Annotated in this window: 68 protein-coding genes and 2 pseudogenes; 11 read left to right on the forward strand and 59 right to left on the reverse strand. The window is 34.4% G+C overall.

Translation table 11 applies throughout. The features are described 5' to 3' along the window. Nucleotides 1–69: 69 nt before the first annotated feature. The 6 genes from FS486_RS13660 to FS486_RS13685 all read right to left on the reverse strand — a co-directional run bounded on the left by FS486_RS13660 (nt 70) and on the right by FS486_RS13685 (nt 3,608). Nucleotides 70–591: a DUF5412 domain-containing protein gene (locus FS486_RS13660; RefSeq protein WP_260858114.1), complete on the reverse strand. Its 522-nt coding sequence runs from the start codon at nt 589–591 to the stop codon at nt 70–72. 414 nt (nt 592–1,005) lie between these two features. Further along, the gene (locus FS486_RS13665; RefSeq protein WP_144512116.1) at nt 1,006–1,431 is read right to left on the reverse strand and encodes a cytidine deaminase; all 426 of its coding nucleotides are present in this window, start codon (nt 1,429–1,431) and stop codon (nt 1,006–1,008) included. A 193-nt stretch (nt 1,432–1,624) separates the two neighbouring features. After that, nucleotides 1,625–1,810, reverse strand: a complete 186-nt coding sequence (locus tag FS486_RS13670) for a hypothetical protein (RefSeq protein ID WP_144512117.1) — start codon at nt 1,808–1,810, stop codon at nt 1,625–1,627. A 177-nt stretch (nt 1,811–1,987) separates the two neighbouring features. Beyond that, nucleotides 1,988–2,482 (reverse strand): NUDIX hydrolase, encoded by a 495-nt coding sequence (locus FS486_RS13675; protein WP_144512118.1) that lies wholly within the window; start codon nt 2,480–2,482, stop codon nt 1,988–1,990. A 179-nt stretch (nt 2,483–2,661) separates the two neighbouring features. Beyond that, nucleotides 2,662–3,234, reverse strand: coding sequence for a hypothetical protein (locus FS486_RS13680; protein WP_144512119.1), 573 nt, complete (start codon nt 3,232–3,234; stop codon nt 2,662–2,664). A 167-nt stretch (nt 3,235–3,401) separates the two neighbouring features. After that, complete coding sequence (locus tag FS486_RS13685; protein ID WP_144512120.1) at nt 3,402–3,608, reverse strand: hypothetical protein; 207 nt, start codon at nt 3,606–3,608, stop codon at nt 3,402–3,404. 349 nt (nt 3,609–3,957) lie between these two features. On the opposite strand from FS486_RS13685, the gene FS486_RS13690 reads away from it, so the two are divergent. Next, nucleotides 3,958–4,404, forward strand: coding sequence for a hypothetical protein (locus FS486_RS13690; protein WP_144512121.1), 447 nt, complete (start codon nt 3,958–3,960; stop codon nt 4,402–4,404). Nucleotides 4,405–4,623: 219 nt separating this feature from the next. Beyond that, nucleotides 4,624–5,765, forward strand: a protein-coding gene (locus FS486_RS13695; protein WP_260858115.1) for an IS3 family transposase whose coding sequence is annotated in 2 segments (ribosomal slippage) — nt 4,624–4,894 and nt 4,894–5,765 — 1,143 coding nt in all. Because the reading frame shifts where the segments join, the coding sequence is not laid out codon by codon here. Nucleotides 5,766–5,833: 68 nt separating this feature from the next. On the opposite strand, the gene FS486_RS13700 is transcribed toward FS486_RS13695, so the two are convergent. Both FS486_RS13700 and FS486_RS13705 read right to left on the reverse strand, forming a co-directional pair. Beyond that, nucleotides 5,834–6,148, reverse strand: coding sequence for a hypothetical protein (locus FS486_RS13700; protein ID WP_144512122.1), 315 nt, complete (start codon nt 6,146–6,148; stop codon nt 5,834–5,836). A 163-nt stretch (nt 6,149–6,311) separates the two neighbouring features. Next, nucleotides 6,312–7,079: a GNAT family N-acetyltransferase gene (locus FS486_RS13705; RefSeq protein ID WP_144512123.1), complete on the reverse strand. Its 768-nt coding sequence runs from the start codon at nt 7,077–7,079 to the stop codon at nt 6,312–6,314. Between the two features lie 440 nt (nt 7,080–7,519). On the opposite strand from FS486_RS13705, the pseudogene FS486_RS13710 reads away from it, so the two are divergent. Further along, nucleotides 7,520–7,630 (forward strand): annotated as a pseudogene (locus tag FS486_RS13710) (IS3 family transposase); the annotation flags it as partial. Nucleotides 7,631–7,729: 99 nt separating this feature from the next. Here the strand turns inward: FS486_RS13710 and FS486_RS13715 are convergent. Next, nucleotides 7,730–10,270, reverse strand: a complete 2,541-nt coding sequence (locus FS486_RS13715; protein ID WP_144512125.1) for an S-layer homology domain-containing protein — start codon at nt 10,268–10,270, stop codon at nt 7,730–7,732. Nucleotides 10,271–10,789: 519 nt separating this feature from the next. Between FS486_RS13715 and FS486_RS20790 the strand changes: the two genes are divergently transcribed. After that, nucleotides 10,790–10,945, forward strand: a complete 156-nt coding sequence (locus FS486_RS20790) for a hypothetical protein (RefSeq protein WP_313957001.1) — start codon at nt 10,790–10,792, stop codon at nt 10,943–10,945. Between the two features lie 418 nt (nt 10,946–11,363). Here FS486_RS20790 and FS486_RS13725 read toward each other — a convergent pair whose 3' ends face one another. From FS486_RS13725 to FS486_RS13865, 30 genes are all read right to left on the reverse strand, one after another. Continuing rightward, a complete protein-coding gene (locus tag FS486_RS13725) occupies nt 11,364–11,996 on the reverse strand; it encodes a CPBP family intramembrane glutamic endopeptidase (RefSeq protein WP_144512126.1) in 633 nt (210 codons plus the stop codon). A gap of 225 nt (nt 11,997–12,221) precedes the next feature. Next, nucleotides 12,222–12,680 (reverse strand): hypothetical protein, encoded by a 459-nt coding sequence (locus FS486_RS13730; RefSeq protein WP_144512127.1) that lies wholly within the window; start codon nt 12,678–12,680, stop codon nt 12,222–12,224. A 227-nt stretch (nt 12,681–12,907) separates the two neighbouring features. Further along, entirely contained in the window at nt 12,908–13,480 is a 573-nt protein-coding gene (locus tag FS486_RS13735; RefSeq protein ID WP_144512128.1) for a hypothetical protein, read from the reverse strand. 197 nt (nt 13,481–13,677) lie between these two features. After that, entirely contained in the window at nt 13,678–14,076 is a 399-nt protein-coding gene (locus tag FS486_RS13740) for a membrane lipoprotein lipid attachment site-containing protein (RefSeq protein WP_186321454.1), read from the reverse strand. 293 nt (nt 14,077–14,369) lie between these two features. Beyond that, entirely contained in the window at nt 14,370–14,852 is a 483-nt protein-coding gene (locus FS486_RS13745; RefSeq protein ID WP_144512130.1) for a hypothetical protein, read from the reverse strand. A 209-nt stretch (nt 14,853–15,061) separates the two neighbouring features. After that, nucleotides 15,062–15,379 carry a hypothetical protein gene (locus FS486_RS13750; RefSeq protein ID WP_144512131.1) on the reverse strand — a complete coding sequence of 106 codons (318 nt, stop codon included), beginning with the start codon at nt 15,377–15,379 and terminating at the stop codon, nt 15,062–15,064. Between the two features lie 143 nt (nt 15,380–15,522). Then, nucleotides 15,523–16,044 carry a hypothetical protein gene (locus FS486_RS13755; RefSeq protein WP_144512132.1) on the reverse strand — a complete coding sequence of 174 codons (522 nt, stop codon included), beginning with the start codon at nt 16,042–16,044 and terminating at the stop codon, nt 15,523–15,525. Between the two features lie 151 nt (nt 16,045–16,195). Next, entirely contained in the window at nt 16,196–16,438 is a 243-nt protein-coding gene (locus tag FS486_RS13760; RefSeq protein ID WP_144512133.1) for a hypothetical protein, read from the reverse strand. A gap of 921 nt (nt 16,439–17,359) precedes the next feature. Continuing rightward, complete coding sequence (locus FS486_RS13770) at nt 17,360–17,959, reverse strand: hypothetical protein (RefSeq protein WP_144512134.1); 600 nt, start codon at nt 17,957–17,959, stop codon at nt 17,360–17,362. Nucleotides 17,960–18,517: 558 nt separating this feature from the next. Next, nucleotides 18,518–19,006, reverse strand: coding sequence for a DinB family protein (locus tag FS486_RS13775; protein ID WP_144512135.1), 489 nt, complete (start codon nt 19,004–19,006; stop codon nt 18,518–18,520). 310 nt (nt 19,007–19,316) lie between these two features. Next, nucleotides 19,317–19,649, reverse strand: a complete 333-nt coding sequence (locus tag FS486_RS13780) for a hypothetical protein (RefSeq protein WP_144512136.1) — start codon at nt 19,647–19,649, stop codon at nt 19,317–19,319. Nucleotides 19,650–20,035: 386 nt separating this feature from the next. Next, the gene (locus tag FS486_RS13790) at nt 20,036–20,299 is read right to left on the reverse strand and encodes a hypothetical protein (RefSeq protein ID WP_144512138.1); all 264 of its coding nucleotides are present in this window, start codon (nt 20,297–20,299) and stop codon (nt 20,036–20,038) included. 489 nt (nt 20,300–20,788) lie between these two features. Then, on the reverse strand, nt 20,789–21,478 hold the full coding sequence (locus FS486_RS13795; protein WP_144512139.1) for an amino acid ABC transporter permease: 690 nt from the start codon (nt 21,476–21,478) through the stop codon (nt 20,789–20,791). Between the two features lie 32 nt (nt 21,479–21,510). Then, the gene (locus tag FS486_RS13800) at nt 21,511–22,182 is read right to left on the reverse strand and encodes an amino acid ABC transporter permease (protein WP_260858116.1); all 672 of its coding nucleotides are present in this window, start codon (nt 22,180–22,182) and stop codon (nt 21,511–21,513) included. A 185-nt stretch (nt 22,183–22,367) separates the two neighbouring features. Next, nucleotides 22,368–23,201, reverse strand: coding sequence for a transporter substrate-binding domain-containing protein (locus tag FS486_RS13805; RefSeq protein WP_186321455.1), 834 nt, complete (start codon nt 23,199–23,201; stop codon nt 22,368–22,370). A gap of 5 nt (nt 23,202–23,206) precedes the next feature. Further along, nucleotides 23,207–23,977, reverse strand: a complete 771-nt coding sequence (locus tag FS486_RS13810; protein WP_144512142.1) for an amino acid ABC transporter ATP-binding protein — start codon at nt 23,975–23,977, stop codon at nt 23,207–23,209. A 43-nt stretch (nt 23,978–24,020) separates the two neighbouring features. Further along, complete coding sequence (locus tag FS486_RS13815; RefSeq protein WP_144512143.1) at nt 24,021–25,058, reverse strand: NAD/NADP octopine/nopaline dehydrogenase family protein; 1,038 nt, start codon at nt 25,056–25,058, stop codon at nt 24,021–24,023. Nucleotides 25,059–25,113: 55 nt separating this feature from the next. Next, nucleotides 25,114–25,791 (reverse strand): GntR family transcriptional regulator, encoded by a 678-nt coding sequence (locus FS486_RS13820; protein ID WP_144512144.1) that lies wholly within the window; start codon nt 25,789–25,791, stop codon nt 25,114–25,116. 866 nt (nt 25,792–26,657) lie between these two features. After that, entirely contained in the window at nt 26,658–26,780 is a 123-nt protein-coding gene (locus tag FS486_RS20485) for a hypothetical protein (RefSeq protein WP_260858117.1), read from the reverse strand. 712 nt (nt 26,781–27,492) lie between these two features. Beyond that, on the reverse strand, nt 27,493–27,996 hold the full coding sequence (locus FS486_RS13825; RefSeq protein WP_144512145.1) for a ClbS/DfsB family four-helix bundle protein: 504 nt from the start codon (nt 27,994–27,996) through the stop codon (nt 27,493–27,495). A gap of 295 nt (nt 27,997–28,291) precedes the next feature. Next, the gene (locus tag FS486_RS13830) at nt 28,292–29,305 is read right to left on the reverse strand and encodes a S66 family peptidase (RefSeq protein WP_144512146.1); all 1,014 of its coding nucleotides are present in this window, start codon (nt 29,303–29,305) and stop codon (nt 28,292–28,294) included. A gap of 422 nt (nt 29,306–29,727) precedes the next feature. Continuing rightward, entirely contained in the window at nt 29,728–30,156 is a 429-nt protein-coding gene (locus FS486_RS13835) for a hypothetical protein (protein WP_144512147.1), read from the reverse strand. Between the two features lie 470 nt (nt 30,157–30,626). Then, nucleotides 30,627–31,382 carry a hypothetical protein gene (locus FS486_RS13840; RefSeq protein WP_144512148.1) on the reverse strand — a complete coding sequence of 252 codons (756 nt, stop codon included), beginning with the start codon at nt 31,380–31,382 and terminating at the stop codon, nt 30,627–30,629. Between the two features lie 82 nt (nt 31,383–31,464). Continuing rightward, nucleotides 31,465–32,043 (reverse strand): glycerol-3-phosphate 1-O-acyltransferase PlsY, encoded by a 579-nt coding sequence (gene plsY, locus FS486_RS13845; protein WP_144512149.1) that lies wholly within the window; start codon nt 32,041–32,043, stop codon nt 31,465–31,467. 132 nt (nt 32,044–32,175) lie between these two features. After that, a complete protein-coding gene (locus FS486_RS20190; protein WP_186321456.1) occupies nt 32,176–32,352 on the reverse strand; it encodes a hypothetical protein in 177 nt (58 codons plus the stop codon). Between the two features lie 54 nt (nt 32,353–32,406). Further along, nucleotides 32,407–32,862 carry an SRPBCC family protein gene (locus tag FS486_RS13850; protein WP_144512150.1) on the reverse strand — a complete coding sequence of 152 codons (456 nt, stop codon included), beginning with the start codon at nt 32,860–32,862 and terminating at the stop codon, nt 32,407–32,409. A 204-nt stretch (nt 32,863–33,066) separates the two neighbouring features. Further along, nucleotides 33,067–33,189: a hypothetical protein gene (locus FS486_RS20490; protein ID WP_260858118.1), complete on the reverse strand. Its 123-nt coding sequence runs from the start codon at nt 33,187–33,189 to the stop codon at nt 33,067–33,069. A gap of 61 nt (nt 33,190–33,250) precedes the next feature. Further along, nucleotides 33,251–33,463 carry a hypothetical protein gene (locus tag FS486_RS13855; protein WP_144512151.1) on the reverse strand — a complete coding sequence of 71 codons (213 nt, stop codon included), beginning with the start codon at nt 33,461–33,463 and terminating at the stop codon, nt 33,251–33,253. Between the two features lie 239 nt (nt 33,464–33,702). After that, nucleotides 33,703–34,101, reverse strand: a complete 399-nt coding sequence (locus FS486_RS13860; RefSeq protein WP_144512152.1) for a hypothetical protein — start codon at nt 34,099–34,101, stop codon at nt 33,703–33,705. A 909-nt stretch (nt 34,102–35,010) separates the two neighbouring features. After that, complete coding sequence (locus tag FS486_RS13865) at nt 35,011–35,595, reverse strand: hypothetical protein (RefSeq protein ID WP_144512153.1); 585 nt, start codon at nt 35,593–35,595, stop codon at nt 35,011–35,013. 563 nt (nt 35,596–36,158) lie between these two features. On the opposite strand from FS486_RS13865, the gene FS486_RS13870 reads away from it, so the two are divergent. Beyond that, nucleotides 36,159–36,551, forward strand: coding sequence for a hypothetical protein (locus FS486_RS13870; protein ID WP_144512154.1), 393 nt, complete (start codon nt 36,159–36,161; stop codon nt 36,549–36,551). A 228-nt stretch (nt 36,552–36,779) separates the two neighbouring features. On the opposite strand, the gene FS486_RS13875 is transcribed toward FS486_RS13870, so the two are convergent. From FS486_RS13875 to FS486_RS13930, 12 genes and pseudogenes are all read right to left on the reverse strand, one after another. Further along, complete coding sequence (locus FS486_RS13875; protein WP_144512155.1) at nt 36,780–37,046, reverse strand: CPCC family cysteine-rich protein; 267 nt, start codon at nt 37,044–37,046, stop codon at nt 36,780–36,782. Nucleotides 37,047–37,213: 167 nt separating this feature from the next. Next, the gene (locus FS486_RS13880; RefSeq protein ID WP_144512156.1) at nt 37,214–37,846 is read right to left on the reverse strand and encodes a type 1 glutamine amidotransferase family protein; all 633 of its coding nucleotides are present in this window, start codon (nt 37,844–37,846) and stop codon (nt 37,214–37,216) included. A gap of 75 nt (nt 37,847–37,921) precedes the next feature. Continuing rightward, complete coding sequence (locus FS486_RS13885; RefSeq protein ID WP_144512157.1) at nt 37,922–38,881, reverse strand: helix-turn-helix transcriptional regulator; 960 nt, start codon at nt 38,879–38,881, stop codon at nt 37,922–37,924. 609 nt (nt 38,882–39,490) lie between these two features. Beyond that, nucleotides 39,491–39,982, reverse strand: a complete 492-nt coding sequence (locus FS486_RS13890) for an NUDIX hydrolase (protein ID WP_144512158.1) — start codon at nt 39,980–39,982, stop codon at nt 39,491–39,493. Nucleotides 39,983–40,901: 919 nt separating this feature from the next. Continuing rightward, nucleotides 40,902–41,282, reverse strand: coding sequence for a hypothetical protein (locus tag FS486_RS13895; RefSeq protein ID WP_144512159.1), 381 nt, complete (start codon nt 41,280–41,282; stop codon nt 40,902–40,904). A gap of 529 nt (nt 41,283–41,811) precedes the next feature. Further along, nucleotides 41,812–42,750, reverse strand: a complete 939-nt coding sequence (locus tag FS486_RS13900; protein WP_144512160.1) for a DNA/RNA non-specific endonuclease — start codon at nt 42,748–42,750, stop codon at nt 41,812–41,814. A gap of 201 nt (nt 42,751–42,951) precedes the next feature. Next, the gene (locus FS486_RS20705) at nt 42,952–43,233 is read right to left on the reverse strand and encodes a DUF4304 domain-containing protein (RefSeq protein WP_144512273.1); all 282 of its coding nucleotides are present in this window, start codon (nt 43,231–43,233) and stop codon (nt 42,952–42,954) included. A 249-nt stretch (nt 43,234–43,482) separates the two neighbouring features. Beyond that, nucleotides 43,483–43,875 (reverse strand): hypothetical protein, encoded by a 393-nt coding sequence (locus FS486_RS13910; RefSeq protein WP_144512161.1) that lies wholly within the window; start codon nt 43,873–43,875, stop codon nt 43,483–43,485. A gap of 228 nt (nt 43,876–44,103) precedes the next feature. Next, nucleotides 44,104–44,340, reverse strand: coding sequence for a hypothetical protein (locus FS486_RS13915; protein ID WP_144512162.1), 237 nt, complete (start codon nt 44,338–44,340; stop codon nt 44,104–44,106). A 258-nt stretch (nt 44,341–44,598) separates the two neighbouring features. Further along, a complete protein-coding gene (locus FS486_RS13920; protein WP_144512163.1) occupies nt 44,599–45,144 on the reverse strand; it encodes a hypothetical protein in 546 nt (181 codons plus the stop codon). A 204-nt stretch (nt 45,145–45,348) separates the two neighbouring features. Then, nucleotides 45,349–45,480 (reverse strand): annotated as a pseudogene (locus FS486_RS13925) (CPCC family cysteine-rich protein); the annotation flags it as partial. A gap of 38 nt (nt 45,481–45,518) precedes the next feature. Continuing rightward, the gene (locus tag FS486_RS13930) at nt 45,519–45,959 is read right to left on the reverse strand and encodes a YybH family protein (RefSeq protein ID WP_186321457.1); all 441 of its coding nucleotides are present in this window, start codon (nt 45,957–45,959) and stop codon (nt 45,519–45,521) included. A gap of 479 nt (nt 45,960–46,438) precedes the next feature. Between FS486_RS13930 and FS486_RS13935 the strand changes: the two genes are divergently transcribed. The 3 genes from FS486_RS13935 (at nt 46,439) to FS486_RS13945 (ending at nt 48,922) form a co-directional block, all read left to right on the forward strand. Beyond that, on the forward strand, nt 46,439–46,858 hold the full coding sequence (locus tag FS486_RS13935; protein WP_144512165.1) for a hypothetical protein: 420 nt from the start codon (nt 46,439–46,441) through the stop codon (nt 46,856–46,858). 115 nt (nt 46,859–46,973) lie between these two features. Then, nucleotides 46,974–47,600, forward strand: a complete 627-nt coding sequence (locus FS486_RS13940; RefSeq protein ID WP_144512166.1) for a LysE family transporter — start codon at nt 46,974–46,976, stop codon at nt 47,598–47,600. An 89-nt stretch (nt 47,601–47,689) separates the two neighbouring features. Further along, the gene (locus FS486_RS13945; RefSeq protein ID WP_144512167.1) at nt 47,690–48,922 is read left to right on the forward strand and encodes an MFS transporter; all 1,233 of its coding nucleotides are present in this window, start codon (nt 47,690–47,692) and stop codon (nt 48,920–48,922) included. Nucleotides 48,923–49,152: 230 nt separating this feature from the next. On the opposite strand, the gene FS486_RS13950 is transcribed toward FS486_RS13945, so the two are convergent. Genes FS486_RS13950 through FS486_RS13970 form a run of 5 tightly spaced genes read right to left on the reverse strand, consistent with a single transcriptional unit; the run spans nt 49,153 to nt 53,637 of the window. Further along, nucleotides 49,153–49,935, reverse strand: a complete 783-nt coding sequence (locus FS486_RS13950; protein WP_144512168.1) for a class I SAM-dependent methyltransferase — start codon at nt 49,933–49,935, stop codon at nt 49,153–49,155. Between the two features lie 27 nt (nt 49,936–49,962). Further along, the gene (locus tag FS486_RS13955; protein ID WP_144512169.1) at nt 49,963–50,802 is read right to left on the reverse strand and encodes a hypothetical protein; all 840 of its coding nucleotides are present in this window, start codon (nt 50,800–50,802) and stop codon (nt 49,963–49,965) included. A gap of 15 nt (nt 50,803–50,817) precedes the next feature. Beyond that, nucleotides 50,818–52,278, reverse strand: coding sequence for an amidase family protein (locus FS486_RS13960; RefSeq protein ID WP_144512170.1), 1,461 nt, complete (start codon nt 52,276–52,278; stop codon nt 50,818–50,820). Further along, nucleotides 52,268–53,203: a TPR end-of-group domain-containing protein gene (locus FS486_RS13965; RefSeq protein WP_144512171.1), complete on the reverse strand. Its 936-nt coding sequence runs from the start codon at nt 53,201–53,203 to the stop codon at nt 52,268–52,270. The genes FS486_RS13960 and FS486_RS13965 overlap by 11 nt, the downstream gene beginning before the upstream one ends. Then, nucleotides 53,200–53,637, reverse strand: coding sequence for an NUDIX hydrolase (locus FS486_RS13970; RefSeq protein WP_144512172.1), 438 nt, complete (start codon nt 53,635–53,637; stop codon nt 53,200–53,202). The genes FS486_RS13965 and FS486_RS13970 overlap by 4 nt, the downstream gene beginning before the upstream one ends. Before the next feature lie 194 nt (nt 53,638–53,831). Between FS486_RS13970 and FS486_RS13975 the strand changes: the two genes are divergently transcribed. Together FS486_RS13975 and FS486_RS13980 are read left to right on the forward strand one after the other, a co-directional pair. Next, a complete protein-coding gene (locus tag FS486_RS13975) occupies nt 53,832–54,110 on the forward strand; it encodes an ArsR/SmtB family transcription factor (protein ID WP_144512275.1) in 279 nt (92 codons plus the stop codon). Between the two features lie 58 nt (nt 54,111–54,168). Beyond that, the gene (locus FS486_RS13980; RefSeq protein ID WP_144512173.1) at nt 54,169–54,552 is read left to right on the forward strand and encodes a VOC family protein; all 384 of its coding nucleotides are present in this window, start codon (nt 54,169–54,171) and stop codon (nt 54,550–54,552) included. 58 nt (nt 54,553–54,610) lie between these two features. Here the strand turns inward: FS486_RS13980 and FS486_RS13985 are convergent, their stop codons facing one another. Then, nucleotides 54,611–54,937: a DUF378 domain-containing protein gene (locus FS486_RS13985; RefSeq protein ID WP_144512174.1), complete on the reverse strand. Its 327-nt coding sequence runs from the start codon at nt 54,935–54,937 to the stop codon at nt 54,611–54,613. 184 nt (nt 54,938–55,121) lie between these two features. Here FS486_RS13985 and FS486_RS13990 point away from each other — a divergent pair, with 184 nt between their 5' ends. Then, nucleotides 55,122–55,601, forward strand: a complete 480-nt coding sequence (locus FS486_RS13990) for a GyrI-like domain-containing protein (protein ID WP_144512175.1) — start codon at nt 55,122–55,124, stop codon at nt 55,599–55,601. An 89-nt stretch (nt 55,602–55,690) separates the two neighbouring features. Here the strand turns inward: FS486_RS13990 and FS486_RS13995 are convergent, their stop codons facing one another. Both FS486_RS13995 and FS486_RS14000 read right to left on the reverse strand, forming a co-directional pair. Next, a complete protein-coding gene (locus FS486_RS13995) occupies nt 55,691–56,572 on the reverse strand; it encodes a DMT family transporter (protein ID WP_144512176.1) in 882 nt (293 codons plus the stop codon). Between the two features lie 57 nt (nt 56,573–56,629). After that, nucleotides 56,630–57,607 (reverse strand): DMT family transporter, encoded by a 978-nt coding sequence (locus FS486_RS14000; protein WP_144512177.1) that lies wholly within the window; start codon nt 57,605–57,607, stop codon nt 56,630–56,632. Nucleotides 57,608–57,671: the final 64 nt, after the last annotated feature.

A 57,671-nucleotide genomic window follows, 5' to 3' on the forward strand; every position in this document is an offset into this window, starting at 1 on the left:
GAGCTGCGTCCGATTTCGTATTGCCTTTTTCTATAAATCGAAGATTTTAATTTTCATGGGAGTAAAAAATTAATTCGAAAAAGTATCCCCTTTATTCAAGTTCAAAGTGTGATTGTTAATTATAATAATATGATTATTTTCCCATTCCACATCAACCTTGTGCATAGGCTCTTCGTAATAAATCCTCTTTTTAAACCAAAGGGGACCATTTACAATTCCTTCTACACTAATGGAGGTGGCCGCCCCACCGTTTAATGTGTAAAAGTCGACGTTGATTTTAGAGTCAGGTGATTGTGCTGTTTCAATGGGTTTTCTCGCAAATGTATTTACCGCTACTCCTAATAGAAAAATTGCTGTAAGGGGGAATGCAATTAGCACCGTAAGCCAACTTCTCCATCTTGCTCTCCTACTACTTTTGTCTTTAAATCCAATAATACCTGTAACGAAAGCAATAACATTGAGTAACCATAAAGTTAAAGCAGGTGGTGCCACTTGCCAAGTTCGGTAATATGACGCATATAACGATTGTAATGAAAGCACTAATAATAACAAACATAAAATGAATGACCACAAATTATATTTTCTTTCCACTTATTTACCTCCCTATTAGAAGTTCTGGTGTTCCCCAAAAAGTTTTCTCATTGAACTAACCTGCTGCGTTAGTAAAAATATACCCTATGTCTATAATTCTATTAAGTTGGCAATAATCCTTTAATGGTACTTTTTTAGGGGCAATGGAATTGTTACTGTCAAAAGCATAGGCTTCGTCTGAAGCGGATAAGCGAATAAAGGGCTTACAGCTACGCAACTCATTTAATGAATAATGGAGCTCCTATTGAACTATGGGGCATGAGAAAAGTGAAACGACTAGGATCTACGCTTAATTAAGCGGAAGGCTAAGGAAAGAGTATTATCAGAAATACTTTTAATACAAAGGAGCCACGTCATAATGACAAGGCTCTATTTGACTAACGCACCCGTTAGTTGAAGAAGATTAATTTTGATTTATGATTCTCGACTATATTTAAGTGGTATTAGTTCACCAATTTTAGTTTTCTGTAACTCTCCATCTATATCTAAAACAATAAAACAATCTGGTGAATAATCGGAAATTAATTCCCTGCACATCCCACATGGACTAACTACTCTTAACTCTCTATTTTTTTCATCAGAATAGGGATGTCTAACAGCAACAATTGTATCAAAGTATCTTTCTCCGTTTGAAATTGCATTTCCAATCGCGATAGCTTCAGCACATACCGTAACCCGTCCAATATTTGCTTCAATGTGTACCGCAGAAACAATATTTCCCGACTTTGTTTTTAACGCTGCCCCTACATGATGTCTATCTTCTTCATATAAGCTAGTAATTTTACTTTTAGCTTCATCAATTAATTTAAAATCATTTTCTGTTAAAGGATATGTTTTCATAATTTTCCCTCACTTCTTTCATTTATTTACCCACTTATATTTATAGGTTTTCATCACGTTTTTACCAATGATTCTTCTTCACTATCCTGATGCTTTACTTTAATACGTTTGAAATGAATAGAGGTTTCAAATTTGGATAAGTTTTCCATTATATTAAATTCATTTGGCTTATTGAACTAAAGCACCCGTTAGTTTAAGATGGCTTTTGCTTTCCAAACTTAGCAATTTTTTTCAAAACAAAAATCCCGAAAAAAAGCACCATTACTCCTACTATTTTTACAATTACGTTTTTATAAGTTTCATTCAAAATGGTGGTATTTAAAAACAATAAACCAACAAAAATTATTAGAAAACCAAGTAAAGAACTTATTAATTTCATTTTACAACTCCCATGAGATAACGAATTAGTTGAATATCCTTATATTTTAATAATTCGTTATTACTCTTAAAATTCCTCTTCTTAAACTAACCTGGCCTTGTAGTTCAATATTAAAAAAGAGCTGCCAAAGCAACCCCATGTTTTACTAAAGCACTCGTTAGCTTAATAAGAGATAGACTATTTTTTCACCCAATTATCTTCCCACTGGAAATAAACGTTATCTGTAAGATGCTTGTTAAATATAAAATCTGGATATGGTAAAGCAAGCTTTGGCTTGTTTTCTTCCTTAATAAATCGCAAATCAGCTGATTCACCATCTATTGCTGTTAGTTTTCCACATATTATATTGCATTCAAAAACAATTACATTATATTCAACTTGGTCGCCGTTAGGGTATGTAAAACGAAAGCTTTCACCACCAAATATGCCTAATAGTTTATTAGGTTTAACTGTTAAACCAGTTTCTTCCCATACTTCACGTATAAGTGCTTGAGCAGGTGCTTCCCCTGGTTCAATTGCTCCCGCAGGTAAACTCCAGTATTCACCTTCACCAGGATACTGGAACAATATTTCATCATTGCTATTTCTTAATATTGCAGCAACACTCGGCATAAATATTAGTTCTGTACCAACCTTTGCTCGAAGTTTTTGATAGTAATCTGATATTGGCATAACAAATCCCCTTTTGTTTAATAATTTACATATATTAACTTATTCAACACAATCGCAAAAAAACCTTCTTCTTCAACTAAACTGCCCCGATAGTTCAATAAGAAAAATCTATCCTTACAGGCAGCCACTTGTTTGCTAAAGCACCTGTTAGTTGAAGAACGACTATTTAATGTCACAACTTATGGTTTATTAACGTATTGTGATTTGATAAGATTTGCTCTTTCTGATTTCATAAATTTCTGATCCTTTTGGATAAATTCATCTAACTTTTCCATTTCACTACACGTAACGCCAATATTATCTTTATAAATATACTCATGACTATGGAAAAATTCTTTTTCATACGTTTCAAGACTTTCAAGATATTTAAGAATTTCTTTATTATCAATATATGTGAACGCTCTTGGCACCGTAAAATCAGTTGCAATTTTCTTGATTTCAGATAAAGAGATTGGCTTCGTAAACATTTGAAAACTTTCAATCGGTACAATTGCTCGTTCCTTATTTTCTAAACAGATATCCATTCGTTTATTTACATCATGATTCTTTGAAAACTTAGATTTAATGTCAGCTGGGTGAAGAACCTGTCCCAATTCCATAATACCTATAAATTCTCTTACAGGACTTGTTAAATACAAGTACGCCCTAACTGGTTCTCTGCAAAAGGATTTTCTGTATTCATATTTTTTAATTCCATGTAATATCGGTCGTAAATAATCTGGATGAAACGATAATATTATATTTTTTTTCATTACAATTTCTCCTTCAATCAACAATAAGACAGCTAATTTTAAAGTCAGAGTTCATATTGAGTTATTTCCTAATTAAACTAACCTGCCGCGTTAGTTCAATAAGAGAAAATGTTTTCTCCTTCTTGAAGTAAAGCACCCGTTAGTTGAACAATTCAATTAGGATAGCATCAACTCTTATTGTTATCATCTCTTCTTTTATAACCTTCAAGCACATCTTCAACCGTTAAACTTTCTTTTACTATTTCCCCTTGTTCTTTTTCAAGTAATTTGCCAATAGCTGAATTGTTAATTCCTTTTGTTACTGCTGACCGAATCACATAATATAATATAAGAAATCCAATAATCATAAAACCAATACTTAAGTATCCTTCCATAATAACTACATCCTCTCAAAGAAATAATTTTAGGTCGACTCCAACATTTGCAGCTTTACTTGAATACGTTTGAAACGAATTTAGGTTCCATTTTTAAATAAATTTCCCAATTATATTATCAAAAACCCATTTTGCTTATTAAACTAAACTGCTTCTTTAGTTTAAACGTAACATTTCACAATACATATCAACTTAATGTTTTGGACATAAAAATAGACTATCGAAATGATGGCCATTTTGCTAAAGCACCCGTTAGTTGAAGATGAAGATTTTACCTTTTCAAAAAAATATTTGGTTGGAGTAGGTTAATCTTTTCTGAACAAAATAAACATTAAAAGGTGGTGTGATAATGAAAAAAATTTATGCAACATTAGTCTTACTTTTATGCTCCTTATTAGATTTGGGTTTATCTGTTTCTGCCCAAGAAATAAAGTCACCCAAAGTACTTACTTACAATGGTGAAAGTGAACATTGGGTAGGTGATTTTACACTTGAAATTTCTGAAGGGGCGATATCAAAACTAGGGAATATAAAGTATAAAGGGGAAGACGTTGGTTCTGTAGGATGGGTTTCATGTACTTATGAAGCAGGTACCGGGAGTCAAACAAGTAAAAGTCTATTAGCAGGTGTACATCCACTTGATTCACCTAAAGGAGAAAAAGGTACTCAATCAAGTAAATCAGTAGCAGGGAATAGTGATGAGCGTAGTAATTTATATTCTAAAGTAAAAGTTGTTAAAGTGACTGTTGAATGGGATGGGAAAACCGAATTAATTAATTTATACAAACAAGAATAATTGTTAGTTGAAAAGTGCATGTATTTTCGCCAGAAGTATATCGTCACACCATTCTCTGTTATTACAAATACTAATAAACCATCATTTTTGATGGTCTTGTTAACTAAAGCACCCGTGAGTGGAAGAACGCACTGACCTAAATAAATGAGACAAATAAAAGCACCTTTCGTTGAAAAACGGGTATACAATACCTAAATTCAATACGGAGGTGTTTTTTCTATGGGGACTAGAGTCAGTTATCCAGTTGAAGTGAAAATGAAGGCAATAGAAATGCGATTGGCTAAGATACCAGTAAAGGAAGTAATGGAAAAATTAAGTATTCGGAACAAAACGCAATTGAAGAGATGGATGCATTGGTATCGAAATGGAGAAATTCATCGTCTCCATCAACCAGTTGGTAAACAATATACCTTCGGTAAAGGACCGGAATATGACAGCGAGACAGCCAAACTACAGGCAGAGAATCGGTATTTAAAACAGCAGATTGAAGTCTTAAAAAAGTACGCAGAATTGGAAAGGGAGTGGCACCAAAAGTAGTGATCCAATTAGTCGAAGAATTAAAGGATGTTATGCCAATAGGAGAGATCTGTCGGCACTTAGGTGCAGGTTGTTCCTCATACTATCGTTGGAAAAAGAATGAGTATCAACTCACGCCAAAAGAAATTCGAGATCAGCAGATTGGCGACTTGTGCAAACAGCATAAGTTCCGATATGGTTATCGTAAAATTGCCGCTCTGTATCCAGGAGTTTGTGAGAAGACTGTGCAGCGTACTATGCAAAAAAATGGTTGGCAATGTAAAGTAAAAGTGAAGAAACGGAAGTGTACGGGACAGCCGGCATATGTCGCACCAAATTTATTGGATCGTGATTTTAAGGCATCTAAACCCTTGGAGAAGCTAGTAACGGATATTACGTATTTGCCTTATGGCCAATCAATGATGTATCTTTCTAGTATTCTCGATGTCTTCAATGGCGAGATTGTGACACAAACTATCGGTTTCAAACAAGACACCGATTTTGTGTTGGACACACTCAATCAATTGCCTGATCTACCAGAAGGATGTATTCTGCATAGTGACCAAGGGTCCGTTTATACGTCCTACGCCTATCAAAAAGCAGTCAAAGAAAAAGGAATTACCATGAGCATGTCCCGCAAAGGCACGCCAGCTGATAATTCCCCAATCGAAACGTTTCATTCCACGCTAAAGTCTGAAACGTTCTATCTAGACGATATCTATCGCACAACGAATGCGTGTGTGATACAAATCGTCGAAGAATACATTACTTATTATAACAATATCCGTATTCAAACGAAACTAAACAGCCAATCGCCGGTTCAATACCGTCAATTGGCTGCATAATAGGGGTTTTTATTCCTGTCTCAAAAAGGGTAGTCAGTGCCGAAGAAGAGGTATTTTTAGTTACCACTTTACTTAAAGTCATTTACCCAAAACCAATATCGACCAGTGTTTATTTTATTGTTTGCTATTAATAATATAATGGGAATAATGGCTAAGATAATATATAAAGAGAAAAATGTGGATGTTTGTAGAATTTCTAATTTTTCAACTATTGTCATACAAATCATTAACGTTCCTAAAAATAAATAGGGAAAAATTAACCCTTTCTGATAAGATTGTAACTTTTCCTCACCTAAAAGAATTCTTGTTTTTTGGGGTAAGAAATAGTCACTCTTCATAAGATGGCTAAACCCAAAAATTATCATCAATATTCCAAAAACCATTTAAATTCCCCCTGTTTTATTCAACTAAACTGCCGCGTTAGTTTAAGTGTAGCATTTCACAATGCATTTCTGAGAACAACTTAATGATTTGGACATAAAAATAGACCATCGATATGATGGTCTTGGTTAACTAAAGCACCCGTTAGCTTTATAAGAAATTTCCTTATTCAAATACAATCATTTCTCCGACATCTATAAACCCAAAGCGCTTATAGATATTTTTCCCATCCTCTGATGCTTGTAAGACAACGGGTTTTTGTTTATCTTTTGTTTGAGTAAGTAGGTATTGGAACATTTCACTGCCATATCCTTTACCTCTATATGTTTCTTTTGTCATAACATCATAAATACCATAACTTTCTTTGCTATCTATTAGTAAACCAGTAGATACAGTTATTTCACCGACGCGTCCAATAAACATTTGAATTTCTGAACCTAAATTTACTTCAGAAAACTTATGAAAATAATTTTCTAACGCATCTTTTTCTGGGGTACCTTCAAATAGGCTTATAAAAACCTCCTTATATTCCTTAAGTTCTTCAAAATTTCTCACATGAGTAATCATAAGCTGATGGGACTTTCTTTGATCTACATTAAGAGTATTTTCAAGTTTCATCATTACATTACGTTCTGCTTCTTTTAGGTCATATCCTTGCATAATTTCTTGCCAGCCAGCGTTCAAATACCGGGAGTCAATCCACGTACTAAAGGGATATTCTTTAAGAGACATATTTTCAATGCTACTTCTAATATTAAATGCATTTTTTATATGTGAAGATTTCGGCAAAAGTACATTGAATGTATCAGTGGGTATTTCCGTATTCGCAAAAACGAAATCTTCTTCTTTAATAAGCTTCCCATTAACCGCATGAGTAAATATTCTTATTTTTTCTTCAAGATTGTTTATAACTAATTGTTGATTTGCAATCATTTTTTTACCCCTTCCAATTAAATACAGCGCGCTCTCTTTTTTATTATAGGAGCAATTTAATTATAATAAAACATTGTTCACAGTTTTAATATCCTCCCATAATTTTCAGAAAGCTTAATTCGCATTGTTTATTTACTCCAAAGTCCCGTCTTGTATTAAACTTCTTCGTTGAAAAAAGTCCCCAAAGCGTCGTTTGGTAAAATTTCTTTACTTAGCGTTGTAAATCTGATGATAGTCCTTGTTGCACTAACCTGCTGCGTTAGTTTAAGTGCAATCCTTCACATTATTATTCGTATAACAACAAGTTCGACACCTTGAGAAATTGAGGATATTGCAGTATCAATAGTTAATTTAACTCAATCGTAATAGAATCGAAATCAATTTGTTTATTATCACTTTGTCCAATACTTACATGGGCGAATGGATAAAACGTAGAGATATTGAAACAGATAATGAATCAATATATGATTTATTACAATGAATCAAGAAGACAATGGAACCTAAAAAAGATGACTCCGATTGAATATCGAAGTCATCTCATAGCTGCTTAATAAGCAGCTGGTCTTTTATTAAACTGTCCAATATTTAGGTCGCAGTTCACTCTCCACAAAGCTTTTCTGAGTGGGTCAAGGTACCTGCCCCCTTGGTGCTTATTTAGAAACAACGCCTTCTTTTACAGCGTTTCCGTTGACGTCAACAAGGTTAGTTGTTGAGTTGAATTCAACAGAAATAGCTGCATTTAATGCAAAGTCTGCTGTTGTTGTTACAGTTAATTGTCCATTAGCAGCAGAAACTGATGCAGGTGTTACTGTCTTGCCATCGATTTCAACATTCACGCCTGTCACTGTTGCAGCAGCATTAATAGCTTCTGAGAAACTAACTGTAAAGGATTTGCTATTAAGAACCGTTATGTTAGAAGCCACTGGAGCAATATTTTCAGTCAGTGTTTCAGTTAAAGTAGCTTTGTTATTTACTAAAGTATTGCCATTTTTAGCTGTTACACTAGTAACTTCAAATACATAAGTTCCGTTAGCTGTAATTGAACCCTCTGGTAATGTAATTACAACTGTTTTTCTATCATTTACAAATTTAAGTTGTGCATCGCCAGTTAGTGCTTTTCCACCTAATTTGTAATTTGAAGCTACTAATGCAGAATCACTCATATCTTCATTATACGTAACAGTCAGCACTTTACCTGATACATTTATATCCGAAAGTACTACTGTAGCTTCAGGTTTAGCAGGTGCTTGTACATGTTCAATTCCAGTAACTGCAAACGTTAGAGTGTCAGCCACTTGATTCCCATAACGATCTGCAACAACCTTACCTGCTAGCTCGAATGTATACGATGAATCTTTTACAAGAGTGTAGTCAATCGCAACGATATTCTTTTCATTGCCTTTAATTCCATCTTTGCCATCTAAATCGTATCCATAGGCAATATTTGTAGTGCCAGTTGCTGATAAATCAACTACACTGTTTGTTTGGTGTACTCCATCTTTTACTTTAAGAATTAGCTCGTTCGTTGCTTCAAGATTCCCTTTAGATACAGCATCATCAAATGTTAATAGGATTTTATTACTATCATCGTTAACATATGCAGTAACAAATGAAGGTGCAGTCTTATCTGCTGTTAAGGTTCCAGTAACAGAAACTTTCTCCCCAATGTTATTAGCTTTATCCTTAAATCCTTCAACAATAATTTGCGCATTATTTAAGAAGTTAACTCCAGATAAAGCTCCAGCTGTTTGTGCATCTAAAACATATTTTGTTTTATCATCAGTATCTTGAACTAATTTATTAGCATAGTCTGTACCGTTAATTTTTACCGTACCAACTGTTACTTCTTCTGTAAAATCAATCGTTATTTCATTAGCTAAAACTGATACAGTTGCACTTGGTTTTACTTCATCCACTACTGGCTTTTCAACTGTAAAGTCTAAAGATATTGGATTTGCCACATTGTTCGCATAGTCTTTTGCACCGACAATTGCAACTTTGTAAGACTTTTCAGCTTCTAAACCTGTAATTTTTACTGTTTTTTTGTCTTGAGACACAGTATAATCGCTTGTTACAGCACCGTTTAAGCTGATAGTACCTTCGGATTGAACCGGTTCAGCAAAAGTGATTTCCGCTGTAGTTCCTTTTGCTACAACAGAAGCAACAACTGGTGCAGTTTTATCAGCAAAAGTGATTAATGTATTATATGCTTCTGTTTTTACATTACCGTCAGCCTTAGTAGGGATAACAGCAATTGATAATTTTGCATTGTTTACTTTTAATTCATCTTTAGTTGTTAATGTAACTGTCTTTTCATCTTCTGAAAGAACAGCTTTAGTAAATGTTTCGCCTTCTAAAGAATATTTAGCAGTTTTTTCAGCTTCTGTTTTGTTAACAGCTTTATTGAAAACAACCACTAGTTCTTTAGCATTCGCACCACGAACTGATTTAACTGCTGGAGTTAATTGAGCTTCCACTGCTTCAATTGAAGTAATTAATGTAGCTTTCATTTCAGCATTTTTAACTTGACCGATGTTTTCATTCGCTTGGGCTATATATTTTTCAACTTCATCCATATTGTTAGCTTCAAGAGCTGCTTTTGCTAAATCAAGTTTCATTTTAACAGTTACGGCATGCATAACGCTGTCACGTACATCTTGAGCAGCTTCTTTATATTGGTCACGGATCGCATCGCGTGTTGATTTACCGTATACACGATCTAAAAGAATCGTTTGTTTGCGAATTTCATTTGATAATTCATGATACGCTTTCTCCGTTGCATCATCAATTAGTCCTTTTTTAATTTGTGCTTCTAGAATAGTTTGTTTATCTAGCATTTTTTCACCGGCTGTAATAGCATCGATGTATTGCATTGTACGTGTAATATGAATATTTACGTCTTTCTCAATTTTATCCATATATACTTTCTTTTGTGCAGCTGGTGGCTTACTTACAGCGGCAACAGCAGCATCACGCGCTTTTTTAGCTGCATTATATTCGGGATATGGACGAGTAGTTCCGTCTGCAGAACCTTCTAAAGAAATCGCCCATTTTAAAACAGTACCTGCGTTAACTGCCTTTTGCACTAAAGCATCTACATTAGATACAGCTTGCGTTGGTGCTGCTGCTGTCAATGCTGATGCTGCAATAGCTGTTGCGCTAAGTACTTTAATTACCATCTTTTTATTCATCTTAATATGTTCCCCCTAAGGCTAATTGTTTGCTAGGTTCTTTACAACCTATCGCTTATACTAATCTATATAAAAGATAATTGAAATCACAAAAGTTACCCAGTGTAACCAGATGAAGGAAAGACAGAAGTAAATTGGGTCGATACATAGATCAGTGACTGAAACCTCATTGCTTGTAATGTTTTTGATAAATAGCTATTAAAGTTATTTTCTTCGTTAAAATACCCCCAAGAAATCATATTCACTACGTTGGTATGTCCCCCCTCCGTTAGGATAGAAATCGTACATTTTTCTTCAGTGTGTAATTACAGAAGGTTTTGTGTGCCAGATATGCCCCTTCCGAACATTGCCATCTTAATTTTGATTTAATGACTAAATGTGAAGAGGAAATTATGCTTGAGATGTATAGAATTACAAAACAAAAATTTCCAAGTGTTATTGATGCACTTGAAACTGCCACTTATTATTTGACAATATTCCCCTAAACAATTTCATTATTTGAGTATAAATAGCCGATTTATGAAAGCTGTGTTAAGCCAAAAGAGAGATTTATCTTTTCAATCAAAACTGAAAGACTTTATGTGGGATACACTCTATGGAAATAATCCAAACTCATTTATAAAAATGCATATAAAAAATGAGCTGGGAAATGTCTCCAAGCTCATTATAATTTGATCTCATTTTTTTACTAAAGCACCCGTTAGTGAAAAATAATTATAATTCCACAGTCCAAATTTTATAGATAATTTGACCATTTATTTCTGTTTTTTCTGTACAGACACCGATTTGCATATTGTTATAAACAGCCCATTGAGGAAATAGAGATGCTAAATATTTAATTACCTTTTCATCAGGTGTGGCATATCCTACATTATTTTTCTTACTTAAATAGGCAACAAAATCTGGATATAACGCTTCTGTCCACTCTTTAACTTGAAACTCCGAACCAAAAATACGATTATCCTCTTTATGACTTCCATTTATCTATTTAACATTCTCCATTGAATCCACCTCATTTCTAAACAGCCACCCTTACAGGTAGCTATTTGTGAGCTAAAGCACCAGTTAGTTTATTAAGAAAAATTGTGCTTGATTACAAAAAAAGAAATAACTTTCCAGTATATAAATTCCAAATAGAATGAGTGATCATTGAAGGTATAACGGATTTAGTTTTTATAGTAATACAAGCAAGAACAACACCTATAATAAGTGATAGGAATAAGTAGGCAGGATGAAACAGAGAAAAAATTACTGAAGTAATTACCACAGCCCATATTGGTCTCACTACTTTTAAAAGAGCAAATAATAGCACCCCTCTAAAAAGAAGTTCCTCCCAAAGTGGAGCGAAGATGACAGCAAGTATTAAGGGATATTGTTCTAAACCCTCAAGCAAGCCATTTTTGTAATAAACAATAAGAATTCTGTCCATTAAAATTTCGTAATGGATGCTTAACTTTAACATTAGGAAGGGAATAAAAATTCCTATAAACATACCTAGATAAGTCAAAGGGCTTTTAAATGGATTGAAATTTATTAAAGGGATAATCAATCGTCTAATTGAACTAAAACTCAACGATAGCAAAATAAAAACAAGGCTCCAGACAAGTGAACCAAATCCGTTAAATAACTGGCTATTAAAATAACTAATTCCATAGCCTGTCATCAAAAGTAAAACTGTATACAACAAATTACTAAACGTATTATTCTTCCTTTCGAGAGTAAGCATCTTTGTCCCCCTTTTTATATTGAATTAACCTGCTGTTTTACAAGATTACGTATGGAACAATTTATAGTTCCAGTTTCAAATAAATTATCTTTAAAAAAACCAAAAATTTATGTGGCTTCTTCAACTAACCTGCCGCTTTAGTTCGATTAGAAAAAAAGAGTTGCCTAAGCAACCCTATTATCTTTACTAAAGCTCCCGTTATTTGAATAAGGTTTTTATATTTAACTATTGTATCCATTGCATTACAAACAGTTTTTGTTCTTTCGCATTTGAAATTGCAAGTATGTAGCTATTATCTTCTTTCACTTTATAAAAATATTTATCTTTATTATCGTAAGTCACAGGATTCTCTTGAAATACAACAGTAAGATTCTGTGTACCTTTGTTCATACTAGCCGCATCTTTTTGAAATTTTTCAAGGTGACTTGAAACATTATCAAAGGATTCATCCTCAATAGAAATCCAACCATTGTTTTCCTTTAACTTGCTTTCAATTGACCTATATTTAAGAATTTGAAAGGTTTGTCCCTCATTCGGGAACCCATTCCTTGTATTAAATATGGTTTCTATCTTACTTGGTCTAGGTGCCTCAAATCCCCAATTCAATTTCCATTCATAGATTGTGAGATATAATTCCAATTTACTACTACAAACCCTACCAATAATAGCGGAACTGTAATCCATAAGATGGTTTTCTTTTTCATAAGAAATTTCCTTTTTGCCGAAATGAAAATACCATATAAATAATCTCTCCCCGAATTATGGTTTTCTAAAGTAATATTCTCTATCCATTCAAAAAGTCCTTGTTCAACTAAACTGCCCCTTTCAATTAGGAAAAAGGAGTTGCCTAAGCAACCCCTCGATCTTGACTAAAGCACCCGTTAGTTTAAGTGAAAAGTTTCACAAACTCCTTATACCCTGCGTTCCATTGATTTAGAGTAACCAAAACAATCTCTAAATAACTTCCTGCCAATATATTTATGAAAATTATTGTATCTGTATCGGTAATACTCGTTCCAATAGCTAATCATTCTATTATAGCTTTTGCAAAACGGTACATTATTTTCAAGACAAAATCTCTTAATCCGTTCTGTATCCTGTTCTTTTAAAATATCATAAGTCATTTCTAATATTTCTACGACATATTCATCACATATTTTTACGATATAAGGAATAGCCCAGTCTTCATAATCCATCTGAAGCAACGAATAAATATGTCTTTGGCGAACAAACCCGTTACAACTTCTTGAATAAATACAATGCAAAATCATTTTTTGTCGTAGACTTAAATTGTTTATAACTTCATCTGAACTATCAATGTTGTAGATTCGATACGGAAATCTAATCACGGCATTATCTTGAAAATATTGAATAGTATCCTCGGACACATCAATTGTGACATTATTATAAGTTGTATGTGGAATTATTCCAACTGCTGTAGTCACATCATCTCTCAGATAAATTGGAAATCCATCTTGAAACATTCAATCACATCCTTGCTTCGCATAATGTTACAGTGTAGAACAACTAAAATACTGCGTTAGTTTTAGTTTAACATTTCACAATGGATCGCCGATATCTAATTGATATTTTGGACGTAAAAATAGACCATCAAAACTGATGGTCTTGTTTAACTAAAGCACCCGTTAGTTGAAGAAGAACGGAGATGTCAACGTAAAAACTAATTGACTTTAAAGTTAATTAGTTCTTCATATTCGCCTGTATTAGTCCGCCATTTAATTTCAACAGTAGCGTGGTTTAACGATATAATTGCTTCATCTTTAGTAGCTGGAGGATTATTACCTCCGCCCGTCCCAAAGGATATTGCAGTTTGTTCTTCTTGGGGTTCAATTTCCCCACCAAGTCCTCCTTCGTCAGTAACTACCGTATAAGCGACATATAGGAGTTCCTCATCTCCTGTATATTCAATTCCTCCTCTGTTATGGAGATAGGTATCGGTCATCTCGTATATTAGATGTGCATTCCACAAGTCGCCTTCACCAGTAGCTTTAATAGTTTCTTGATTTGAACAAGCTGTTAGTAGAATCATTGTAAATAGTAAAATAACTATTTTTCTCAACATAACTCCCCCTCAAATGCGGATTGAATTGTCCCTGGATAATAACTATTTCGCCAATTGTATATAAATACCTCTTATTAAACTAAACTGCTGCTTTAGTTCAATATGAAAAAAGAGTTACCTAAGCAATCCTACCCTGATTTATTAGGAGAGTATATATAAAGGAAAAATAGGCAGTAGTATTTAACCACTGTCTTTTTTACATGAAATCGCACCCAAGAGATTCATAGCCTTGTGAGCGAATAAAAAAAGGAAGTACCTAACCACCATCAGATACTTCCTTTTATTATCTTTTATTTTGACTTTGCACAGTTATTTTCACTAAAAGCATCATCAACGTTTTGAATTGGAATTCCTCCACCTTCTGTTCCGCTAAGAGTTAAATACTCACCTATAAATTCCGTATCGTCTTGATTTTTAAGAATGATTAACACAAAATTATGCTTAATATCATTTATAAAACACTTCGGTTTTAAATTGTATCCATAAACAGGTAGCTGTTCTCCTACATATGGCTCCAAGTTCATTCCAAGTGAACGATTTCTATCTAAAACACCCTCATTCATATCTACACTAATCGGTAAAGCGTATTTTTTTCCATCACCAATCTCCCAATCAAATTCTTCACCATACTTTTCTGCCAAATAACCTCGTAATTCATTATTTGGATTAACATTCTCGCTATCTAATTTCACTTGAACGCTTTGACTACAGCCTAATAATAATAATAATAATAATAATGTAATATAAGAAAAGACAATAGATTTCTTAAACATGTTGTTTCCTCTATTTCACATCGAATTTTTCATAGCTTTAGGTTCATTTGGGAAAGTTTTTTAGATTTTTTTGTATATTTTATTTATCCTGTTGCACTAAACGCTTTTTTTCTCCCCTATTCACAGGATAATGCTCCTTTACTAAACGACTATTTATAAAATGTACCACGTTCTTAAACTAAACTGCCGCGTTAGTTCAATAAGGAATTTCAATTTAACTCCGAAACTTTTCCGAAAAACAACTTATTTTTAACCACATCTATAAGGCTTCCAACTATTAAACAACTCACAAAATGAATACAATATGCCCATAGATTGTAATGTAAAAAATAGCTACCTGCTTCTTGACTCTGTAATTCATTGTCGATAATAAAACTAAAGCCATTCCGAGACAGTAAATCTAATATGGGATTTGATCTGACTAACGGACGTGCAAATTCAATCCAAAATATATTACAAATAATCGAGCCAATAGCGATAATGCCAAAAATGATTGTAAAACTAAACAGTTTCGTCTTTCTTTTCATACACAACACCTCCTATTTTTTTAATGTATCCTCGATGAATACAATTTACCGCTTCTACTCACCAGCCCCTTTAGTTCAATAAGAATAAAAGTTTTACTCCTTCTTGAAGTAAAGCACTCGTTAGTTTAAGTCCATTTCACTCATTATGTTGGTTTCTCCGCTACAATCTTAAAATTCGTTGTTGATGTTGACTCTTCGTATGAAAAGGTAATTTTATAGTCTATTATTTCATTCGTTTCTATTTTACGAATTGATGTTGTTACCGCACCATCCCCGACATAAGTTAACCGACTATTATCAGCAATTTCGTAAGTTTTTACACCATCTACTTCATTTACTGCAAAACCTACTCTTTGAATCGTATCTCCGTAAATAAAAGCAAGATTGCAACTATTTTTTTCTTTACTATCGTAAAAAGAAATAACCGCCTTTAACATTGGTAATTTATCATCTTTCACTAATACATAATCAGTTATTTCATATTTACCATAATCTTTATTCTCCTTAAATGTTGCGATTGCGTCCTCTTTGGTATAATTCTTATCTGATGTTTGTTGACCTTGATTTAACGAAGAGGCAGGATATTCCGATACACTCTGAGTAGTATTAGAACATCCTATTAGGGTCAAAGTAAAAATTATCCCTAAAGTTAATGTTAGTTTCATATATTTTCCCCTCCCTTCTTATCATCTTTATATATTTTTATATAAATAAGCATTAACCTTGTTGAACTATTCTGCACCGTTTGTTCAATAAGAAAAAATGCTTTACCCCTTCTTGAAGTAAAGCACCCGTTAGTTGAAGTTCGTCAGTATTTTATTCTCTTTTTAAAACCCCAATAACTATTAGTATTAACCCAATTAAGAAAAAGAACCAGACAAAAAAGTTATCAAAAAAACCAGGGTAATTCATCATACCCGAAGTTGAAGTTCCAGCAGAAGCTAATCCAGCATCAGTAACAGCAACAGACAATCTTTCAGCAATCCTTTCAGCAGTATAGAATATACCACTGAGTGAAATAAAAATGGCTCCTATAATTCTATAAATATTTTGTGTCATACTACTACCCACTACCCCCTTGATTTATTTACTATATTCTTTGTTATTAAAAGCTAAACCTTTTTCAACTAAACTTCATTTATTACACATTATCTACGAAAGGTTCATTAATTAAAATCATTATTAGGAACCTAGGCGATAACCCTATACTACTAACACAAATACTGATTACGACAAATGCGAGGAACATTTTCTAACCTCTAAGTACGCACCATTTTTCTTCGAATTTGTTCTTTTCTTAATTTATAATCACTAATTGGTTGAGGGATTGCTCTCTGCGTTCCCTCAGTTAATACATATTTTGAGCGAATTGTACAATTAAATATTTTTCACACTATTCCATAAATTTAATCTATAATAATAATAAGGAGCTGAATTTCAATTAAAGATCTAAGTACATCCATTCATGAAGATATTATTATCACTAATTTGACAGGTCACATAAGCACTACTGATGTAAATACTTGGTTTGATTCGTTTGAGAAAACATGCTATTCCTTTATTAGTCAAGGGAAAAAGTATAAGTTGTTAGTTAATCGTAAAGGTTATACTCCAGAACATTTTTCTGTGCAAAAATTGTGGAAAGACAAATTTTTCTCCAACAATATACTAGATAACATTATTGCAGTCGCTTTTTTATTAGAAGAAGGGGATATTTTAAATCACCTTGAAAATTCTAATAACAAGAACAACGTATTATTCTCAAGTAACTATGACCAATCGATTGACTGGCTTAATGTTTATAGATAATAAATTTTTATCTTCGTGGTGCCAAAGGAACCTTTTTTAGTTCACATTTTGAGTCAAATGCTGCATAAAAACTCCCATTTTCTTGTTCAACTAAACTGCCCCGTTAATTGAATAAGTTCAACAACAGGGGCATCAATCCCTTCTTGGATTAATGCCCCTGTTAGTAAAAAATTAAATAAAATTTGTGCGGTTTTTATCTACAAATAGGAAAAATAAATAACCTACAATGTTAAATAAAACAAAAGTAATTGCCCACTTTACATTAAGTCTTTGTTGACGGCTAACGTCTTTGATTGCCCAAGTAGAGAATAAGATCGCGTAAAGGAGACCACCTAAAAATAAACAAATGACACTTAGTGTATGGAATCTGCTTTGTTCTGTTACAATATACCATTCACCATTTCCACTTCCATGAGGATGTTTATCAATAAACAATGAGTTCTGTGTCCCTTTATCTCGACTATACTCAATATCAGGTTTTGCATTGTTTGCATAATCAAAAACTTTTTCTATAAGTATGTCTTCAATGGCATAAATTTTAATATTTGAAATGTACTTAGTACTGTGCATCAAGAGTTCTACATCTTGTTTTTCTGAAGGTGCAATTATACCATCGCTTTTCAAACTATTAAGTACCGCTGTTGATAAAAGTGTATTTTCCCTAATACTCTCAGTATCCTTTGACTGAAGAATTCCAAAAACAGTGATTCCTAATACAAGAAAACCTAATGCAAAATAAAGAAGCTTTTTGCTTTTTAACCCTTTATCCAAATAAACACCTCCATTATTAAGATATGTCTAAAAAAGGTTAATTACTCCAATATTACACCAGTTTACAATCAGTTTATTAAACTAAAAGTGTAACGTTTCACAATTACATATCCGAGAACAACTTAATATTTTGGACATAAAAATAGACCATCGTAATGATGGCCATATTTTGCTAAAGCACCTCGTTAGTTTAAGTACAATTATTCACAAACTTTGCCCTTTATTTGATTGTTAACTGCAATGTTTTCATTTTAGAACTGTCTCGGCTGGTGTAAATGCTTCCCATGGATTAAATTTCGTTGTTATTGATGAAATAAACCAATACTCTTTAAATGGTTCTAAATTCTTTTCCACGATTATAATCTTCTCTCCACCACCAAAATCTCCATATGATGCCCATAAATCATATAGGTATTCCCCTGTTCAACTAACCCGTCCCGTTAGTTCCATAACAAAAAGAGTCGCTTAAGCATCCCGACGAGCTTTAACTAAAGCAACTGTTAATTGAAGCATGGTTGTACTTCTGTTTTTAACCTACGGTGTACCACCTGTATTACTTTAATCTATTGTTCCTAATACATCTGTATTTGGAGGTTCATAACCCATCTGGCGTGCCATAGCCATAATCTGTCCTTTGTGATGGAATTCGTGTGTGATTGTATGCATTAGCAATTTACTTGGTGTCATTGATATCGGTTCTCCTCCTTCTCTCCAAGGAATCTGCCTCTGGATCGGTTCATCCATTTGATTTGCGAAAACTTCAAATACCTCATTTACATAAGAATCTACTTGTTCGAAGCGTACTTTTATTTCATCCCATCCGAGTTCCTTCAGATTTTCCTTTGAAGTGAGGGGATTCTTCGTTTTCAATAAGACAAATGAGCCAAGCCAAGCATTATAACAGTCTGCAATGTGTACAAGTGTGTCTCTCACACTTTGCCAACCGAACCCGTTTTCTTGTGTAAATTCATTTGGATCTAGTTCTCTACAAAAGTCTAGAAGTATTACTCTAGTTTTTCTTACCCATTCATATTCGTTTTGATACACTATATCATCCCCTTATAGATGTCACACTTGATGTGATCAATACTTTTATATTCTTTATTTTAAATCAGATTCCTTCTTCAACTAAACTGCTGCTTTAAGCTCAATAAGAAAACGAGTAGCACTCATGGGAGATTAATCCTACTCTGGTTATTGCACCAGCCTTGCCTTTATTCTAACAAGAATGGAGTTGTTCCCTGATTTATTTTCAATTCATTCTAATCATACTGAAGGCTTAGCTTTTAAAAAAAGCATTTTCTGAGTCTCTTTTGTTATGCATTTTTTAATTTTCATGAGAGTAGAATAACTAAGCTTATTTTTGATCCTCAATAGTTTCAATATCACTAAGAAAAATTAAACCATTTCTTTTTATCGTGTATCTTACGAAGTATGTCTTATCTTTCTGAATTAAGTTCATTATCATTGGTTCCCTAACAATTACTTTAATCTCTTCTTGATGTCCCACTGGGGCAATGGGGTTAAATCCCTTTATCCATGCTTCTTTATTATCGTTAGAATACCCTTTTTCAGTGATAGTAAAATCAGTTACAGTTAACACAGACGAAAAAGAATTATAAATAAAAAAAACGATCAAAAAGGCAACAGAAATTGTTATAGCCGACAATAAAATTCTTTTACTCTTCATATAATTCCCCTTCCTTCACTATCCTGCTTCGGTTGTAAAAAAGGCTTTACTCCTTATGGAAGTAAAGCACCCGTTAGTTTAAGTGTAATGGTACACAATCTTTTTTTAGTAGATAGCATATTAAAAACTGGTCTTATTTTACTTATTCAGTGAGTTCCAGCATAACAATACATTAGAGCAAAGATAAAAACGAATGTTAAGACCGCCCCTAAAACATTTTGGTTATGAGTGCTCTTTCCATTCTTTAAGTTCTTCAAAAAAGTAGTAAAATTTAAAAACCATAACACTCCTAATACCGGTACGATAAGCAAAAGCATAAATAACATAAATTAACCCTCCCCTTCCCATTTACAAAATCTAATAAAACTAAACTATTAAAATGATGTTTATAAGAAAGTAAAACCAATTATAAAAATTATTGCCATCACACTGAAAAATGACCAATCAACAATTCGTCTTTCTTTCACTGTAAGAAATTTGGATTCCATAAATCTTAAACTACCAAAGATGAAAATAATTCCAAACGTTATGAGTGAACGTCCTGCGACATCATCTATGATTAAAATGTACCTTAAACAAACAATCGTTATTAATAAAGTACCCATACGACCAATGACAATATAAAAGTAATGGTTCTTTTCCCTATCCATCAACTTCCCCTCCCTCTCCATTGCAAACCCTTCTTTAAGTATACCTTCTTATTGAACTAACCTGCCCCTAGTTAAAGTGTAACATTTCACAATGCATATCTGTGATCAACTTCATGACATAAATATAGACCATCAAAATGATGGCCATGTTTCGCTAAAGCACCCATTAGTTGAATAAGAATAAGATCTTAGTCTCCAGCGATATGTATCTTATCTAGACAATTGTTTTATAAATTCATCATATTCTTTTAGTATATTTAAAGAAATAAATGCTTTTGCCTTTCACTCGAAAATAAAAGATTTTGTCTCACCTTCATAGTTTTAATTGTAGTTCGATGTACAATTAAAACTATGAAGGTGTAGTCAGGGGGGTAGAATTTATAGGAAACCGATTAAAATTATGAGTACCTTGCAAAGTAGGCATACAAAAACGCCCTTGCAGCTGCAAGGACGGAAGTGTATGGAGGGGGGGTATGCCAAGGCATGAGTTCATTTGATTCGCACATCATTCTCATATCGGTCGGCGAACTTGGTGATTAAAATACCGATTCCCCAGTAAATGAGTGCCACCATCATGAACGCCTCGACAAAGCGAAAGTTCTGGGCTGCCATGATTTTGGCTTGTGCGAAGACATCAATCACGGTGATTAAAAATCCGAGTGAAGTGGCTTTGATTGCCACTGTGAAAGAGTTTGCGAAATCAGGGACGGCATGGACAAAAGCTTGCGGGACAACAATTCTCGTAAACGTTTGAGAAAAACTATAGCCCAAGGATTGCGCCGCCTCAATTTGCCCCGGATCTACCGCTAAAAATGATCCTCGGATAATCTCAGATTGAAAGGCAGACAACGTGAGACTAACTGTGACAATTAAAATAACCAAAGGCGACATATTATTCATATTATAATCGATACCTAGAAGGGTAACGATGAACTGTCCAATTGCAGGAAGTGCATAATACATCAAGTATAAAAACACTACCATGGGGGTTCCTCGTAAAAACAGTTTAAATAATTTTGTAAGTTGAACCAGCACGGGAATTTTATATTGTTGTATCAGAGCCAATACCACTCCTAGAAGGGTGGATAATACAAGGATAGTAATCGCAATGAGTAAAGTTTTAGGAAGTACACCCAATATCCCTAAAAACATTTCGTATGAAGCTTCTAAATCAAACATGTTAATCCCCCCTGCTTATTGTGGTTAAACCTTTATCGAATAGCCACTCTCTTCTCCAGTTTTTTAACCAATCCGTCCATTGTGAAGCACATAGCTGAAAATATTAAGGCAATGATAAAGTAAATTAGGATTTGATTAGTACCGTAAGATCGTGCGATAGACAATTCTGCGGTTCCCATAATATCCACGATTCCAATAGCAAAGATCAGCGACGTATCGTGAATCAAGTAAACTAAGGCATTGCCGTATCCTGGGAGAGCAACAGGGACCATTTGGGGCAGAATAATTCGGAAAAACTTTTGCATTGGTGTGTACCCTAAGCTATCTGCAGCTTCATGTTGACTTTTTTCAACAGCGAGATAAGCAGGTCTAAACACTTCAGAAATATAACCAGAATGATAAAATCCCATGGAAATAATTGCAGCATGCATCGGGCTTATATCATAAGCGCCCAAACCAATGAGAGGTAACACTTTTGGAATTCCAAAGTACGCTATAAATAGTAAAATCAGTCCAGGAACACTTCGCGCAAAAGATACATACAAATCGGCTAATTGACTAATGACGGGAATTCTCTTTAATCGCACAAACGTTAATAGCACAGCAAAGAGTAACCCAAGCGCAGCTGACAAGATGATAATAATAATATTGATAGGAAGCGTTTTCAGAAACTCTATTAGTAATTCTTGCATACCCGTTTCCATCGACATTTCTCCCTTCTCTAATGAATATCTCTTCTGTATATGATAGTGTCATGTCTATGTTTTCGTATTAGTCAACATCCATATTCTCAAGGGATTCAACCAAACGAGAGAATATGGACATGCGTCGTTCCGGAGATATACACTATAACCTTATCTGACTTGATCCAAGACGTTCATGTAAAGCCTCAATCGTATTGAAACACATCTTCTGAGTAGAATTCAGTAGATAACTTAGAAAGCACACCTGCTTCTGCCAATTCCTTTAGACCTTCATCAATGGCTTGTTTCAGTTTCTCATTTTCCTCTGATTTGTGAATCATAAAGAATGTAGGAATAATTTTGACTGGGTCAAGTCCCACAACAGGTAGATTTTGATCTTCAATGATTTCGATCTGTCCGTAACTCGATGGATAGAACAACGCATCATATTTACCAGTCGCCAATTCTTTTAGTCGATCTGCGATTGGAATTCCTACATCAGCCAAATCATACTTTAGCTTATATTCAGGATTTTCTTCTTCCCAATCCTTAACGGTTTTATATGTGGCACCCGCTGGGGATAGGGGAGAAATGTTCTTCCCTACCAAATCTTGAATTCCCTTAATTCCACTATCTTCTGCCACGTAAATCTTGATTAGAGCACGACCACTTGATTCTGAAGGAATGATATATTGCTCTGCACGTTCCTCCGTGAACCCTAGACCACCTGCCAACATGTCGTACTTTCCAGTAGCTAGTCCTGTTTCACCCGCTGAATCTTCCACACCGAACAATTCAAATTCGTAGTCTTCAAGCACTTTATCCAATTCTTTTATCAGCTCAGGCTCATAACCCGTCACTTCGCCGTTCTCATCGACCCAACTCAATGGTTTTGACGTGTGGCCAGTCGCCACTTTGATTGTTCTTACGACTGAATCTCCAGTGCTTTCAGCTTGTGACTTGTTGTCAGTAGAATTGCATGCAGTTAGGAGAGATAAACCTAGCAAAGAAGCTACCACTAAAATTGACTTTTTCTTCATTCTCATCAACCACCCTTAACGTTTAATTGTTGTTGGTCTTGCTCTGCATAGATCTTTTTCAAAAACTGCCTTGTTCTCACATTCACTGATTTCTCAAAGATTTGTTCAGGCGTTCCCACTTCCACAATGTGACCATTTTCCATAAAGACCACTTTGTCGGAAATCCGCTTGGCGAAGTCCATTTCATGGGTGACGAGAAGCGTTGTCATGCCGGACTTTGCTACATCTTCTATTACCTTCAATACCTCCTCTACTAATTCAGGATCAAGAGCTGAAGTAGGTTCATCAAACAAAATCAACTCGGGTTCAAGCGCCAATCCACGTGCAATGCCAACCCTTTGTAATTGTCCTCCCGATAAGCGAGAGGGATATTCATTTATTTTATCTTTCAGACCTACATTTTCTAATTGTTTCAAACTCATGGCATACGCTTCATTTTTAGACTTTTTCTGAACGGCTATTTGAGCATCCATTACATTTTGGATGACCGTTTTATGTTTGAAAATGTTGAACATCTGGAATACCATGGCGGTTTTCCTGCGAAGCTTTAGGATTTCTTTCTTGGTTAAACTTTGATAGTTTAGATGCAGATCCCCGATTTGAATTTCGCCCTGTTGGGGTTTTTCTAAGTAATTGATACATTTTAATAAAGTGGTTTTCCCTGTTCCACTCGGACCAATAAACGATACAACCTCGCCTTTTTCGACCGATAGGTTAATACCTTTCAACACTTCTTTTTGGTTGTATGAAACATGCAAGTTTTTAACGTGTAAGATAATCTCTACCTCCCCAAGTGCTTTATTTCAAATCCTATACGTGCTATACCATGGACATCTGCCGTAGATTCTCCTCGGTCAACCCCTGAAAGTGAATACCCACTTGCCTATAGTCACTATTCATAAGTAAAGATGCCGTGCTGATGATGGAGTCGGTATACGGTGTTTCTACCCCTAAGATTTTCCCTAATTCTGAAATCGGAACAAGTCCAAAAGGAATGTCTTCTGTCAGATACCTATAATTGAGTGTCGTAGGACCTAATCCAGTAGGGAACAAGCCAGGCAAAGCTTCATATAAGGTGGGATAATCGGAATCATAAAATTCATTCAAGATACTCAAAATACTTTGAAGATCAACATTTAGTCGACTCGCTATTTCCAGTCGTTCTTTATCCATCTTTTCTACGTAGTTACAGGAGTAGGGAGATGCTCCGTCAGGATAGAACTGGAATCTCTCGGATGCGTCAATCCTTGCCGCATTAAACAAGGCAATTGGGGGATGAATCACCACATTGGAATTATTTAAGGAAGTCTCAAATACACTTTCTCCAGGAATCAATTGTGGAAATCTTTCCATAAACGATGGAGCAATTTGGTTCTCTTTACGTAACGTGCTAATTAGTACATTGTATTTAATTTTAGTGATTGCAACAGAACCAGCTTGATCGGCCAAACTGACAAAAGGCATCGCACTCGTTTCGGCCACTGTAATGTTCTTTTCTGTAATCAAATCTGTACCTAAAATTCGTTCACATTCTAGTGCACCCCAGTAACCTGGAAAAAAGATAATAGTTTGATTGGGTTGCAAGAACGGTTTAATTTGATTGACAATCGTCTCATGCCCTATCGCCGTCGTCGATACAATGATAAACTTGGCCTTTGTAATCACCTGATCTACGGCGGTCGATGCCTCTAAATCGACTTGCCCCGAATAGATCCCTTTTACTTCCAACCCTTGTGTTGAAATTCTTTGAGCTTTCTGTGGATCACGGGTATACAATTTTACGTTTTCTCCGTTCAATTTCAGGTATCCTGCAATGGCCTGCCCTGTATTTCCACCGCCCATTACTGCATATGTCATAAACTCTTCCTCCTCTCTTCTGTTTCGCAATCTGTTTCAATCTAACTATCTATTATTAGAATTTGGTATGTTCGTATTTTTCGACCGTCTTGATGGCTTGATTCAACGAACCTAAAATATGTTTCTTCATTTCTTCTACTGCGTTGATTTTGTCTTTTTGGATAATGTAATGAAGGATCATCTTATGTTCTTTTACAGATTGTTTTGTATCACCAATGCTTTTGTGTGCCAATCGCCTATACCGGTTAATCATGCTGTTGAGCTGATACAAGAACTTGACCGCCATCTTGTTGCCACTCACCGTGTAAATGTATTCGTGGAATTGCTTACCAAATCGATCGATTGTCTCATAATCTTCTAGGCTTATCGCCATTTTTAGTAATTTGATGAGATGGGTTAAGTGGTCAATGTCCTTTTGGGTGATATTATCAATGGCATCTTCAACGACAATCCCTTCCAAGTTGCTACGGATAACAAATATTTCTTTCACTTCTTGGATCGAAATCGGTGCCACATTCATTCTTCCATTTAAACTGCGATTGACCAATCCCTCCAGTTCCAAGATCTGAAGAGCTTCTCTAAGAGGAGTTCGACTGATCTGTAGCTCTTTGGCTAATTCTTCCTCCGCAATTGGTTGACCCGGTTCCAGTTCACCTTTGATGATCATTTCTCTCAACGCTTTATGTGCAATATCTTTGGTAGAGACTCGACCGACTTTTGCTCTATCATTCACCTGTTTCACCGCCTTTAAAATAATTGTATACAATTATAAAGTTATTCTAGCACACATTTTTTTAAAAATAAATAGAATTTTTATTTTTTTCTGACTTTTTTATTCATGCAAAGTAAACGAATAATTTCTCAACATCAGTAGCTACCACGCACTCCTAGTATTTTTCCATTGGGCGTCTATCACCCAGATGATTAATCTATACTCCCATATTCATTATGCATAAAGAAAATCCCATTGAAGCAAGGGGTCGGTGAATAAATATGCGTATTTTATAAATTCCCTAGGTGAAAGGAGATATCTCCAACTCCAGCAATAATCGTGTTAGAACGGGGGTACTTCTCGTTTAATTATCGATATTTCTAATCAAAAAGATCCCTAGTGCGTACTCCCACGCGCTAGAGATCTAGAGCCCTATTCTTAGTTATGAATAGGTAATTGACTACTATCTATATAAATCGAACCAATGAATATCTAAGCGAACTAAGTGCAGAAGCCTTTACAAGGGTAGCCAAAGTCATTAGACCAGCGCTGAGACTGCTTGGCTTATGACGAGGAGCATCCCTAGCGCCGTAGCGAATTCAATGGGATTCTTTATCCCGCATTAACTGGCAGTAATATCCCCACTGATTAAAGGTTCACTTTATGTCAACTTATCGTTACCAATTCTGAAGGTTATTTTGAATTTACGAGAGTAAAATAACTCAAGACTCTTTTCAAAAAAGATTTTTGGATTTTCTTTTTTCTAGATAGGTAGTTATTATATTGTCCTGCTTTCTTTTCCAAGTCAGCCATCCGTTGCTTTACATATTCTATATCGTTATTCGTAAACATTATTTTTCTCCTTAAGGAGAAGTCCAATTATATTGTTAAGGTGTGGCTAGCACCATTCCCGTTAGCCACTTTTCACCTAAATAGTGTGTTGGCAACTCCAATTTATTTTTACCTACAAATTTATTAATCCGTTTACCACTCATTTTGGGTATCATCATTTTTTTTCCTCCTTCATTTATTATTTTTCCGGTTAAATCAATAGCATCATTTTAGTCAAATGGGGTTTTCCTTTCCCCAATCGGCGCTACCCACTTTCAAGAGATTCCTTTTTTAATAACTTTATTCGCTGTTTCATGATCATCATCACCAGCACTCCTTTTCTTATTATTTTGTTTATATATGCAACACGCAATGCGTGAAAACACCAAAATTCTATAAAAATGCACACAAAAGAGCACACGCCTCTTTACATAAGCGTGTGCTCATAGAAAAAGAACGGCATAATATGCCGTCCATTAATTATTTACAAAAATAGTAATTAGCGGTTTGGCACGAAATCATTATACGATTATTTTTTAAAGTTCTAAATGTAGTCATTTTCCGTACCTCCGTTTCTAATTTGAATATCCAACTACTATAGGATATCATTACCTTTTTCTGAATGTCAATACCTTTCTGAATATTATGTATTATTTTAAGGATATTCTTCCGCAATGAAAACGTATAGATCCCTTGAATGATATGTTAGTACGTCGATTATCAGAGCTGAATACGTCCCATTTAAGGAGAGGAATATAAGGTTACTCGTTCGAGTAAGAAAGAATCACTCACCACTAGTATGCTTTTTCAACACAATTGATTAATATTCCTTATTGAAGTAAAGCACCCATTAGTTTAAGTGTAACATTTCACAAAATTGTCCTTTTCCTTTTATATAGACTTTGCAATTACTTCACATTTTTTTATTGCCCAAATATAATGATTGGAAGTGTTTGCTGCAAAATAGCTGTATAAATTACTTGTTTTTGTCCACTTATAATATTTTTTTGTCATGATTTCTTCGTTGGTATGTAATCTTATTAAATCCATTATTCTTTCATGGCTTAACTTCAATTTTTTTATTGCTTGAATTAATTTTACATCCTGATAGTTTTCCCAAATTTGTATATTAAGCAGCTTGATAGTGCTCCATTTATAACCAGGTGCTGGGATAAAAGGAATATCTCCATCCATACCTTCTCTATACCATCTCTCAAGCATTACTTGCCATTCATACAGATGCATTAATACATCACGAAAATTCTTATCTCTGTCAAGAGTTTCAATAGAAATGCCTCTTTTTCTGCTAGGGACTGACTCAATTATTTCAAGTAATGATTTAAAATTTTTATCGCTGTTCAGTAATAGAATTTCTTTTTCACTTTTTGCCACCATAATAATTCCCTCCTTTTTGTTGTATGTTCGTGCAATAAATTTTAGTAATTAGTGTGAAGCATGTAACTAACCTGCTCCTTTAGTTTAAGTGTAACATTTCACAATGCATATCTGAGATCAACTTAATATTTTGGACATAAAAAGAGACCACCGAAATGATGGCCATGTTTTGCTAAGGTACTCGTTAGTTTAATAAGGTTTAACTATATTTAGTTCTATATCGGTACGATATAGCATTGTCTCAACCCAATTATGAAACATTTCATAGTCTTCTTGGTCTGTTACATCTATAATTTTATTTAAAAGTTTGTAACACAGTACCTTGACCATTATCTGATTCAACTTCAGCGAATGCTCCATTTATAAAAGTCATTTGTGGTGGAACATGACCGCAATCAATATCGTACAAAATAGGTATTTGAAGCTCTTTAGAAAGTTCTTTATAAACATCTTCAACTGTATAATTTGTAACAGCTGGATTTGCTGGACTTCTCCCAAACATAATGCCACTACAATCCTCAAACCAACCTGCTAATTTCATTTGCACGAAGGTCCTACGCAATTCAGTTGTCGATAACTGCAAATTTTCGAAATACCATATAACAGAATCTCCTTCAATATAATTCTCTTTAAAATTTTGTACATTCCCATATGGTGTACCAATCAGATGCCTAATTATATCAATACAACCACCAAGTAATCGCCCCTGTATCTTAACTTTTTTGTTTACAGTTGATTTCCAGTAAGTTTGTTCTGTTAGATTGAAAATATAAGGAGTAGGGTTATCAGGTTGCCATTCTTTTTGATATTTTTCTGATGAATGTTGGAGAATCGATTCATTCATTTTGGTAGACAATACTGTTCGCCACATTGCTGTCGTATCATCAGAATACTCTCCTCTTAAATCCACTAAGTTAGTTCCGTGTGCTGTAGCAGTACCCGTTTTCAATGTAATTGCTAACAGTAGCAGGCTTATATCAGAATAACCTAATATCCACTTACTTTTTATATTTTCAAAGTCAATATATTCAAGTGTCTCAATAAGTAGCTCTCCGCCCCAAGGAGGAATAATAAGTTGAATATCATTACTAAACATCATTTTATTGAACTCTTCTGCACGTTTTATAGCAGATGCAGACTTTTCTTTTTCTTGTGTCCATGCAGTTTCTCCGCAGATGAAGTTAAAACCTTTCTTTTCCATACTTTTGAATGCAGATTTCAACAAGTGATGTAATTCACTTGGGACTCCAGATGATGGTGCAGTTACTCCTATTGTTGCACCTTTTTCTAAGATTGGATATTTTATCATGCTTAGCCACTCTCCCAACGCTTTTTGTAAAAACAACATTTTATAATTTATTAAAAAACACTTCTTTTAATACACTAACCTCCTTTTTCATAAAAAAGCCGTATACTGTTCTATGGAACATAATTATAGGTGGGACCGCCAATAAACAGAAAAAAGCTTCCTATAATAAGATATGGCACTGCGATATAAAACCATATTCTAAATTCCTTGTTTTTAAAACTTAATCCAGTTCGTTCACTCATATACCCCACTCCTTTTATAAAATTTCTTCTAACCTTTCCTTTAATACGTTTGAAACAAAATTTATTTCTCTTATTAAACTAAACTACCACTTTAGTTTAATTAGAAAAAGGCTTTACTCCTTCAAAAAGTAAAGCACCAGTTAGCTTAATTAATTTCTTCCATATGCTACTGCCTTCTTCTCAACCTCCAAACTTTTTAAAGCGAACCAAAGGAATATCAAATGAAACAACATCTAAGTGGTGCTCCATACAAGCTAAAGAATAATGTTGATATTCCTTTTTTCTATTTATTTGCTGCTGATCAAGATTGGCCCTTCTCTTTAAGTGCTTCAATAAGGAAGAATATTTATAGATTCTGAAAGCAGTACCATCAAATACCTCATCATAATCATGATACTCATAGTCTTCAAAAGTCACAGAATAAGTTGCGTATGAGGGGAAAATCAGATGTATCACATCCACGTCGTTGGATACTAGTAGATTGGTTTCATTTTCGCTTCCCTTTAAAATAACGCTCAATGATCCGTTAGTGTTTACTGCTTTAACTTCTTTTAAATCAATATAATATTTCTCTTTATACACTAGTTCATTATAATTCAATTTTTTCACCTCATTTCCTCTTTCTTATTCAACTAACCAGTTAGCAAAAAAGTTCTACTCCTTCTTGAAGTAAGGCACCCGTTAGTTGAAGAAGAAATTGATTTTTATGTCACTGAAAACGACGTGTCTTAAAATATTTCTTAGTCAATTTGATAATGAAGGTACATACTATTGCTATCCCCAAAAACGAGGTGCCTAAAAAAATTATTGGGGAACCTATAAAAAAGAACATCACATCGGTATGACTCCTAGCTACATATCCCACCGATATCTCTGGCTTGTAGAATTTCGTTTTAATATATCCCCATCCATAGGTAGAAAAAAAATATACAATATGTATTAATAGCGAACAAAAAAATGCCTGCATAATCGTTTTAATTACAAACTCCCCCAGTTAACTGATTCACAGGAAGGAATTTACTCCCACCTTGGTTATTAACCGTCAACTATCCGCACGTAAACTGAAATTTACTCCTCTTTTAAATACCTAATGTATCTTTACCATAACCATTTTCTAAGCTTTGAACTAGTAACTCCACACAATTAACCGCATCTACCATATCTTCAAATATTGTTTGTACTACTGTTTCTTCTATTCCTTCTCCACGATAGCATATAACAAACATACCCAGTTTATAAACTCTTTTGTAATCGCTTTTTATGATAAATTGCATACCTTCCTTTTCAGAGTTTAGAAAGAAACTTGCATGAGAATCATCTAGCAAAATATTACCTTCCGCCGCCTCTAATTCCAATATACTAATAGGATTTAATTTACCCTCATTGATGATGGTCGAGAATTCTTCATATTCTTTAATTACTTGCTTCGATAAGGGGTGAGTATGTTCATCAACTTTAAGAGGAAGTATTCCTTCATTCCTTTGTTCTTGAAGATAGCCAGAAAATCCTTTATCCACTGCTTTAGTAAATCTCTCAAAATCAAATTTATAATTGTAAAAAATGGGTTGACCATTTTCGTCAAAAGTAAGACGTTCAATACATAGACTTTTCTCCTCTACAGTTAAATAATAGATCACCGCAAAACCGAACCCGTCTATTTCAGTTTTGTTCGTTTTTCCATTCCATAGCTGTAAAAGTACATAGAAAAACGAAGGTATTGAAACGAATGCAATCATAAATTTAAAATAGATATCTTGACCCTCTCCATTTAATTTAATTTCAACATCTCCGTTTCTATAATCTATATCAAAACGACATGTATATTGTTTTTCCAAAAAAACACTCCTTTAGATTAATAGCAAAAAGGCTTTACTCCTTCTGGAAGTAAAGCATCCTTTTTAGCTTGATGAGTAAACACTAATTTTCAACTATTTTGTTCTCTGTTCCATTTACGATTCTCTTTATATTTTGTCGATGCAGCATGATTATTGATATGCATATTAGCAGAGAAAGTGCTATCATCACTTTATCCTCAAATATAAGACTGTAAATGAATAATGCTATACTAGCCAACATTGAACTTAGTGATACATACTTAGTAAATAGCAAAGTTAACACAAACACAACAACACCAACAAGAACACCTAAAGGAATCAAAAACAAGAAAACTCCCGTTGCTGTTGCAACAGCCTTTCCACCTTTAAAACTAGCAAAAACAGAAAATATATGCCCTAATATGGCTAACAAACCACATACTATAGAGCTGACTGTAGAACCAAGCATTAGGGGAAGTAAACAAGCAACAGTGCCTTTCAATATATCAGCAATTGCAACAATTACTCCTGCTTTTATGCCTAAAACTCTATAAACATTAGTTGCACCAAGATTACCACTACCGTACTTACGAATATCTTTCTTATAAAATATTTTACCGATTACTAAAGCAAATGAGATTGAGCCAATTAAATAACTTAAAATTAAAGTTAAAATGATCAAAGTATTATCTCCTTACATAGTTTGTTTAGTCTGTATTTCTATTTATTGCACATGACTAATTACTTTCACAATTTACCATCATAATTTTTAATTCCCTTTCTTCAACTAACCTGCCCTTTTAGTTGAACATAATTACTTGTTTATTTTCCGCCAAATTAATGATGCAATAAGAAGTAAAACACCAACCGAAGCCCCAATCATTTGGTCTATTAAAAGTTCATTAGTTCTAAAATACCGAATGGTAAAAGTTCCTCCCAAAATAACAATTATCGCAACTGCTAATTGTATTAGATATGTATTAATTTTCATAACCAGCCCCCCTGTGTATAGTTTTACTATAAAGTTCCATAATCCTTGAAGTAGCTATTTTGCATTTTCTGCAATTCTTTTTAATTCTTTTGCACGAGAAATTATAAACTTTGTCAAATAATTTTCCAAAAATAATTTGTCAGCAATCTTTCCAATAAGACCAAAAGGTGATTTATACTCGAATGTATCAATCATTAAAGTTCCACCTTTTTCTTCTACAAATTGATGTGTATGCGTAAAAGAACTAAATGCTCCTTTTACCATAATATCAACAAATACAGTAGGCTTTTTCATATGAGTTACTTTTGCCGTTAGCCTTTGTTTAATACCAAAGTGAATAGCTTCCCAAGTAACAATATCTCCCTCTTCTAATAACCCCTGCGTAACCCCATCCACAGCTTTTTCCTTAGTTTTAGCTGTAGTTATCGTATGTATATCTACGTTTCTTGCAAGGTCAAAGCATACAACTACAGGTGCTTGTATAAATTGCTTGTGCAAAATAATAGGCATGTGCATTCTCCTTTGTAAGAATGTATTTTCATATACCTTTCAAGTGTAACATTTCACAATTCATATCTGAGATCAACTTAATGTTTTGGACATAAAAATAGACCATCGAATTGATGGCCATGTTTTGCTAAAACACCCCTTAGCACAATAAAATACAACTTATTTTTTTATCCTTTAAGTCCCCATAATAATCAACAATACTATTCAACCTAAATAACTTGTTTCATTTGGAAAACCATACACTTCATTTAATTCGATATTTATTAACTCTTGCTTACCGGCAATTGTAAAATTATTCATTTTATCACTCATTTCATTTTGAACCATTCAATTAAGCTTTACTCCCTCTTAAAGTAAAGCACCACAAGAAATTGCATAAAGTAGTAGGTTAATTTACCGATTTATTATGCACTTCTTTATTTCCAAACTTTCTAACAAAGAAAAAAGTAAAAGCAAGAATTGCACCCGCAATTATTCCAATTACACTCAAGTTTATTCCAGTACCAGTCGTAATGCCATCTGCACGAATAGAACCATTAGCATATATCGAGACGATAACAATAATAAAACCAATCCATTCAAAAATCTTATTTTTCACCATTTCAAATCTCCCCTTTACATACAAATTATAACATCATTCAAACTTTTCAAACAACTTCAACTAAATCTTCCTTCTTCAACTCCAAGACTCCTTACGAGTGAATGGCTAGTTCTTTTTCGAAGGGAATCTCACCTGTATGTGATGACCTAGGCTCGGCCGCACAAGCACCCGTTAGTTGAGTAACCAGTTTACCCCTAAAAACCAAACTACTTACCTTACTTTCAATTCATGAATTCCATTTATTTTATTTCTAATACGACTTTTTCAGTTTTACCATCCCAGGAAAATTCAGCAACAATAATCTCATCTTCTTGCACCCTTGCCCCAAGTTGAATATTGGTCTCTTCGAGAATTCCTCTACCTTTGAAACTTGCTCCTGTCCCTGCATGTTCGCTTCTAGCTATACTAGTAGAGACTACGTAATCGAATGATTCTGGGTTTACCCCTTCACCTATATAGTCAATAATGTAGCTGGAAACTTGACCAGAATTCCCGTTATCCACTACTGAATACTTAACTAGCCAATTGTCACTTTCTCCTTCAAAATGCAAGTTCCCACCCCCGAAAACGACACAACCAGCAAGTAGCAAGAACAAGAATCCCAGTGCAATCTTTTTACTAATATAAATCGCTTTCATAATTCTACCCCCTTTTTTCTTATAGAACTAATCAGCTGTTTACTTTAATACGATTAAAACAATTAGAGGTTCCTGTTTTTAATAAATTTTCCATTTTCATTCCTTAACTTGAATTACTATTATTAAACTTCATTTTCTTGTAAAAAATGACAGTTATAGTGTAATTAATTTCCTGTGTTAGTTGAAGAAGAATCCTTTACGATCTCCTTTAAAAGGATGTAAGGTAACTCCCAATCAGACAACCTAGCCCAATCAATAAATAAATTGTTTTTGTAAACATAATAATTGGCCTAAAACATTAGAAAAGAAAGTCATTCTTGCTGCTGAAATGCTCTAAATTAGAGAACATCAAAATTTGTTGAAGCTAGCTCTTGCTTAAAGGTAATAAGTGGAGCTTTGTCGAATATATTAAATTACCTATTCAGATGTGGGGTAATACTCTTTTAGATAAAAGACCTGGTTTAAATTAACATTAGATGTCTCACCCCCCTCGCCCAAAAAGTCTAGTACTTTCATCGATCTCCTAAAGGGAGGCAATTTTGTGTTTCTAGAATGCCGTTTAACTATAGCCTGTTAAATTACTTAGGACTATACTTGTGGTTTGTTGAGGTTTGAAGCTAACGTATGCCTTGTTTAGAATTCTCTGTTTGCTGTTTATAAAATTCCAAGATTAAATGAAAAGTGGGAAAAAATGAAAACAAAATGGCTTTTGAGTAGTAGTGCCGTGTTGACGAGGGTTGCTCAAAAGATTAGTTCAGCATAGTGAACTTAAAAAGAGAGAACCCCAATATTTATGTACAATTATACCCTTGTTTAACTAAACTGCTGCTTTACTTTAATAAGAAAAAAGGCTTTACTCCTTCTTGAAGTAAAGCACCCGTTAGTTGAAAAGAATTATAAAGTAAGCATTTATTTCTTCTCCCATTTATTCATATATAAATTTGAGAGTTGCACTTCTATAATGGCATCTTTTTTAATATCAACATCTATCTCTTTATCATGTGGAAACAAATAATATCCAAATGAATCTCCGTCCTGATAATTTAAACCAGATGAACCAGAAGGGTATATTTTAAAAGAATTCCCTTGATATGTTGCTGTTGCGTTTACGTGATTCAACATTGTAAAGCCATATTCGGTATGTGCGTGTTCAGTTCCAGATACTACTGTTGCACCTCTTAAACTATAAGTTCCACTAGATCTAAAACTAACTTCGTATTCTGAATTACCATTGACCAATACTTTTTCTACGTAAATTTGGTTCTCCCCATCATCATAAAGCACTTTCCCCTCATTACTATCAAAATCACTCAAATCAATCTTCACAGAATATTGTCCATCAACAGGATATGATTGAATTTGATAACCTTCAACATCGTTGGCTATAACACTAATTCCATTTATCCAAAGATTTAGCAATCCACTAATCCAAAGTATAAATAAAATTGTTCCTAGACTAATTATTATCACTTTAATAAAATTTATTTTTTTCATTAAACCCCCACTATTGTTTAATTATTTACATAATTAACTTATTCAACACAATCGAAAAAAAACCTTCTTCTTCAACTAAACTGCTTCGTTAGTTCAATAAGAAAAAGGAGCCACCTAAGCAGCTCAACGTTCTTTCACTAAAGCACCCGTTACTTTAAGTGTAATCCTTCACAAAGATTGGGGAGCCTTTATTTTTAAACCAGATTTGACCGATTTTTCTTTGTCCTCAAGCCCCACGGTTTAAATATGGAAATCACGAATATCAATGCTAGAGAAACCACCTGGATAATAATTCCAACTCGAAACTGAATACTGTTTATAAGAAACACAGGATCATGCGGTGCACTCAACCCTTTTTCCGTTGTTATGGTGACCGCCTTTAATGTCTAAAAATACATTCCATTTAGACACCATTCTAACTCACAACTTTAGGAGGAACCCTACCATGATGTTAGCTTTGCCTAATTCTTACAAGTTTAGTGTGACTAACACCAAGCTATTTTGCATTTTCTAATTGGTGTATAATAGCGTAAAGAAATTTTATACTAACGGAGGGTAATGAAATGAAGATTTTGTTTGATGAAACATACACTTCAAATGACGGAAAGTATACAAGCAGGAATATTTGGTATGGATATGCTGATATATTTGTTGATGGTCAACATGGAAAAACCATTAAGCTTAATGAAGATTTTATGGTTCAATTATGCGAATTAATAAAGAATGACTTATCTAAGAATGAAGCAAATGTGCCTACTCAAACTAACTGGTATTTCTATGGAAGTGCTGTAACTAAGGACGCTATTGGAGACAATATCCGTCCGACAATTATGGTTCGTGAGAAGTCTGACGAGTTTACAACTAATTTTAATATCAGTGACCACGATTTTGCTGTAAACATTGATGCTATTCTGTTGTTTAAGGCGGATTTTGAAAAACGTTTAGCAAGTCATTGATGAATAATATCAGTATAAGCATATTCAAACTATTTGAGGGGATGATTTCATAATGAATTCATTCTCCTTTTTCATGTGGTGGGAGTCTTTTTGTGTGCAGGAAAAGGACATTTAATAATACAGATTGTGAATAATAGCACTTAAATTAAACTGCCGCGTTAGTTCAATAAGAAAAAAAGGCTTTACTCCTTCTTGAAGTAAAGCACCCGTTAACTTAATAAGAAATCACTAACCAAGCGGTTTCCAATTAGGTTCTTTTATATCTTCCTTATTTGGCTTTCTTACAAATTTAATACAGGATTCTTCACATGCTCCGAATATAATGAAGTTTTTTTGTGCTTGCCTTAATGAAACTTCATTTGCCCCACCTTCGTAATCAGGGTCCCTAAATTGAACCCCATCATCTTCCCAAAAACATATTTTGCAAATTTCATATGTATCAGTTGGTTCATCATCTAAAGTTTTAAATCCACAGCAAGGACAAGTATATTTCATGCAATCACCTCGATTATTTTTATGAATTTTACCATACTATCTTGTTCAACTAAACTGCTTCTTTAGTTCAATAACAAAAAAAGCTTTACTCCTTCCTGAAGTAAAGCAACCGTTAGTTGAATAAGGAAATTGGCATGAACTATAAAACAGCTAAGCTATTTTTCAGCTTATCCGTTTAATGAATTCATTAACTGGAAGAAGTATTCAGGTTTATGAGTCTTATTTAGTTTATACCATGAATGTAATGTATCAGGTGCAAATACATCTAATTTTTTCAGTATTTCCATCGCAAATTCCAGAGGAGCTATTCCTGATGCAGTAACTAAATTCGCATCAGATACCGCAGATCCCACCTCATAGAACTTTTCTCCTTTATAGTTAGGACATACCATTTTAGTGTATTCTAAATTATTACTTGTATGCTTTCTAGTATCTAAGTATCCCATATTCGCAAGGGCCTCAGTTGCACCACAAATTGCAGCAACAATAGTGCCAAGTTTTAAAGCTTGGCCAATTCTTTCCAAGATAGGTTGATGAATTTCTTCATTCCAAGTAGTCCCTCCTGGTAAAATTAAAAGATCTTTCCTCTCAAAAGTACATTCATCAAGGGAAATAACTGGTTTTATGCTCAGTCCTCCCATAGTAGTAATCATTTCTTTATTAGCTCCTACTGTAATTATTTTTAAAGGTACTAAATCTTTTTTGAAATATCTTCCTGAGTTTAGTTCAGCAATTAAATATCCATATTCCCAGTCTGACATCGTATTGAATACATAAAGATAAACTTTTTTTGTTTGCATCAAATAACACTCCAATCATAATTTATATAGCCTATTATAAAATAACTTCCCTGACAGTTAACGTCAGGGAAGTTATCATACTTGATGAAATTTTATTAATTCCGACAGAACTTCAATAAGTCTTTTCTTAAGACTTATCGGCTCTATAACTTGAATAGATTTGCCGTACGGTAAAAGTAAATAAGGTACATATGTATGTATCATTTCTTTTTCAAGAAGAAATACTGCTTGATTTGAAGTCCGTTCTTGTAAATAATGCCCTAAAAACCAATGTTGGCAAATATCACCCAACGCCCCTTTATCTCCATCAATAACCAATGAACTAATACGTTCCTTGTCTATAGTAGGAAGGAGGTTTTTAATAAAAGAGTCACGTGCTGAAAAATCTTCTGACTGGATAAACTTATTTTCGGTCAGAATTAGATTTTCAATTCGATCTACTCTAAAACTGCGGATATCATTCCTTAGATGACAATATCCAATCACATACCACTTATTATTCCAATAAATAATTCTGTACGGATCAACCAATCTATAATTCAATTGCTCTTCGCCACTTTTATGGTATAGAATTTTTACAGAGTATCCGTCAGCTACGGCCTGCTCCAACACCTTCAAGAAAGGTTCCATAGAGAGGGATCTTAATCGACTTATTACTTCAAGACTGGTTAAATGTTGGTTTATCTTTGTTTCCTGCTCTTGATTTGAGTATTTGCTTAGCTTTGAAATAGCCCTATTTAGTGCTTCACCTCCATAATATCCGGCCTCTTCTGCAAAAACAGCAGCGTGAAATAGTGAGGTTTGCTCCTCAAAATCAAAGAATAGTGGAGCTTCAATAAAATTGTTCAATAAAGTGTATCCACCGTTATGTCCTGGTTCTGAAATTATAGGTACGCCACTTGTTGAAAGTGTATCAATATAAGGATACACAGTCCTTATATTCATCTCTAACTTATCTGAAATTTGTTTTGCAGTAATTTTTTTACCTGAACGAAGCATCCATAAAATTGCTAATATATTGTCAATTTTAGGCATATAATCCTCCCTCTATTTGGAATTTATTATCTATATTTTTGTCTTAACTATTAAAAACGGTTTAACTAATGAATTCTATCTATTCAGCGAAGTTCCTTCTTCCACTAAACTGTCCCTTTAGTTTAAGTGTAACATTTCATAATGCATATCTGAGGTCCACTTAATGTTTTGGACATAAAAATAGACCATCGAAATGATGGCCATATTTAACTAAAGCACCCGTTAGCCATCCATGCAGACCCCAAAAGCTACACCACAGAGGATGAAAATTGTTGCAGAGTGGGTATAGATTAGTATGGCTGGCGAAGAAGGACGATGAACTATGGTGCCATAGAGCCCATCCGTTAGTCTGACTCCAACGACCACGGTGCATCACAGACTGTCGCACTCTATACGAATAGCACTCATGGGAGATTAATCCTACTCTGGTTACTGCACCAGCCTTGCCTTTATTATAAGAAGAATGGAGTTGATTCCTGATTTAACTTTCAACTTAATATAACCACTCTAAAAGGCTCAGCTTTTTTAAAAAGCTATTTCTGAGTCTCTTTTGTTATGTAATTTTGTTGATTTTGAGTGTATTTAATTTTCATGGGAGTTGAAGATGAATTACTTTATGACTAAAGCACAATCAAGTATTTCTTGATAAAGTTCGTTCCAATCATGATAGTATTCTATTACTTCACCTGGATTTATAAGAATCCTTTCAGCAGACTCAAACTGTGCTTGAAAATCATGTAGTCGGTCAATGTCCATACGGTAGAAAACTTGATATCCTACCTTTGGATAATTGCTATTTGTATCCCATTTTGGATTTTCATTGTGGTCAACTATAATATGACCTAAAAGAAAGATACTTCCCGTTACGTACCCCTCTTCATACGCTTCACGCTTCAAACAATCTTCAGGAGTTTCTTCATGTTCAATATGACCACCTGGAAAATCCCATCCTCTATGATTTAGATTAACCAAAAGTAGCTTTTCTTCTTTTAAACAGAAGCCGTGAACGCTTGTAATTAACTTTCTTGGAGGAAGTTGTGAATCACGCTTCCAGGTTAACTTTATTTTTGAATCTCCCCAATTCACATATTTGGTTGTCAATTCTTCCCTCTCCCTTTAAACAGGATTTTTCAATTTCTTATTCAACTAAACTGCTACTTTAGTTTAAGTGTACCATTTCACAATGCATATCTGAGATCAACATAATATTTTGGACATAAAAATAGACCATCGAAATGATGGCCATATTTAACTAAAGCACCCGTTAGCCATCCATTCAGACCCCAAAAGCTACACCACAGAGGATGAAAATTGTTGCAGAGTGGGTATAGATTAGTATGGCTGGCGAAGAAGGTCGATGAACTATGGTGCCATAGAGCCCATCCGTTAGTCTGACTCCAACGACCACGGTGCATCACAGACTGTCGCACTCTATACGAATAGCACTCATGGGAGATTAATCCTACTCTGGTTACTGCACCAGCCTTGCCTTTATTATAAGAAGAATGGAGTTGATTCCTGATTTAACTTTCAACTTAATATAACCACTCTAAAAGGCTCAGCTTTTTTAAAAAAGCTATTTCTGAGTCTCTTTTGTTATGTAATTTTGTTGATTTTGAGTGTATTTAATTTTCATGGGAGTTCAATAAATAATGAATATTGGAATGAAAATTAAACTAATTACAATCCATACACTAAGTTGATTATCAATCCGTTTATCTAAAAACTTAAAATGTCCTTCAAACCTTCTGGAAAAATAACATAGAGTAAAGAAAATTAGTGCAAATATCAAAAATTGGAACCATACATTCTCTTTAATCACAGGTACAATAAAATAAAAATAAATACCAAACGCAATCATTGCCGTTAGTAATTGTAACAAGCTGAATAGTCTCAATTGAATTCACTCCCGTTTATTGACATACTCTCTATTTTAGTCCAATAGGAAAAAGGCTCCACCTCTTCTTGAAGTAAATCATCCGTTAGTAAAAAAAGTACCTATTTCGTACCATGTATGCTTTCATTCAGAAAACGAATTTAATACTTTTACTTTTTTATTTTGTTCGTATATCTCATAAATACTAATAACAATAACAATCCATAAGACTGGATTTTTTAAAGAAATTCCGATTTGTGAATTACCACCGAGAACTGTAGATGCAACAACTAATAAAAACAAATACAATGTTGACACCATTTGCCAAAGTAAAGTTATTCTTTGGTTATCTTTTTGAAACCTGTTAGATAAAATACTGAAAATAACAATGACTATCAACAGTGCAAGTACTAGTGATTTAGGCAAATAAATGAATCCAATTAAATCAGGAAAGAAATCGTAAGTTAATAAAGTTGTCATGGAAAGTAGCATAAGTACAATAATAAATACATTATTTCTCTTCATTTTGTCACACTTCCTTTAGTCTATATACGAATAAATAGCATAACGGTTTCGAATTATTCTGTTATTTTACATTCTACTCCTGCTTGAAGTAAAAATTATAGAATAAAGAGTAATGGTTTTAACCTAATGGTCCATATAGATTAATAAATTCTCCACTTTAATTATTTCCCAAACTGCTTCTTCTTTCGTCTTCATTTAATTCCCTCGTTTTATATTTTTCTTATTAAACTAACGTGCAGCGTTAGTTTAAGTGTAACATTTCACAAACTCAATCACCTCACGAAAATTCAACCCTAGCCTTTAACAAGCCTAATTTTATAAGCTCAAACAAACATACCCCCGTTCAAGTTAGAACGGGGGTATGAATAAAGTTGATTAATTTTATGAAACATTACAATACTAAAAAATATAACGATAAAGTCTTTTGAAATTCTAAATCTAAGATTTATTTAACAATCGCGCCCGATTGTTTTTGTAAAATCATTCGTTTATTTCACTTCATTTAATATTTCCCTTGAGTTCTAGGTGCTTACTCCCCAACCATACCATCATTATCACGATCGTCCATATATGGGTATAACCAATGATCACTCGTTATGGGCATACTAAAACCTGCTGCTTTTGCTTCTTTAATCGTCACCTGGCCATTACCGTTCGTATCAACACTGGAAATATCACCGGTTGTGTTTGAACTCGTTGAATCAGAAGGCTCACTGCCTGTTAAACCGAGTGATGCATTTACTTCATCAGGGTTTACATTATCAAATTTATCAACGATCTCGTTACCCCTTATCGTATAAGCGTATTGATAACTTGAAGGAATCTGGGTTTTCGTATTTGGATATGTGATAATCGCTTCAAAATTTGTAGCTCCACCTGCTTTACGGATTGCGTCTTCCATATAAGCTTGATCACCATGTCGGTTAAGCGTACTATTTTGTGGTGTTATATTATAAGCATTCGATACCCCTCCGAGAGAATCAGCAATTACATGTCCTTCATCTAAAACGTCACTTTCAACACCAGGAACCTTTGCTTCATCAGAATAGTATCTGCCAGACGATGTTACAGGTTCGTTACTATCATCTTGTAGAATGATTTTTTCAGCAATGACACGCACTAGTTGCCCGTATTCATTAGTAAATGCCCAATATTTACGATTCCCGTAACCAATGTCAACGACGACATTAGGTTCCCGATAACCAGACAAATCACCACCATCAACTTCAATAAGTTTATATCCTGAAAACAGTTCATTATTTGATTGGGTTAGTGTTTCTTCTACTGCTGATTCATCAACAACTTTGGTGATAGTATCTACTTTTTCGCTATTTTTATTTGTTTCAACTGTAGTTACTTCTTGTGAATCTGTTTCTCCATTTGTAATGGATGCGTCTACTAAGTTGGAACAACCAACCATAAAGATGGTTATTAAAAGTAAGATTAAATAGTTCATTTTCTTTTTCATTTTATGATTCTCCTATAATAGTTTCATGCTGTTCATTCTAAAATCTCGGAATGTTAGCATAGATCAATATTGTTAACCTATTGATAATAGCATATTCCAAGATTAGCTGGTCAACTAAACTGCTGCTTTAGTTCAAAAAGAAAAAAGGCTTTACTCCTCTTTGAAGTAAAGCACCCGTAAGTGCAATAAGGAGAACTTTATTTATCTGTTATCTTTCCAATATTCTTCAGCCATGAATAAATGCATCAACACTTTATTTGCCACATTTTCATATATATTTCCGTCATCATTTTCTATGTCGTACCTAAACCATTCACCATCGTTCAACCTTAACCTATTCTCAGGGTGTAAGTCGTGTGCAGTTGCTTTATTTAGTGGAACTTTCTCGCCCCAATAATGAGTAAATCCATCAGGAGAACACACTGCTACTTCAATAACAAACCCTCCACCATACCTGTCAAATTGGAAAGTTATTAAGTCTATTTTTTCTCACTAATCCTTCGAAAATGAGGAAAAGAACCTTTAAAACCTCTTTCTCTAAGTTCAGGAATAACATTTGTTTTTATGGCTGAAATCATATTGTCTCTTCCCAACGACATTTTTTCACCTTCTTTTATTTTATGTATAAATTGTCATCCTTACTGAACTAAACTGCCCCTTAGTTCAATAAGAAAAAGAACTGCCTAAGCAGTTGAATAATCCTGATGAACTAAACACCCGTTAGTTAAGTTATTACAAACTAATTTCTTCACCTATACTTATAGCACGAAAAGGATTTCTTTCCTTTGATTTTAACGATTCAATAAAGTCTGAAGTTAAGTCCTTTTTGTTAATAATTATTCTTGTAGAACCAGATACTACACCGTTTAAAAAAATGGGTTCAATAGATTCTGGATTCTTAAGTCGTTCATACAAAAAACTGTCTAAAACAATAGTTACATAACTTAAACTTCCTGTATTGTTAGTGAATTGATAGTTAACTTCAATAATCAGTTCGTCATTGTTTTCCTCTATCTCATAGATGAAACTTTTTACTTCTGCACTTTTATTAGGAAATAAAATCCACACTAAGCACAATAAAAGAATCACAGATATAATGAAAATTATTACTTTGTTTCTTTTCAAAAATTCACCCCCATTTTATTTTATTAAACTGCTGTTTTAGTTTAAGTGTAACATTTCACGATGCATATCTGAGATCAATTTCATGTTTTGAACATAAAAAATTGACCATCAAAATGATGGTCGTATTTTGCTAAAGCACCCGTAAGTTGAATAACCTAACTACCAATCTGGTCCATCATTAATATCACCCACTTTATGTTTAAATGGATTAGAATCTAGATTATTCTTTTAAATTATCTCAAAGAAAATTGATTTTACCTTTTCTTGTTCGGATTCAGTAGCGTCTTTATTGTTTAAAACATATTTCACATGTACATCATCCACAGAATTAGTCATAACTAAAGTCTGAAATTCATAGCCTTTTTTCATTAATTCATCATCTACTTGTTTAAGTATCCCTCTTTCTCCGTAGAGGAAATTTTCAATCTCATCCACTTTTTTCACTTGTTCCTCGGGACTTAACATAGGTGGAACTTCAAATGTATCTCCTTTTGACGAGGCACTATTGATAAATAGAAAGGCTTTAACAATTAAGATTGCAATAGTCCCAATTAAAGTGATTTTACTCTTTTGCAGTTAGTACACTTCCTTTTTAATTTAAGTATATGCCTGTACAATTGGTCGAAAACCACTTAATACGAGTTATTGACCTTGACTGTGTCTTTATAAGAAAAAGCGCTTTACTTCAAGAAGGAGTAAAGCAGCGGTTAGTTGAACAACAAACTATTTTCGTTCAGTCGGATAATCAATCGAATTAGCGATATCGACTAATATTTCAGTAGTCACTATATCAGAAACTCTTTTATCTATGCTTAATGCATACTGCCAATTCCCTCTTTCGAAGACAAGCACATTAAAACCCGAAATAGTCATATAAGTGGCTTCATTCCCATTTTTTAATTCAAAAGTTTTTAATACATATTTCTCTCGTATAGGAATACCATACTTAATAGGTCGAATATCGATTTTATAATGATTTTCAGAATTCTGGTCATTTATGAAGGTCACCTCAAAATTTTCATCACCTTCAGATTCTAAGTAGTTACTAAATCGACCAAAATGATGTGTAAAACTGATTGGTGGCACTCTTAATGGTAATTTTAGTTTGTGACCGAAATATTCTTCAAAATCGTCTAATGCTCCTTCAATCGTTTTATATCCTATTTCTGGGTATATTTCTTCGTAAGAACTGGTCTTATCATCTTCAACCGCATATACCGTAGATAAAGACAGCATAGATAAAACCAAGATAAATATTATTTTGGACATCTTATACACCTCAAAGTAAGTTTAAGTGTATTATTCCCATTCTTATCGGTATTATCAAACTAATATAAAAATATAAAGGCTTTATCCCTTCTTGATATCAAGAACCCATTAGTTTAACAAATTCTTAGTTCATAGAATTCTTTACTTTTTCAGGAATTATCACAACCTCCATTTGTAGTTCTACCAGCTTAAAGGTTCCTTTAGGTAATCTGGGTCTCTAAATTGAACCCCATCATCTTCCCAAAAACATATTTTGCAAATTTCATATGTATCAGTTGGTTCTTCATCTAAAGTTTTATATCCACAACAAGGACAAAAAGAATAAAGGAATTGCAGCAACAATCCCTTTATCTCCGCTCAACGTATTTTATTTGCTACTTCAAGTTAAAAATTCCCTTACCTGTTTCGATATTTATAGGCAATGACGAATGCTCATGAGCTATGACCCAAGATTCATTCACTTTTTTCAAACCATATGTGAACCGATTTGTTATTTGACGAAGTTTCTTACCAGAATCTTCTTGATAAGCAGCAAATGTTACAGCACCATGTACAAATGCGAGAAATGAATTTTCTTCAACTACTAGGTCATTAAAGTCAACATTAAGTAAAACACCATCGTCGTTCAATCCATCAAACCACTCTACTACACTTTCCTTCCATGCAGATATCCCCTTGATCTCCCAGTTTCCCCAGCAATCATAAATATGCAATTCGGGAGAATACATGGATAAGAACTTTTCAACATCTTTTTCGTAAACTGCTCTTTTGTAATTTTCAAGTACGTCTTGAACTTTGAAAAAACCCTCTGTCATTAAGTGCATCCCCTTTACTAATTTCAGAAATGTAAGAATCCTATTATATATGAATTCTCTACTCAAACATTTTTCCCTTCTTCAATTAACCTACTTTGTTAGTTTTAGTGTAACACTCCACGATAATCTGATAATCTGCACATGTATAGGCAGGTTCAATAGTGATCACTTCATCATCTATCCTATATCTTTAGTTGAAAAAGGAGAAAGGCTCTAGCGGGTTCACCGTTCCCCTCACAGAACGCGTCCAACTGCAACGGAAATCAGTAGTATTACTCACTTTTAAGAGTATTGAACAAGTCCCCATCTTACATTTTTTATAAACTTGCTTATCTTTTAAAAACCCTGCCAATGACAAGTCTGCTTGCTAAGTCATATATATGCAATGCTTGCCACCACTTGACACGACTTGTAAATTTCTTTAGATAAGGCATAAAGAAATAATCTTTGGTGATGCTACATCTGAGGTGGTGGTTAGTGTGATACGCAAAATATTTTTTTCGTCCATTCCTATACTTTTTCTATTCAATCTGTTGTTGGTAAGTGCGCAAGATAATACGAATATTGAACTTCTTGATATTGAAAAAAACAAGATAACAACAATTCCTACAAATTCGAAGGTACAATTAGAGACTAAAAAAATTATTGAAGAAGTTGATGGCATTGTTAAAAAATTCAATCCTATTCCAAACAAAGGTTACTTGGTTAAAATCCCCTTAACGCAATCTCTTCGCTTAGAAAATAAATGGGTGAATACTTTGATTGATGAAGTTTTCATTATTATCCCACAAGAAGAAAAGCCATATTTACTTATATTTGATAATGAACATAAACCTTATTTTTTTACCATTAAAACAGAAATTGATCCGTTACTAAAAACTTTAACTTTTCCCTTTTAAATGTATTTTCACTAAAAGTATATTTCTAGAAAATTTTATTTTTTAAAGAAGTTGTACAAATAGCCTGCCTTGAATATGATGCAAAGACATCATTTTAATGGAGGGCTATTTTTTTATGAATTCAATATTTACATACTTTTTTTTAGGTGTTTCCCTAGCAGCACCGATTGGCCCTGTAAAAGCAACCTTATTAAATAAAGGAATCAAAGATGGATTTTTCCATGCCTGGTTTTTCGGAATGGGGGCTGTAGCTACAGACATTCTGTACATGTTAATGGTATATTTCGGGGTAGCTCAGTTTATTGACTCCCCTTTTATGAAAACTTTTCTGTGGTCATTTGGGTTTTTTGTTCTTATGTATACAGGAATTGAAAATCTTCTCACTTTACATACTATTTCAATGGATTCTAAGTATCGTAAAACAGTGCGGCTACGCCAATCTTTTTTAGCGGGACTACTAATGGCATTATTAAATCCACTAACTATTCTTTTTTGGTTGGGCATATATGGTTCTATATTAGTAGGTGGCGGTGGAGCTTTATCAGGATTCCAAATTATTATGTTTAGCTTAACTATCCTACTTGGGATTGCTCTAGTAGATTTCACGATGTCCATTATCTCAAGTGGTTCGCGGAAGCTACTATCAACCTCCTTTTTAAAAATTGTTTCCTGTATTTCCTCTTTATCTATGATTGGTTTCGGAATATATTTTGGCATTCAAGCATTTCACTCCCTGTTTTAGCCATTTTCCATTAAGTATAATAAGCATACGCAAGGAAACCATACCTTTTAATGATTGAAAACAATTACAAGATCATTCGAGGTGTATGTATGAATAAAACAAACAATAACGATAACAAAGTAAGTGTTTGGTGCATTATAAGTATGGCCTCAATTCCTCTCGTTATGACATTAGGAAATTCCATGCTTATTCCAGTCCTCCCGATATTAGAAAATAAGGTAGGTATTACTGCTTTTCAATCTAGTATGATCATTACGAGCTATTCCGTCGCCGCTATATTTCTTATACCAGTGGCTGGCTATCTTTCTGATCGTTTTGGCAGAAAAGCGGTTATTTTACCAAGTTTAATCCTGGCATTAATCGGTGGTCTAATTGCTGGTTTTGCCTCTTGGAAACTGGATAGTCCTTTTACATGGATTATTATTGGACGGATTTTACAAGGAGTAGGAGCATCAGGTGCAATGCCGATTGTACTTCCTCTTGTCGGCGATTTGTATAAGGATGATGATGAAAAAACAAGTTCTTGTTTAGGTATTATAGAAACTTCTAATACATTTGGAAAAGTATTAAGCCCGATTCTCGGGTCCGTATTTGCTGCATTTTTATGGTTTTTACCGTTCTTTTCTATATCATTTTTTAGCTTGATTTCCATTGTATTGATATTCTTTTTTATAAAGGTCCCTAAGGAAAAGGATGAACCGATAAAATTAAATGATTTCTTATCTAATTTAAAGAAAACATTTAAGCAGGAAGGCAAATGGTTATTAACCGTGTTTTTAAATGGAATGTTTGCGATGCTTGTTCTATTTGGAGTGTTATTTTTTCTATCTGAAAATCTTGAGAAAGCACATGATATAAAAGGTATAAAAAAAGGATTTGTTTTAGCAATCCCGCTTCTTTTACTTTGTATCGCTTCTTATATAACGGGACGAAACATTAAAGGAAAACTAAAGACGATCAAAAAGATGATGATTATTTGTTTAATTGGAACTTCTGCAAGTGTCGTTTTTGTCGGATACACAAGTAAAAAACTAATCCTTTTGTTAGTCGTAACAAGCATATTAGGAATCGCCATTGGTGCAATACTCCCAGTGCTGGATGCCATTATTACAGAAAATATTGAAAAGGAACAAAGGGGAACCGTGTCCTCTTTTTACAGCTCTGCACGGTTTATCGGTGTTGCAGCGGGACCTCCAGTGATGTCACTAGTGATGAAAAACTATTTGAATGTTAGTTATATTGCGGCTGGTGTTCTAGGACTAATTCTTTTATTTATCGTGTTCAAGTTCATTAAAGTCGAGGAAATTGAGACAGAACAGTGAAACTGCCCAATTCACAGGTGAATTGGGCTTTTTCTCCTTATTGAAATAAGGCTAGTATACTGAATCCTACATGTTGAGGTAAAAGATAGAGCAATTGTCTGAGAAGATAGAGCGATTCTTCTTCGAGATGGAGCGATTGTCTCGGAAGATAGAGCGATTCTCCTTCGAGATGGAGCGATTCATTAAAATCACCACACAACAAGCATGATACTCACTATTCCTCAAAACTCTTAGACAACCTTTTGACAAACATAAATCATTTCATAACTGTCATTACTAATAGGAGTTCCATTCCAGTCTTTATACAAGTGTACTATTTCAAATCTATTCTCGGCTAGCAGCCTTTCCATCTCCTTAGGATATGTATACCGCAAGCTTATATTCGTTCTCTTTTCATCCACAATTTTTCCTTCCTTGTTTTTAAATTTCCTTATGGTTGTATAGTGTTGAATTTGGCTTAAAGCATCATAGTCACTAATTGTATAAACATCTACCTCTTTATCACGAGTTGAATCGTGATACGTTTTCCAATACTCTTCTGTACTTGGTTGCAATAGCTCCACTGCATTTGGAAATCTAGTTCCAAAGATAAACACACCATCTTCTTCTAAGTGGTTATAAACAGAGGCTAAGAGCATATTTTGCGAATCGTTTGAGTGAAAATGTTGAATTGAATTTCCAACCATAAAAATTAATGGGCTTTTACATTTTAGACTTAGCTGCGTACAGTCTTGCGCAACCCATTCTATTTGCTGATCAAGTGCTTTTGCTTTTCGTCTCGCTAGCTCCAGCATACCGGCGTGTAAGTCTACCCCAATTATCTCATACCCATTGCTTGCTAAAGGAATCGTGATTCTTCCTGTGCCGCAAGCAAGGTCAATGATGGGACCTCTTTTTTTGGAAGCCCACTCTGTTAAAAATGGTAGTTCTCCAAGATAGGCATTATTTTCAATATCATATGACGCTGGATCGTCATACTCTTCTAGATTATTAGCAAATATTTCGTTTATCATGACCTTCTCCTTAGCATGTCATATTTATTATTGAAAAAGCCATTGCTTCACCTGTTTTTCAAAGCACTCGTTTTTCCAAGCAATTATAGCTTCAATTTCTCCCATTTCCTTCACTTGAGACTGAAAAAACATATCCCCTATAAAATAGGCAAGTCTGCTGTACCCAAACGTTTTTCCTCCATTGATAGAAAACCATTCACGAAATAGTGCTTCTCGTGTTAAGACTTCGTAGTCATCAGCGAATGCCCTTTTAATAGTTTCTGCATTTTGTTCCGCGAAAGTTAACCATTCATATCCCTCATCATTATAGGAAAAATAGATAGAAGGGTGTACATTTAAAACGGTTTGTCGTGAGAAATGCGTCGCTGCTCCCTCTTGGTTAAGCAATAGGAGAGGACTTGTCCAATGGATGTTGGGCCAATCCATACCCGCTCGATCAGAAATAATATTTTGTGCTGCGTGTCCAAATTCGTGTGCAACAATTACACGTAAATGATCAAGCTTCGGCGATAACTTTTCTAAAGCAAACGTGATGTCAGGAATAATTTGGTGATTTGTATATGCATTCGATCCAAATCCCCCAACAATAAGGTTTATATCAATAGGAAACGTAATCTCGTACAGCTTTTCATATTGCTTCGCTATTTCTTCAATGACTGGAACTATATTTTCATGCACTTGTTTAATCGCAGCAAAGTGGTGAGGGTATTTTCTTATCGATTCTATATGTCTTTCATCGGTGTCTTTACAATGAAGAGCAAAATAATGTGTAAAAATAGTTGGATATTTTGCATAGTAACTTCTTAGAAAATCAATAGATGGTTCGTAATTATGAAGAAAACAAGGAACTGTATCAATTATTTTCAATGGAATAAACCTCCTTTAAGACAAGATCGGACTTTTTCGATGCATTGTAGCTTGTTCGAATGCATAACCAAGTTTGATCAATACTCCCTCACTAAAAGCACTTCCCGCAAACGTCACGCCAAATGGTCTTCCACTTTTCATATATCCAGCAGGTATTGCAATAGAAGGGTATCCAGCTTTTGCACAAATGGTAGAACCAATATAAGCTGGGAAAAGAATCGCATCCAAACCATATTTTTTTAAAGCAAAGTCTATACCTTGTTCTTGAGAAAAATATACATCTTCTAGCTTTGCATTCAAATATTCCGCATTTCTTAATGTATTCGGAAACTGTTCCCTTTTCTCCAACTTATCTTGTCCATACTTTAATGCCTTTTCTCTTATCCCTTTATTAAACTGAATTAATTCGCTAATAGAATGAACAGGTAATTGTGGTGGCAATTTAGAAAGATAATTATCTAAGCTATGCTTCAACTCATATAACGATACACCCCAACTCCATTCTCTATGAAAAGAAGGAATGTCTATCTTTTCTATAACCATTGCTCCTTCCTTATCTAATGTTCGAATGACATCTCTAAATAGCTGCTCATCGTATTCATCTGAATCATTTGGGATTGGATTAAACACTCCAATTCTCGCTCCTTTTAAACCATTGGGGTCTAAACAACTAGAATAATCGGATTGTGCTCTTCCCTCACTCTTATAAGTAGCAGGATCTGATGAGTCAATACCTGTTAAAGCTCCTAATAATATTGCTGCATCTGTTACGGTTCTTGCAAATGGTCCAGCAGTATCTTGAGAATATGTAAAAGGAATAATACCTTTTCTACTTATTAAACCGACAGTTGGTTTAATACCAACTACTGAGTTTTGAGTAGCTGGACTGAGAATCGATGCGTCGGTCTCGGTACCTACAGATAAGACAGTGAAGTTTGCAGCAACCGCTACTGCTGAACCGGAACTTGAACCTCCAACAAAGAGATCGGCATCTCCATATGGATTTCGCACTTGTCCCCCTCTTGCACTGTAGCCTGCCCACATTTCGGAGGACATTCCATTTGATAATTCGGTCATATTCGTTTTTCCTAGAATAACTGCCCCTGCTTTTCGCAACTTCTCCACAAGAAATGCATCATTATGGCTCATATTCGTTGCTAGTGCTAGCGTTCCGGCACTTGTATGCATCGAATCATTCGTTTCAATATTATCCTTCAGGAAAACTGGTATACCGTGTAATGGCCCTCTTACTCCCTTTGTTTTCCTTTCATGATCTAAAGCTTCCGCAATGAAAATAGCATCAGGGTTTATCTCTAGTATGGAGTTTATTTTGGGTCCGTCTTGATCATAGTTAGCAATTTGAAATAGATAGTACATAACTAGCTCTTTTGAAGTTATCTCTCCATTTTCCATATGTACTTGTATTTCTTGAATCGTTAATTCATCTTTGAACAATGGATTAAATTTAATCTTCATTCAGTCCTCCTTTATTTATGAAATCGACAGCTTTAATTAATAGCTTCGAGAAGTCGTCTGGAAAGAAATGTCCTAATCCTTCCGTCACAAAAATATTGCACTCAATATTATTTTGTTTAAAAATCTCAACAAGCTCCTGTGTCTTCTTGTAAAAAGGATCCTGATCCCCTGTGATAATACATCCTTTAAGGTTCGGTTTATTTGCTTTCATAATCATTGATTCAATTTCGGTTAAGTTTACAATGGCAGGGACTACTGCAATAAAACCTTTTACATGAAGGCTTTTATTATCTAAAGCAAGTTCTATGGCTAACTTTCCGCCTTGGGAGGCGCCTGCTACAATAAGATTATCAAACTCAAAACGCTCATTGAACCTCTTCAAAGCATGCCTAACTTCTACAATTGCCTTTTCGTGATCATCCCAACAGTATGAATTAAATGCATATGGCTGAGATGATTGCGGAAATCCAATTAGATAGTCATTTCCCTCTACCCAAAATGGAGCAAAATCTTCTATATTGGAACCACGCCAATGAATGGAAAAAATGCCTGTTTGAGCGTGTTCATCCCCAAAAGGGACGAACAGATTCTCTTTTGGTTCTTGTTTTTCCAAAATGGATTGGCATTGCTGAATAATTAGCTGATATTGGTCTTCATCATGGAGTAAACTTAAATCAGGATCCCGCATTAGCGTATTTGGATTCCACCAAACCCCTAAACTTAAGGCTTCTTGTAAAACAGAAATTGCTTCCTCTTTTTCACCAATTCTAGCAAACGTGCAAGCTCTCCAAAAAGAATACTTCTCCATTCTGTCCGGAAATCTAATCACCGTTTCATCGATCAATTTTTGTACTTCGGCAAAATTACCACTTTCAAAAGCATTAAATAACTTTTTTTGAATCTCCAAAAATGTTTTTGTTTTCATACATGGACGCCCTTTATCCTTAAAGCCTCCGCAGCTAAAATACTGTCTTTCAAAAAGTATGGTATTTCGTCATTGCTAATAATCTCATCTGTCGTCATCCAGTGAACCGAATCTACTTCATCTAGGCTTTTTGCGTATGGTTCCCCTTTTTCCCATTCACATAAGAAAACAATATCTACAACTTCTTGCCCATCCCCTAATACAAACGAAGTGTTCCGAACATACTGCATACGTTCTTTCACTTCAATTCCCACTTCTTCATGCAATTCTCGACGTAGAGTCCTTTCCAAGATATCGGAAGAGTCTCCTTCATGCTCTACAGTTCCACCTACCAAAGACAATCCTCCTCCGGCATGCGCTTCTTTTGTACTCCTTCTTATGAGTAGCCATTTATCTTCTCTAAATACTGCACCCTCCACATTTATAAAAAACATCCCCATTCCCCTTTCCACAATCCATTATGTAATCTTCGAGACAGCTTATAATTTCTCCTTTTTATTCTGATGAACATTCTTTTAATAAAGGCTTTATACAACTATTCTATCGGGACTTTAACGAGTACTTTATTAAGCAACACAACAGTTGCTTATAATTGACATGCAACTTCAGAGTTGTTTATACTCGACATATGAATTATGACAAAGACGCTATATTCAATGCACTTGGTGACTCGACTCGGCGACGAATGTTGGACGAACTTTCTGAACGTAAAGAGCAGACGTTGTATGAACTGACGATACGTCTTATTACAAATCATAACCTTTCCATTTCACGACAGGCGATAGCTAAACATCTTTCTGTACTTGAAGAAGCAGGGCTTGTAAACTCAAAACGAATGGGAAAATATCGAGTAATTAAATTCAACAACGAACCGCTAAAAAATTTACTGGAAGGATGGATAGAGTAATTTGTAGCCAGCTTGTTAATAATGAATTGTCACTACCATTCAAAGGAGGAAAAATTGTATGAAAATAATTGCTACCAGCATATTCGTAGAAGACCAAGATAAGGCACTGGCGTTTTATTCGGAAACGTTGGGTTTTGTAAAAAAGCATGATGTTCCCGTTGGAGAATTTAGGTGGATTGCCCTTGTTTCTCCCGATGTCCAAAACGGTACTGAACTTATACTTGAACCGAATAACCATCCAGCCGCAAAAGAATATCAAGAGAAGTTATTTGCTGAAGGCATCCCCGTAACAATGTTTGGGGTTGCAGATATTCACGCAGAGTACAAACGATTAATGGAAAAAGGCGTGAAGTTTACTATGAAACCATCCAAAATGGGTGAAATGGAAATAGCCGTCTTTGACGATACATGCGGAAACCTTATTCAGATCTTACAGGAGTAACTTCATTGTCAACATAAAAACTGGCGGGCCTATAAAAGGTCGCCAGTTTTTACTTAAATTATTTCTTTTCTCTAGACTCTCTCTCCGAGTAATCCTTGATGTCCGTAAAGTCTGTTTCCTCACCAAACTCAGTACCGTAATTGACATTCCCGTAGCCACGGGCACTTCTATCTTCTACCTCCACATCATCTCTTGCGGGTTCAAATAATAGTGGTAAACAGATTAGTCCACTTAGTCCGACAAGTGCATAAATAACCCTTGATATGGCCGTAGCTTCTCCTCCAAATATAGACGATATTAAATCATATCTGAAAAAGCCAATAAGCCCCCAGTTAATGGCACCGATGATTACGAGTACTAAAGCAATTCGATGAATTGTTCTCATAAATAACACCTCCTCAACTATTCATTAAAATGCTTTCTTATCTTTCGCTAAAATCAACCTTTCATACAGAAAATAAAAAACGATCCTAAGTATAAAAATTGAAGTCCTTTATAAAGGTAGAATATAATTAACTTGTTGAAACATGCTACGGGGAGAATTATTTTAAATGAGAGGAGCAACATAAATGGAGTATCGTATCGTTGAACGAGAAGCGTTTCAAGTAATAGGAATTAATAATGAGTTTCCTTACACTGTAGAAGATGGAGGCATACAAGCTTTTCAAAGCTTTTGGAATACTATACATGAAAATGGTACCGTCAATCAGTTAGCTGACTTAAAAAACGGAGAGATAGACGGAATTCTTGGTATTTGGGCCGAGGTAAATAAAGAGCAGGATAAAATGGATTATTATGTAGCAGTGGAATACAGCGGGGATGTTCCAGCTGAATTTAAAAAAATTGAGTATCCCTCTTCCAAATGGGTCGTATTTGAAGTGCATGGCTCCTTCCCATCTGCCTTAGCAAATGTATGGGAACGAATTTACTCCGAATGGTTCCCTTCCACAGGACATGAACCGAGTGAATTAAAGCCGTTTGAAGTTTATATCGAGACTAATCCCCAAGTTCCAAATACATATAATGAAATTTGGGTTGCAATCGAATAAACACCCACAGTTTCATTAGATAAAATGCCCAATTTGTTTACAACTATCCTTGAATTATAAAAGCGTCTCTACTTAACGTAGAAACGCTTTTATGTAATCGATTTTATTTTATTCTTTTTCAAAAAACTAAATTTCGTTTCAGACACGATAATTGCAATTAGGATAAGAATTGCCCCTAAAATCATTTTATATGTCATCACTTCACTTAAAATCACTACAGAAAACGCCATTCCCCAGAATGATTCTGTTGAAAGAATGATTGCAGCCTTTGTTTCAGTTATGTATTTCTGTGCAACCGTCTGCATCAAATAGGCAATTGTAGTAGAAAAGACTCCAAGGTAAAGAAGGTTCATCATTCCTTCTGTTTCCAATGAAAATGAAGCTTCACCTCTCGTTAAGACGACAATCCAACTGATAATGGCCGCAACAATCATTTGAATTATAGTTAACGCAACGGGATCCTCTTCTTTGACAAATTTCGCTGTATAAAATATATGAAATGCAAATCCAACAGCACAGCCAAGTGTAAGCAAATCCCCTATATTGATCTCAGAAGATAATTTTAACGATAATACCGCTACGCCAACAATGGCTAAAATTGCTCCGCTTAATTCGTACATATCCATTTTTCTTTTATAGAGGAAAAATCCGATAAAAGGAACTATGACCACATTTACTGCGGTTAAAAATGCATTTTTCGAAGGTGTAGTATATTGCAGTCCCACCGTTTGAAGAGCGAAAGCCAGGTATAGAAAAATCCCTAATATCGCACCTTTAACAAGTGTGCTTTTATTCACCTTAGTCCATTTCTTATAAAATACAGCACTTAGAATAATTGCCCCGATTAAAAATCTTCCCGCCAAGATTTGATAGGGTGAGTAATAATCCAATGCTACTGCACTGGCTACAAACCCGCTTCCCCATATAATCGCTGTTACTACAAGCAATATTTCCCCTATGTATCTTTGCATATCAACCACCAACCTTATATCAATATTCCTAGTATAGCGCAAAAAAGCGTCTAGCTTCTATAAAATTTCTTTCATAGAAGCAGACGCTTTTATTTTATTTACCGGAACAGGAATATTCTTCTGTTGCTTACGCAGAAATATATTATTCGCTATTAAAGAGAAGATAATAAATGTAATTCCAAAAAGCTCAAAATAATTTACTTCGTTTCCTTGAATAAGTGAAATAACTAGTGTCGTCACTGGAACAAAATTTATAAACAACAATCCATTTAATGGAGTTAAAATACTGACGCCAATATTCCATCCAACAAGTGCTATAATCCCAGGAAAAATAATCATAAATAATAAATGCGGGCTTACTATTGTAATGGTTTCTACTGTTGGTACACGAACATAATTGGCCATAGTAAGTATACAAACAATAACAGCTGCAGAAATTGTTCCAAGAAGACAGCTCAAGGTGGAATAACGTAGCGCAGACCATCCTCTAAATTGACTACCACCCATTGTATAAACAACCCATCCAATAACTGCAATTAAAATAAGTAAAGAAGGTACCATATTATCAGTTGCGGATAAAAAGGCTCCAAAGTTACCTTTCGTAATAACTAAAGCAGCACCGATAAAAGCGATTAAAACACATACCAATGTGAATGTATAGGGTTTCCGTCTATATAACATCCACACAATTACAATAGAAATCATTGGCATTAAAGACTCCATGATGGATGCGACCATCACTCCAGGTCCCCCAAGTAAATCCTCTCCCCAGAATATAAGCAAGTTATAGACAGTGAAAGCCATTGTTCCGAAAAACCATAAAGATAAACCCTTGCCTTCCAATTGAAATGCTTGTTTTCCTTCTTTCCACAATAGAACTATTACTAAAATAACGGTCACCGTACCATAACGGAAAATAGTAAAATAAAATGGATCTATATGTTGAAAAGCATCATGTGCAACGGGAAACATGGCTCCCCACGAAACACTCGCTACAAGACATAAAATAGCCCCTAATAATACGTTCCCTTTCAAACTTCATCAAACTCCTTCAGTTATTCATGCCTTATCTATTAAACGACATACTCAGTCATCATGT

Source organism: Bacillus sp. FJAT-22090, from assembly GCF_007676755.1.
GTDB lineage: Bacteria > Bacillota > Bacilli > Bacillales_A > Planococcaceae > Psychrobacillus.

Bases quoted from the DNA above. Each gene is read 5' to 3' on its own strand.
- FS486_RS13805 (WP_186321455.1), bottom strand. From the start codon at position 23,201: ATGAAGAAAAAGTCAATTTTAGTGGTAGCTTCTTTGCTAGGTTTATCT.
- FS486_RS13995 (WP_144512176.1), bottom strand. From the start codon at position 56,572: ATGCAAAGATACATAGGGGAAATATTGCTTGTAGTAACAGCGATTATA.
- FS486_RS13930 (WP_186321457.1), bottom strand. From the start codon at position 45,959: ATGACAGAGGGTTTTTTCAAAGTTCAAGACGTACTTGAAAATTACAAA.
- FS486_RS13790 (WP_144512138.1), bottom strand. From the start codon at position 20,299: ATGGATAGGGAAAAGAACCATTACTTTTATATTGTCATTGGTCGTATG.
- FS486_RS13965 (WP_144512171.1), bottom strand. From the start codon at position 53,203: ATGAAAACAAAAACATTTTTGGAGATTCAAAAAAAGTTATTTAATGCT.
- FS486_RS13730 (WP_144512127.1), bottom strand. From the start codon at position 12,680: ATGGATTACAGTTCCGCTATTATTGGTAGGGTTTGTAGTAGTAAATTG.
- FS486_RS13690 (WP_144512121.1), top strand. From the start codon at position 3,958: ATGAAAAAAATTTATGCAACATTAGTCTTACTTTTATGCTCCTTATTA.
- FS486_RS13865 (WP_144512153.1), bottom strand. From the start codon at position 35,595: ATGAAAAAAATAAATTTTATTAAAGTGATAATAATTAGTCTAGGAACA.
- FS486_RS13800 (WP_260858116.1), bottom strand. From the start codon at position 22,182: ATGGAAACGGGTATGCAAGAATTACTAATAGAGTTTCTGAAAACGCTT.
- FS486_RS13700 (WP_144512122.1), bottom strand. From the start codon at position 6,148: ATGGTTTTTGGAATATTGATGATAATTTTTGGGTTTAGCCATCTTATG.
- FS486_RS13825 (WP_144512145.1), bottom strand. From the start codon at position 27,996: ATGGTGGCAAAAAGTGAAAAAGAAATTCTATTACTGAACAGCGATAAA.
- FS486_RS13685 (WP_144512120.1), bottom strand. From the start codon at position 3,608: ATGGAAGGATACTTAAGTATTGGTTTTATGATTATTGGATTTCTTATA.
- FS486_RS13980 (WP_144512173.1), top strand. From the start codon at position 54,169: ATGAAAATAATTGCTACCAGCATATTCGTAGAAGACCAAGATAAGGCA.
- FS486_RS13705 (WP_144512123.1), bottom strand. From the start codon at position 7,079: ATGATTGCAAATCAACAATTAGTTATAAACAATCTTGAAGAAAAAATA.
- FS486_RS13830 (WP_144512146.1), bottom strand. From the start codon at position 29,305: ATGATAAAATATCCAATCTTAGAAAAAGGTGCAACAATAGGAGTAACT.
- FS486_RS13900 (WP_144512160.1), bottom strand. From the start codon at position 42,750: ATGAAAAAGAAAATGAACTATTTAATCTTACTTTTAATAACCATCTTT.
- FS486_RS13985 (WP_144512174.1), bottom strand. From the start codon at position 54,937: ATGAGAACAATTCATCGAATTGCTTTAGTACTCGTAATCATCGGTGCC.
- FS486_RS13990 (WP_144512175.1), top strand. From the start codon at position 55,122: ATGGAGTATCGTATCGTTGAACGAGAAGCGTTTCAAGTAATAGGAATT.
- FS486_RS20485 (WP_260858117.1), bottom strand. From the start codon at position 26,780: ATGATGATACCCAAAATGAGTGGTAAACGGATTAATAAATTTGTAGGT.
- FS486_RS13675 (WP_144512118.1), bottom strand. From the start codon at position 2,482: ATGCCAATATCAGATTACTATCAAAAACTTCGAGCAAAGGTTGGTACA.
- FS486_RS13895 (WP_144512159.1), bottom strand. From the start codon at position 41,282: ATGAAGAGAAATAATGTATTTATTATTGTACTTATGCTACTTTCCATG.
- FS486_RS13725 (WP_144512126.1), bottom strand. From the start codon at position 11,996: ATGCTTACTCTCGAAAGGAAGAATAATACGTTTAGTAATTTGTTGTAT.
- FS486_RS13945 (WP_144512167.1), top strand. From the start codon at position 47,690: ATGAATAAAACAAACAATAACGATAACAAAGTAAGTGTTTGGTGCATT.
- FS486_RS13950 (WP_144512168.1), bottom strand. From the start codon at position 49,935: ATGATAAACGAAATATTTGCTAATAATCTAGAAGAGTATGACGATCCA.
- FS486_RS13870 (WP_144512154.1), top strand. From the start codon at position 36,159: ATGAAGATTTTGTTTGATGAAACATACACTTCAAATGACGGAAAGTAT.
- FS486_RS13680 (WP_144512119.1), bottom strand. From the start codon at position 3,234: ATGAAAAAAAATATAATATTATCGTTTCATCCAGATTATTTACGACCG.
- FS486_RS13915 (WP_144512162.1), bottom strand. From the start codon at position 44,340: ATGTTAAGTCCCGAGGAACAAGTGAAAAAAGTGGATGAGATTGAAAAT.
- FS486_RS13940 (WP_144512166.1), top strand. From the start codon at position 46,974: ATGAATTCAATATTTACATACTTTTTTTTAGGTGTTTCCCTAGCAGCA.
- FS486_RS13715 (WP_144512125.1), bottom strand. From the start codon at position 10,270: ATGAATAAAAAGATGGTAATTAAAGTACTTAGCGCAACAGCTATTGCA.
- FS486_RS20490 (WP_260858118.1), bottom strand. From the start codon at position 33,189: ATGGTTCAAAATGAAATGAGTGATAAAATGAATAATTTTACAATTGCC.
- FS486_RS20790 (WP_313957001.1), top strand. From the start codon at position 10,790: ATGAAAGCTGTGTTAAGCCAAAAGAGAGATTTATCTTTTCAATCAAAA.
- FS486_RS13975 (WP_144512275.1), top strand. From the start codon at position 53,832: ATGAATTATGACAAAGACGCTATATTCAATGCACTTGGTGACTCGACT.
- FS486_RS13780 (WP_144512136.1), bottom strand. From the start codon at position 19,649: ATGAAGAGTAAAAGAATTTTATTGTCGGCTATAACAATTTCTGTTGCC.
- FS486_RS13960 (WP_144512170.1), bottom strand. From the start codon at position 52,278: ATGAAGATTAAATTTAATCCATTGTTCAAAGATGAATTAACGATTCAA.
- FS486_RS13755 (WP_144512132.1), bottom strand. From the start codon at position 16,044: ATGAAACTAACATTAACTTTAGGGATAATTTTTACTTTGACCCTAATA.
- FS486_RS13875 (WP_144512155.1), bottom strand. From the start codon at position 37,046: ATGAAATATACTTGTCCTTGCTGTGGATTTAAAACTTTAGATGATGAA.
- FS486_RS13860 (WP_144512152.1), bottom strand. From the start codon at position 34,101: ATGAAAGCGATTTATATTAGTAAAAAGATTGCACTGGGATTCTTGTTC.
- FS486_RS13760 (WP_144512133.1), bottom strand. From the start codon at position 16,438: ATGACACAAAATATTTATAGAATTATAGGAGCCATTTTTATTTCACTC.
- FS486_RS13850 (WP_144512150.1), bottom strand. From the start codon at position 32,862: ATGCCTATTATTTTGCACAAGCAATTTATACAAGCACCTGTAGTTGTA.
- FS486_RS13670 (WP_144512117.1), bottom strand. From the start codon at position 1,810: ATGAAATTAATAAGTTCTTTACTTGGTTTTCTAATAATTTTTGTTGGT.
- FS486_RS20190 (WP_186321456.1), bottom strand. From the start codon at position 32,352: ATGAAAATTAATACATATCTAATACAATTAGCAGTTGCGATAATTGTT.
- FS486_RS13970 (WP_144512172.1), bottom strand. From the start codon at position 53,637: ATGTTTTTTATAAATGTGGAGGGTGCAGTATTTAGAGAAGATAAATGG.
- FS486_RS13920 (WP_144512163.1), bottom strand. From the start codon at position 45,144: ATGTCCAAAATAATATTTATCTTGGTTTTATCTATGCTGTCTTTATCT.
- FS486_RS13815 (WP_144512143.1), bottom strand. From the start codon at position 25,058: ATGACATATGCAGTAATGGGCGGTGGAAATACAGGGCAGGCCATTGCA.
- FS486_RS13665 (WP_144512116.1), bottom strand. From the start codon at position 1,431: ATGAAAACATATCCTTTAACAGAAAATGATTTTAAATTAATTGATGAA.
- FS486_RS13885 (WP_144512157.1), bottom strand. From the start codon at position 38,881: ATGCCTAAAATTGACAATATATTAGCAATTTTATGGATGCTTCGTTCA.
- FS486_RS13795 (WP_144512139.1), bottom strand. From the start codon at position 21,478: ATGTTTGATTTAGAAGCTTCATACGAAATGTTTTTAGGGATATTGGGT.
- FS486_RS13750 (WP_144512131.1), bottom strand. From the start codon at position 15,379: ATGAAAAGAAAGACGAAACTGTTTAGTTTTACAATCATTTTTGGCATT.
- FS486_RS13880 (WP_144512156.1), bottom strand. From the start codon at position 37,846: ATGCAAACAAAAAAAGTTTATCTTTATGTATTCAATACGATGTCAGAC.
- FS486_RS13745 (WP_144512130.1), bottom strand. From the start codon at position 14,852: ATGTTTAAGAAATCTATTGTCTTTTCTTATATTACATTATTATTATTA.
- FS486_RS13855 (WP_144512151.1), bottom strand. From the start codon at position 33,463: ATGGTGAAAAATAAGATTTTTGAATGGATTGGTTTTATTATTGTTATC.
- FS486_RS13735 (WP_144512128.1), bottom strand. From the start codon at position 13,480: ATGTTTCAAGATGGATTTCCAATTTATCTGAGAGATGATGTGACTACA.